The sequence below is a fragment of the Nocardioides ultimimeridianus genome (genome assembly GCF_054777895.1).
Genome location: NZ_BAAHAB010000007.1, coordinates 228925 through 285020, shown reverse-complemented (window position 1 = coordinate 285020; position 56096 = coordinate 228925). Strand labels below are relative to the sequence as shown.

Sequence of the window (56096 nt, the reverse complement as noted above, 5' to 3'; positions counted from 1 at the left end):
GTCCTCGATCGCCCGCAGCTCGGGCAGCCGGGAGTGGTCGAGGTTCAACGCGACGAACAGGTCGACGACGCTGACGCCGTGGCCCGGGACCGTCTCGATCGTGATCTCGTCACCGGCGGCCAGCAGGCCCGGCTCCAGCACGCGGAGGTACGGGCCGGGGCGGCGGGCCTGCATGAAGCGCTTGACCCAGTGCGTGTCGTCGTACCCGCTCGCGCCCTGCCAGCCCTTGAAGGTGTTGCACGGCGTACGGATCGAGCAGATCTCCAGCAGCGCGGTGCCGATCCGCAGCCGGGTGCCGACGATCGCGGCGTTGAGGCCGATGCCCTCGGTCGTCAGGTTCTCGCCGAACTGGCCCGGCGGGATCGGCTGCTGCAGCTCGCCCACCCAGAAGTCGAGGTCCTCGCGGGCGTAGGCGTAGACGGCCTGGTCGAGGCCACCGTGGTGGTCGACGTCGGAGACGGAGTCGCCCTCCAGCCCGAGCGGGCCGACCGCGACCGGGCCGTCGACGGGCCGCTTGTCGATGGAGCTGCGACCGACCGAGCCGGCCCAGTCGACCTCGACCGACCTCCCGACATTCACAGAGACAATCCGCGCCATGCCCCGATTCTCTCTCAGGACATGGCGCGGCCTCTTGTTGGTCTCTGGGGCTGCCTCAGGACGCCGTTCCGACGTACGTCGCCTTCGCGACCCGCCGGGTGACCAGTGAGCCGTCCTTGCCCATGATGTGGACCCGCCAGACCGGCTGGGACCGGTCGACCCCGTCCCCGTCGGGCGGGCCGTAGACCGATCCGTTGGTGCAGGAGTACCAGCCGACCCAGTTCGGGTGGGTGGGCGGCACGCCCCACGCGCCACCGATGCGGATGTCGCAGGTCGCGCCGCCGAGCAGCGTCAGCCGCTGCGGCGAGGGGTGCAGTACCGGACGCTTGGCCGCGAAGGTGCCGCTGTAGCGGATCCGCACCAGCTCGGTGTCCGACACGTAGCGCAGGCACAGCGCGGTGTGGTTCGCGGACTTCCAGCAGGACGGGAAGTAGTACGCCGTCGGGTAGCAGGTGTCGACCTTGCCGCTGACCGACGTGGTGGCCTGGGACCAGCAGCTCGTCGACCCGGCCTCGCGGTGCACGGTGTAGCCGGCGGCCGCGGTCCCCGTGCTCGTGACGGGCCGGACGACGGCGCGGGCGGTGTGGTCGAGGGTCCTGGTCGCGGCTCGGGGGTCGGTGGCGTTCGCCGTACCGCCGGAGGTGGCGGCCACGACGGCGCCGAGGGCGAGGGTGGAGAGCAGGACGCGGGTCGCGTTCCTCAGCATGGGGTTCCTCCCGGAAGGGTCTGTGCGGACACCAGGGTTGACGCGCTCCGGCCGCTCGGGGTTGCACGGCGGGCCGAGATTTCTGGAACTCCTCAGCCGTCGCTGTCCTCGCGCCAGTTGGCCGTGATGGCCGCGATCGGCGGCAGCACGGCCGCGACGACGCTCATCGCGATCGCCGCGGGCGTCGAGAACAGCCGGACGACGAACCAAGCCAGCACGATGAGTACCAGGCAGGTGCCCATGATCAGGAAGTACGCGCGCTTGCGTCCCGGAGAGGCCATCTCCTCGACGGTAGCGCCTCAGGGCAGTGTGACGTAGCCGTGGCGCATCTTCCACAGGTAGTACTTCTCGAACCCCAGCTTCATCAGGTGGGCCTGCGGCCCGGGGATGAGGACACCGTGCTTGCGCGGCGGGAACATCTTGTCGGCGAGGATGACCACGCCGTTGTTGCCGGCGTCCATCACGCACACCGCCTTCATGTCGCCGAACGCCCGCCCCTCGTGAGGTGCCTCCCCGCGGATCTGCGCCGCGATGTTCGCCGCGGCCAGGTGGGCCATCATCTCGGTCGGGAAGCCGGTCTTGGGCACGCCCACGGGCGTCGGCGTCTGCCACGGAGCATCCACCGCGGCAGCCACCCCGACGGCGTACAGGTCGTCGTACTTGTCGGTCTGGTAGGTGTCACGCACCTTGATGAAGCCCTTGTCGTCGGCGATGCCGTCGGCGTCGCGCAGGAAGTCCTGCCCGAGGAACGGGGGGACCACCATGGCGTAGGAGAACGGCAGCCGCTCGCCGTCGGCGAGGGCCAGTGCACCGGCGTCGATGTGGTCCAGACCGACACCGACGCGCGACTCGATGCCCTCGTGCTTCAAGAAGCTGCCGAGCAGTGCCTCGCCGTGCGGGAGGCCGCCGATGCCGAAGTGGCCCAGGAAGGGCTCCGCGGTGACGTAGGTCAGCTTGACCCGGTCGCGCAGGCCCGCCTTGTGCAGCTGGTGGGCGGTGTTGAACAGGAACTCGTACGCCGCCCCGAAGCAGCCGGCTCCCTGGGTGGCAGCGACCACGACGTCTCCGGGGTGCTCGAGGAAGCGCGACCAGGCCTTGCCCGCCCGCTCGGCCTGCGGCAGGGTCGTGATCGTGACCGCGTTCTCGGTGAAGCCGGGGACCACGTCCTCCTTGTTGCGATAGCCGGTCGCGATCACGGCATAGTCGTAGTGCAGCATGCGCCCGTCCTTGAGGAAGACCTCGCGAGTGACCGGGTCGAGCCGGGTCACGGCCTCATGGATGAACGAGATGCCGTGCTCGTGGAGCACCGGAGCGATCGGGAACGTGATGTCCTCCCGGTCGCGCTTGCCGAACGGGAGCCAGATCAGGCTGGGGGTGAACAGGAAGTGGTCGTCCTTGGAGATCACCGTGACGTCCACGTCCCCTTCCAGCTCGTGGTGGACGGCCAACGCGGCCGTGAGGCCGCCGAAGTTGCCGCCGAGTACGAGCACCCTCTTGCGCATGACTGATTCCCTTCGTCGAGTTCGCTGATGTCTTCGACGCTAGGAAGAGGTGGAGCCCGGGAGCAGAGGCTTTGGTCGCCGAGTACGGGTCCTTCGTCCCGCCGGCGGACGGGCGCGCTCAGTCCTGGACGGCCTTGGCGATCGCGAGCAGGGCCGTGATCCGCGCCCTGTCGGGGGCCGCGCTGTCGCGGACCTCCTCCAGTACGGCGACCACGGTCCGCACGATCACCCAGTCCCGGGCCCGGTGCTCGTCCAGGCCGGCCGTGTCGACGACGGCCAGGAAGCGGTCGCGTACGCCGGAGCGGACCCGCCCCTCGAGCTCGTCCCACCTGCTCCACAGCAGTGGGGCGGGCTCGTAGTGCGGGTCGCCGGACAGCGGCTTCGGCGCGATCGCCCGCCAGCCGTCGCCGGTCGGGGCCGCGAGGACGTGTCCGTAGTGGAGGTCGGTGTGCACGAGCACCCCGTCGGTGGCCTCGTCGGTGGCGAAGTCGCCGGCGAGGGCGCGTGCTTGCTCGACCATGCGGCGCGGCAATGGCAGGTCGGCGACGGACAGCTCGCCGGCCCAGGCGCGGCACAGGAACGACAGCGGCGCGAGCTGGGGTCCGGCCGCGACGTGCACGAGCCGGTAGAGGTCGCCGACGACCTCGCAGGCCTGGACGTCCCAGCGCTCGCCCAGATCCTCGGGCTCGAGGCGCTCCAGGAGCAGTGCGCCACGTCCCGGGTCGGCGCGGAGCATGCGGGCCGCTCCCCTGCCGCCCCAGCGCTGCAGCGCGAGGTGCTCGTCGGTGCGCGCGCGGCCGACCTTCAGGACCGCCCGCTCCCCGGTGTCGGTGCGGACCGGCAGCACCTGCGCCGTCGTACCGGCCAGCGGTGCGCCGTCCGGGATCAGCCGCCACTCCTCGAGGATCGCGGCGGCCCGGTCGGACGCGCCGGTCACTTCTTGGGCTTGTCCCCGCTGGGCTGGGTGGTGGAGAGCGCGGCGACGAACGCCTCCTGGGGGACCTCGACGCGGCCGACCATCTTCATCCGCTTCTTGCCCTCCTTCTGCTTCTCCAGCAGCTTGCGCTTGCGGGTGATGTCACCGCCGTAGCACTTGGCGAGCACGTCCTTGCGGATGGCGCGGATGGTCTCGCGGGCGATCACCCGGGCGCCGATGGCGGCCTGGATCGGCACCTCGAACTGCTGCCTCGGGATGAGCTCCTTGAGCTTCCCGGCCATCATCAGCCCGTAGGAGTACGCCGCCTCCTTGTGCACGATCGCGGAGAACGCGTCGACCGGCTCGCCCTGCAGCAGGATGTCGACCTTCACCAGGTCGGCGGCCTGGTCGCCGGAGAACTCGTAGTTCAGCGAGGCGTAGCCCTTGGTCTTGGACTTGAGCTGGTCGAAGAAGTCGAAGGCGATCTCGCCCATGGGCAGGATGTAGCGCATCTCCACGCGGTCCTCGGACAGGTAGTCCATGCCCTGCAGCGTGCCGCGCTTCTGCTGGCACAGCTCCATGATCGTGCCGATGTAGTCGCTCGGCGAGAGGACCGTGGCGTTGACGATCGGCTCGCGGACCTCCGCGATCTTGCCCTCGGGGTACTCGCTCGGGTTGGTGACGATGTGCTCGGAGCCGTCGTCCATCGTGACCGCGTAGACCACGTTGGGGGCGGTGGAGATCAGGTCGAGGTTGAACTCGCGCTCGAGGCGCTCGCGGGTGATCTCCATGTGCAGCAGCCCCAGGAAGCCGCAGCGGAAGCCGAAGCCCAGCGCGCCCGAGGTCTCCGGCTCGAAGGTCAGCGCGGCGTCGTTGAGCTGGAGCTTCTCCAGCGCGTCGCGGAGGACCGGGTAGTCGTCGCCGTCGATCGGGTAGAGGCCGGCGTACACCATCGGGTTGGGGTGCTCGTACCCGCCGAGGGGCTCGGTCGCGCTCTGGTGCAGGCCGGTGACGGTGTCGCCGACGCGCGACTGCCGCACGTCCTTCACGCCGGTGATCAGGTAGCCCGTCTCCCCCACGCCGATGTACGGCGCCTTGACCGGCTCCGGGGAGATGACGCCGAGCTCGAGCATCTCGTGGGTCGCACCGGTCGACATCATCTTGATCTTGTCGCGGTGGGTCAGCTGGCCGTCGACGACCCGGACGTAGGTGACCACGCCGCGGTAGGTGTCGTAGACCGAGTCGAAGATCAGCGCCCGGGCCGGGGCGGCGGGGTCGCCGACGGGCGGCGGGACCTGCTTGACGATCTCGTCGAGCAGGGCCTCGACGCCCAGACCCGTCTTGGCGCTCGTGAGGAGGACGTCCTCGACCTCGCAGCCCACGAGGTGGGCCAGCTCCTCGGCGTACTTCTCGACGTTGGCGCTGGGCAGGTCGATCTTGTTGAGCACCGGGATGATCTGCAGGTCGGCGCCCATGGCCAGGTAGAGGTTGGCCAGCGTCTGGGCCTCGATGCCCTGGGCGGCGTCGACGAGCAGGATCGCGGCCTCGCACGCCTGCAGGCTGCGACTCACCTCGTAGGTGAAGTCGACGTGGCCCGGGGTGTCGATCATGTTGAGCACGTAGGTGCCGGGCTCGGCGCCGCGCTCGTTGCCCTCGGCCACTCCCCACGGCATCCGGACGGCCTGGGACTTGATGGTGATGCCGCGCTCGCGCTCGATGTCCATCCGGTCCAGGTACTGCGCCTTCGCCTCGCGCTCGCCGACGACGCCGGTGAGCTGCAGCATCCGGTCGGCGAGCGTCGACTTGCCGTGGTCGATGTGCGCGATGATGCAGAAGTTGCGGATGACCGACGGATCGGTGCGGCCCGGCTGGGGGGCGGCGGAGAGAGGCACGGCGGGCATGGTGGGCCCATTGTCGCAACAACGGGGAGCGGGAGGAATTCGCCGGCGTACGCCGACACCTCCCGCATGGTTCAACTCGCGCTCGCCCGCCGTTCTCCGCGGCTCTGTTGGGTTGCCCCATGACGACCCTCGGACGCCGTACGCTCCTCGGCGCAGCAGCCCTCGGAGCCGGCACCACCCTCCTCGGCGGTACGGCGGACGCCGCCACCCGTCGTACCGCGGCCGGCCTCGTGCGCGCCGACCGGCCGCTGCTCACCCACGGTGTCCAGGCCGGTGACCCGGTCGGAGGCCAGGTGACGCTGTGGTCGCGCGCCGACCGCCCGTCGCGACTCGTCGCCGAGATCTCCCGCGACCCGGACTTCCGCCGGTCGCGGATCGTGACCGGTCCGGTCGTCACCCCGGACACCGACCTCACCGGGCGCATCCCCGTGCGCGGGCTGCCGTCGGGCGAGCGGATCCACTACCGGATCACCGCCGTCGACCTGGCCAACCACCGCGCGACCTCCGCGCCGGTGACCGGCAGCTTCCGCAGCGGCGTCGCCGACCGTCGCGACATCTCCTTCATCTGGTCCGGCGACATCGCCGGCCAGGGCTGGGGCGTGAACCCGGACCTCGGCGGCTACCGGATCGCCGATGCGATGCGGGCGGCGAACGCCGACTTCTTCCTCAGCTCCGGCGACAACTGCTACGCCGACGGGCCCGTCTCCGAGACCGTGACGCTCCCGGACGGCCGGATCTGGCGCAACCTCGTCATCGAGGAGAAGACGGCCGTCTCGACGACGCTCGCCGACTTCCGAGGCCAGTACCGGTACAACATAATGGCCGACAACTACCGGGCGCTGCTGGGCGAGACCGGGATCATCGCGCAGTGGGACGACCACGAGGTCCTCAACAACTGGTACCCCGGCGAGATCCTGAGTGGCCGCGCCGGCTTCCCGGCCGGGACCCGGGTCGACGACCTGGTGCCGATGGCGCGCCAGGCGTTCCACGAGTGGATCCCGGCCGGCACGGCCTCGCCGGACTCCCTGGGCCGCGTCTACCGCAAGCTCTCCTTCGGCCCGCTGCTCGACCTGTTCGTCCTCGACATGCGCAGCCACAAGGACCCGAACACCACCGACGTGGAGACCACCGACGACGGCGGCATCCTGGGCGCCGAGCAGGAGCGCTGGCTGATCGACGGCGTCACCTCGTCGCGGGCGACCTGGAAGGTCATCGCGAACGACCTGCCGCTCGGCCTCGTCGTACCGGACGGCACGGAGGGCAAGCCGAACCAGGAGAGCATCTCCAACGGCGCGGCCGGGGCGCCCCTGGGCCGGGAGATGCAGCTCGCCCGGGTGCTCACGGCCTTCCAGCGCGCGGGCGTGCGCAACCACGTCTGGTTGACGGCCGACGTCCACTACACGGCCGCGCACCACTACTCCCCCGACCGGGCCGCCTACCAGGACTTCGACCCGTTCTGGGAGTTCGTCTCCGGCCCGCTCAACGCGGGCGGCTTCGGTCCGAACGCGCTGGACCCCACCTTCGGTCCGGAGGCGGTGTTCGTGGCGGCTCCGCCGCGGGCGAGCGTCTCGCCGATGGAGGGCTACCAGTACTTCGGCCAGGTCGCGATCAACGCGGCGTCCGGCGAGCTCGCGGTCACGCTGCGCGGCGTCGACGGCGCCGCGCTGCACACCACGACACTGGCGCCGGCGGCGCGCTGAGGTGAGCCGGTTCCGCGCGGTCGGCTGACAGGATGGCGCGGTGACCACGCACCGCGCCCGGATCCCGGACCCGCTGCCGCACGGCCGCACCGCCCGACGCCTGGACTGGGTGCACCTTCCGCCGGCCGTCCGTCGCCGCGTCGAGGACCGCATCGGCACGACCGTCGAGCACGCCGTCTCCCAGGGCGGCGGCTACACCCCCGGCTTCGCGTCGGTCCTGCTCGGCACCGACGGCACCCGGCACTTCGTCAAGGCCGCCTCGGTCAAGGCCCAGCGCGCGTTCGCCGAGTCGTACCGGATCGAGGCGCGACGGCTCCGCTCGCTCCCACCCACCGCGCCCGCACCGCGGCTGCTGTGGGCCGAGGAGTTCGAGGACTGGATGCTGCTGGAGACCGAGTACGTCGACGGCCGGGCCCCGCAGCGGCCCTGGGACCCCGCCGAGCTGGCCGCGGCCTCCGACATGCTCGTCGACGCGGCGGCCGCGCTCACCCCGGCACCGGGCCTCGGGCTGGACCGGGCGGTCGACGACTGGGCCGACTGGCCCGGACTGTGGGAGCGGATCGACCTGCCGTTCGCAACGGAATGCGGCGCGCTCGCGGCGCGGTTCGCCGACGTGGTCGCCGGCGACACGCTGGTCCACGCCGACGTACGCGACGACAACCTGATCGTGCGCCACGACGGCTCGGTCGCGCTGTGCGACTGGAACTGGCCGGTCATGGGAGCGGCCTGGCTCGACTCGCTGATCCTGCTGGTCGGACCGCGCGGCGACGGCCTCGACGTCGAGGCCCACCTGGCCGCCCATCCCCTGCTGTCCGCCGTCGCTCCCGACGACATCGACACGGTACTCGCGCTCGTCCTGGGCTACTTCGCCCACAGCGCAGCGCAGCCGACCCCGTCCACCTCGCCCTACGTACGCCGGGCCCAGGCCTGGCAGCGCGAGGTGATCCTGGACTGGCTGGCCGAGCGGCGCGGATGGGACCTCGCCCGCTGATTCGGCGACGGCACGACTCGCTGGTAACGTTTCTGGCTGCGTGTTCGAGGCCCCTCCCCTCTCATCCCCAGAGTGGCCGGGAGAGCGCGTCTCACCGCATCCAGGCATAACGAAAGGTCGACCAGAACCTCATGGCGAACATCAAGTCGCAGATCAAGCGCAACAAGCAGAACGAGAAGGCGCACGAGCGCAACAAGGCCGTCAAGACCGGTCTGAAGTCCGCCGTCCGCAAGTTCCGCGAGGCCGCCGAGGCCGGCGACAAGGACAAGGCGATCGAGGCCGGCAAGGCCGCCAACCGCCTGCTGGACAAGGCCGTCTCCAAGGGCGTCATCCACAAGAACCAGGCTGCGAACCGCAAGTCGTCCATCAGCAAGAAGGCCGCCTCGCTCTGAGGTCAGCCATCTGACGTCAGCCGCCCCTCGGGGCGGCTTTCGTCATTTCGGGGCCGCGCCGGCCCGGGGCGCGGGCAGGTCAGCGCCCGGAGCGCAGGCCGGTGATGGTGAGGACGAGCCGCTCCAGGGTGTAGCTCGCGTCGCTGGCCGCGCCCTTGATGTCGGCGTCGGCCTGGGCGACCGCACGGATCGCGCGCGCCAGGCCGGGCTCGCTCCAGGACCGCGCCTGGTCGCGGATCGTGCGCAGCTTCCAGGGCGGTACGCCGACCTCACGGGCCAGCTCGGCCTCGCGCATGCCCCGCGGGGCGCCGGAGAGGCGCGCCAGGCCACGCACGCTGCCCGCGAAGGCCGAGGTGACCAGGACCGCCGGGGTGCCGGTGTCCAGCGCCCAGCGCAGCTCCTCCAGGGCCACCTGGGTGCGGCCGGCGAACGCGGCGTCGGCCACGGCGAAGGACTTGGCCTCGGCACGGCCGCCGAAGTAGCGACGTACCTTCTCCTCGGTGATCCTCTCCCCGGGGAAGTCGCTGGCCAGCTGGCCGGCCGCTGCGGACAGGGAGCGCAGGTCGCGACCGACCGCCTCGACGAGGACCTCGGCCGCCTCCCGGTCGGCGCCCGCACCGTGGCGGCGCAGCTCGGAGGCCACGAACTGGGGGAACTCCGAGGGCTTCAGCTCCTCGGACTTGTGCTCGGTGACGGCCTTGAGCTTGCGGAGCTTGGTCAGCACCCCGCTGCCCTTCTGCCCGCCGCCGTGCACGAGCACCAGCGCGACGTCCTCGGAGGGCGCGCCGGCGTAGCGGAGCAGGCCCTCCACGGACTCGTCGGGGAGGTTCTCCAGGCCCTGGACGACGACGCAGCGGACCGCGGAGAACAGCGACGGGGCCGACAGCTCGTCCAGCCCGGCCCCGCTGAGGTCGCCGGCGACGGCGTCAGAGATCTCGGCCTCGGCGTCGTGCCCGCGCACGGTCTCCTTGACCTGCGCCACGACCCTGGCCCCGAGGAACTCCTCCTTGCCGGTCACCAGGGTGACCCGCCCCAGCACCTCGTCGACCCGCATGCGGGGAAGTCTAGGGTCCCCCGCCGACGCCCTAGTTCTCGGTGACCAGCTGGGGCCCGCCGTCCCGCTCGACCACGGCCACGCCGCCGTCCTGGTCGGTGCGGGCCACGTCCAGGCCCGCGCGTTGCAGGACGTCGAGGGTGCTCTGCGCGGGGTGTCCGTAGTCGTTGTCCTTGCCGACCGAGATGATCGCGACCCGCGCCCGGAGCGAGGTCAGCCAGTCCGGGTCCTGGTAGCGCGAGCCGTGGTGCGGGACCTTCAGCACGTCGACGTGCAGGCCCGGGTAGGCCTGCGCCAGTTGCGCCTGCCCCGGCGGCTCCACGTCGCCGGTGAGCAGCAGCCGCAGCCCGTGCGACTCCACGAGCAGGACCACACTCGAGTTGTTGGCCGAGCTGCCGTCGCCCGCGCCCGGCTCGGGGTGGGTCAGGTCGGGGTAGAGCACCTGCACGGTGACGTCGCCGTAGCGCCGGGTGAGCCCGTACGGCGCCGCCCGGACCGGTACGCCGGCGCGCGCCGCCGCCTCCTGGACCACCCGCACGCCCTCGGGCGGATCGAGGACCTCGGTCGTCTCGATCTCGCCCACGTGCCGCCCGGAGAGCGCTCCACTGAGCCCGTCGACGTGGTCGGCGTGGAAGTGGGTGAGGACCAGCAGCGGCACCTGCCGGACCCCGAGCCGGTCCAGGCAGCGGTCCTCGATCGTGGGGTCGGGGCCGGTGTCGACGACGATCGCGGCGTGCGGCCCCACGGACACGGCGAGGGCGTCGCCCTGGCCGACGTCGCACGCGACCATGAGCCAGCCGCCCGGTGGCCAGCTGCCGGGCAGCGACCAGATCCGGCCGGGGACGCCGAGCAGGAAGGCGGCCACCAGGGCGGTCGCGGCCAGGGCCCAGCGGCGGCGGCGCAGCAGGGCGGGCAGCAGCAGCGCCGCTGCGATGCAGAGCACGGTCAGCACCACCAACGAGACCGCGGTCGCGGTCCACCCGATCGCCGCGCCGGGGAGCGCGGCGCCGTGCCCGGCCACCCCCAGCAGCCAGGCGGCGCACCAGGCGGCCGGCAGCGCCACCAGACGGCCCGCCCAGGGCCACACCAGGTCGACGAGGCCGCCGAGGAGGCCCAGCACGGTGGCGGGGCCGACGACGGGGGCCGCGAGCAGGTTGGCCGCCACCGCCACCACGCTGACCTGACCCGACAGCGCCGCGATCACCGGCGTGCAGGCCAGCTGAGCCGCGAGCGGGATCGCGACCGCCTCTGCGGCCGACCGGGGCAGCCAGCGGCCCAGCGCCCGGGTGAAGGGCGGCCCGAGCAGCACGATCCCGGCCGTCGCGAGCGCGGACAGTGCGAACCCGGCGGAGACGGCCAACCCCGGCTGGACCAGCATCAACGCCACCACCGCGACGCCGAGCGCGCGCAGCCCGCGACGGCGACCGTCCGAGCCGAGGGCGAACAGCCCCACGGTGCCCATCGCCGCGGCGCGCAGCACGCTCGGCTCGGTCCGCGCGAGGAGGACGAAGCCGGCGATCCCGAGGACGCCGACCACGTGCAGCCAGCGACCCTTGACCCCGACCCACCGGGCGAGGGCGAGGAGGAACCCCACGATGAGCGTCAGGTTGGTGCCACTGACCGCGGTCAGGTGGGTCAGCCCGGTCGTGCGGAAGTCCGACTGGGTGATCGGCGTCAGCCCGGCGTCGTCGCCATCGACGAGACCAGCGACGAGTGCCGCCTGCTGGTCCGGGCGGCCGGCGACCGCGTCGCGGATGCCGTGCCGCACCGCCGCCGCGCCCCGCCACCACGGATCGGGCGACCGGAGGCGCACCGGCGGGTCCGGCCCGGTGACGATGGCCGAGGTGTCCGGGTCGTCGGCGGGGGCGAGGTGCCCGTGCAGCCGGATCACGTCGCCCCAGCCGACGCCGATCCAGTCCGGGTCGCCGAAGACGACCGCCCCCGCGCCCATCGTGTACGTCGATCCGCCCACCGCCACCCGGTGGACCCTGATCCGCACGATCGCCGTGTCGCCCCACCGGCCGTGGATGATGCGGGGATCCGACACGACGGTCGCCTCGAGGTCCGCCGACACGTGCCGCGCCGCCAACCCGGCCAGCGGGCTGGTGCTGGCGGCGCGGTGCCGCAGCGCCGCTCCCCCGCAGACGGCCAGCGCCACCACGAGCGCCGCGCCGACCAGCGGAGCCCGGGTGCGTGCGGAGATCAGCCCGAGGGCCACCAGCAGGACCCACGGCGCCGGCCCTCCGGCGTACACCCCCAGCGCGGCCGCCCATGCCACCACCCCCAGGAGCGGCATGCGCAGGTCGTGACGGTCGGCCATCACACGGTCACATAGGGCTCCAGCTGAGCCATCGTCTTGTCGCCGATGCCCTGGACGTCGAGGAGCTGATCGACGCTGGTGAAGCCTCCGTTCTGCTGGCGGTAGGCGAGGATCGCCTGCGCCGTGACCGGACCGACCTCGGGCAGCGTCTCGAGCTGGTCCTGGGTGGCCGTGTTCAGGTTGACCAGGCCTCCCGGTGGGGCGGAGCCACCGCCCGACCCGACCGACCCCGCCGGCCCGCTGCCGGCCGCGCCTGCGACGCCGACCGCGATCTGCTCACCGTCGACCAGCACCCGCGCGAGGTTCAGCGACGAGAGGTCCACCCCGTGCCGCGCCCCGCCAGCGGCCCGGATCGCGTCGACCACCCGGGCGCCGGACCGGAGCACGGCGATCCCCGGACGGCGGACCCTCCCCACGACGTCGACCGTGACCGAGCCGACCGTGGCGCTCGCCGTGGGATCACCCGCCTCGGCCACCGCCGAGGCCGAGGCCGCGTCGGTCAGCGGCGCGGCGTCGGCGGGCACGAGCGGCGAGGCGCTGGTCGTCATCGCCACCGGCGCGACCGACCCGCGGTCGCGCAGCAGCCACCACGCCGTGCCTCCGATGGTCACGGCCACCGCGAGCGCCAGCACCGTCAGGTGCTGGGACACGACCAGACCGGTCGAAGGCCATCGCTCGCGCACCGCGGCGCGCAGGTCGGTCTCGCGGCGTCGGGTGGCATGCCGCCCCGGCTCGGGCACCACCGTGGGCTCGGCCCTCGCCTCGGGGTCCGCGGGCGCCCGCACCCGGGTCAGGTCGCTCCACCGCGGCGCCGTCGGATCGGCCCCGTCCGCCGGCTCGGTGTCCTCGGCCACCGGCGCCCGACCCTCGATCGCGGCCGCGAGCTGGGCCAGCCGCTGCGCGGCGCGGTCGGCGGGATCGACACCGTTGCTCCCCTGCGAGATACGCATGCGAGGACGCTAGGAAGGCGGGCGGACATCAGCGGCAGGAGCGGTCGCGCCCTGTGGACGGGTCTCCGCACTCCACAGGGCAGCGCCGACGAACCGGCGCGGGCTGTTACCGGAGTGGCAGGAGTGATCGGAGGCTCAGAGGACCGGCGCGACGCACACGGCCAGCATCCCGGGCCCGACGTGGGCACCGATCACCCCGCCGAGCTCGACGCACCGCAGCTCGCCGATGACCTGGTCGCCCAAGCGCGCCGCGAGCCGCTCGGCGAAGGCCTGGGCCCGCTCGGCGGACGCCAGGTGGGCCACCCCGACCTCGACCTGGGCGCCCCCGGCCGCGTCGACCGCGAGCTCCTCGAGCCGCGCGATCGCCTTCGCGGCGGTCCGCACCTTGGCGACCGGCGCGATGACACCGTCCTCGATCCCCAGCAGCGGCTTGACCGCCAGCACGCCGCCGACCAGGGCGGACGCCCCGCCGATCCGGCCGCCGCGGCGCAGGTACTCCAGGGTGTCGACGTAGAGCAGTGTGCGCGCCGCCTCGGACCGCACGACGGCCGCCTTCGCGGCGTCCTCGGCCGACCCGCCGGCGATCACCACGGCCGCGGCGGTGGCGGCGGCGTACCCCGTGCCGAAGCCGACCTGCCGGGTGTCGACGCACGTCACGGGGACCGGCGCCGTACGCGCGGCGAGCTCAGCCGACTCGAAGGTGCCGCTGACCTCGGCCGACAGGTGGATCGAGACGATCGCCTCGGCGCCCTCGGCCGCCAGCCGCTCGTAGACCTGGCCGAAGGCGGCCGGGGCCGGGCGCGAGGTGCTCACCGAGCGCTTGGCGCGCAGCGCCTCCGCGATCCGGTCCGGCGCGACCTCGGGCGAGCAGGCGTCGTACGACGTGTCGTCGATGACCACCTGCAGCGGCACCACCGTGACGCCGAGCGCGTCGACCTCCGCCGCCGACAGCTCGGCGGTCGAGTCGGTCACGATCCCGATGCGCACCGTTTCAGGCTACTCGCGTCGTCCGGCGCCGGTCAGACGACGATGTTGACGAGCTTGGGTGCCTTCACGATCACCCGACGCACGTCGCGACCGTCGATCGCCCGCACCACGTCGGCGTCCGCCAGCGCGAGCGCCTCGAGGTCCGCCTCGGAGATGTCGGGCGCCACCTCGAGCCGGCCCTTGACCTTGCCCTGGATCTGCACGACCGCGGTCACGGTGTCCTCGACCAGCAGTGCCGGGTCGGGTGTCGGCCAGACCGTCTGGGACACCGACGGCCGGTGGCCGAGCAGCTCCCACATCTCCTCGGCGGTGTACGGCGCCACGAGCGAGAGCAGGATCGCCACCGCCTCGGCGGCCTCGCGCACGGCCGGGTCGGCGGGCCCGCAGCCGGAGTCGATGGCCTTGCGGGTCGCGTTGACCAGCTCCATGACCCGCGCGACGACGACATTGAACCGGTAGCTGTCGAGCAGCTGCTCGGCGTCGGCGAGGGTGCGTGCGGTGACGCGCCGCAGCGCCAGGTCACCGGTCGTGACGTCGGCGCCCGGCTCGGAGGTCACGTCGCCCGCGAGGCGCCACGCCCGCTGCAGGAACCGCAGCGACCCGGCCGGCGATACGTCCGCCCAGTCGATGTCGTCCTCCGGAGGGCTGGCGAACACCAGCGTCAGGCGGACGGCGTCGACGCCGAACTCGTCGAGCTGGGAGCCCAGATTCACGCCGTTGCCCAGCGACTTGCTCATCTTGTGGCCGTTGTTGATGACCGTGCCCTGGGAGCGGTACGCCGAGAACGGCTCGTCCCAGTCGATCAGACCCATGTCGCGCAGCGCCTTGGTGAAGAACCTCGCGTAGAGCAGGTGCAGCACGGCGTGCTCGGCACCGCCGAGGTAGAAGTCGATCGGGCCCCACGCCTTGGCCAGCGCCGGGTCGAAGGCCTGCGTGTCGTCGTGGGGCGAGAGGTAGCGGAAGAAGTACCAGGACGAGTCCACGAAGGTGTCCATGGTGTCGGTGTCGCGCTCGGCCGGCCCACCGCAGGTCGGGCAGGTGACCTCGACCCACTCCCGCGCGCCGCCGAGCGGCGAGGTGCCCTTCGGCTTGAGGTCGGCCCCCTTGAGCTCCGGCAGCAGCACCGGCAGCTGGTCCTCCGGTACGGCGACCTCGCCGTCCACCGGGCAGTGGATGATCGGGATCGGGGCGCCCCAGTAGCGCTGCCGCGACAGCAGCCAGTCGCGCAGCCGGAAGTTGACGGTCCCCTCGCCGTGCCCGCTCGCCTCGATCTCGGCGATCGCCGCCGTCACGGCGGCCGCCTTGTCGTAGGGCTGCTCGGCGTCGTACACCTCGACGATGGGGAGGCCGAACTTCTCGGCGAACTCGCGGTCGCGGTCGTCGTGGGCGGGCACCGCCATGATCGCGCCGGTGCCGTAGTCGGCCAGCACGTAGTCGGCCGCCCACACCGGGATCTGCTCGCCGGTCAGCGGGTTGGTGGCGGTGACGCCCAGGTCCACACCGGTCTTCGGCCGGTCGGTGGCCAGCCGGTCGATGTCGGAGGCCTTGCGCACGTCGGCCAGGTAGTCCTCCAGCGCTTGCCTCTGCCCCTCGCTGACCAGCTCCTGGGCCAGCTTGGCGTCCGCGGCGACCACCATGAACGTCGCGCCGACCAGGGTGTCAGGACGCGTGGTGAAGACCGTGATCGGCTCGCGGCCCTCGACGTCGAAGGAGACGTGGGCGCCCTCGGAGCGGCCGATCCAGTTCCGCTGGGCGTTGAGGACCTTGGGGATCCAGGTGTCCTGCATGTCATCCAGGCAGTCGTAGAGCTCCTGGGCGTACTGCGTGGTCTTGAAGTACCACTGGGTGAGCTCCTTCTTGGTCACCTCCGCGCCGCAGCGCTCACAGGTGCCGTCGGCCAGGACCTGCTCGTTGGCGAGCACCGTCTGGTCGTTGGGGCACCAGTTGACCGGGGAGTTCTTGCGGTAGGCCAGCCCCTGCTCGCGCAGCTTGAGGAACAGCCACTGGGTCCAGCGGTAGTAGCCCGGGTCGGAGGTGTGCAGCCGGCGCGACCAGTCGAAGCACAGGCCGTACTTGCGCATCGACTCGTACTGGGTCTCGATGTTCCCGTAGGTGTACGTCGAGGGGTGCTCGTCGCGCTTGATGGCGGCGTTCTCGGCGGGCAGTCCGAAGGAGTCCCAGCCCATCGGGTTGAGCACCTCGAAGCCGCGGAACTTCTTGTAGCGCGCCATCACGTCGTGCAGCGCCAGCACCTCGGCGTGACCCATGTGCAGGTCGCCGGACGGGTACGGGAACATCGTCAGCGCGTAGAACTTGGGCCGCTCCCCCGCGAGCACCACGGCGTCGTCGGCACGGAACGCCTCGAGGCCGTCCCAGATCGGCAGCCACTTCTCCTCGACCGCATGGACGTCGTACGACGCCGCACCGGACTCGTTCACCTGCTGCTGGGGCTGCTCGCTCACGGGCCGAGTTTAGTGGCGATAGCGTGCGCCCATGACCACGGGACCGCTCGCTGACCTGTTCACCCTCGACGGCAAGGTGGCGGTGGTCACCGGCGCCTCGGCCGGGCTCGGTGTCGCCTTCGCCCAGGCCCTCGCGGAGGCCGGCGCGGACGTCGCGCTCGGCGCCCGCCGCGTGGACCGCCTCGCCGACACCGCGGCCCTCGTCGAGGGTGCGGGCCGGCGCGCGCTCAGCGTCGCGACCGACGTGGCCGACCAGGCCAGCTGCCAGGCGCTCGTCGACGCCGCGATGGCCGAGTTCGGCCGGGTCGACATCCTGGTCAACAACGCCGGCGTCGGCACCGCCGTCCCCGCCACGCGGGAGACCCCCGAGCAATTCCGCAGCGTCATCGACATCAACCTCAACGGCTGCTACTGGATGGCCCAGGCCTGCGGGCGCGTGATGCTCCCGGGCTCGAGCATCATCAACATCTCCAGCGTCCTCGGCATCACGACCGCCGGGCTCCCCCAGGCGGCGTACGCCGCGAGCAAGGCCGGCCTGATCGGGCTGACCCGCGACCTCGCCCAGCAGTGGTCGGGCCGCAAGGGCATCCGGGTGAACGCGATCGCCCCCGGCTTCTTCGCCTCCGAGATGACCGACCAGTACCCCGATGGCTACCTCGAGGCGATGGGCCAGCGGATCCCGATGGGGCGCAAGGGCGACGCCCGCGAGCTCGCGGCCACCGTGGTCTTCCTGGCCTCCGCCGCCGGCGGCTACATCACCGGCCAGACCCTCCCGGTCGACGGTGGCCTAACCATCACGTGATCGCCTCGTAGTTGTGAGAGTGACCTGCAGGTCACTCTCACAACTACGCGACGCTCAGCCGGGCCAGTCGACGAGGTCGTCGTACCGGCCGGGGTGCTTCGTGAGCCACGCCGCGACGTAGGGGCAGTGCGGGATGATCCGCTTGCCCTGGGCCTCGACGTCGGCGAGCGCGAAGGCGACCAGCTTCGAGGCCAGGCCCTGGCCGCCGTACGCGTCATCGACCTCGGTGTGCACGAAGTCGACGTGGACGTCGTCGGGCAGCCGGTACTGCGCGAGGCCGATCACCTCGTCGTCGTCACGGATCTCGTAGCGGTGCTGCTCGGGCGCGTGCACGTAGTCGATCACGCGCCCATCCAAGCACGGGCGCGGTGAACTAGGCCGTGGCGAGCGGGAGGATCGAGAGGTCGGTGCGCAGGAGGCTCTGCGCGCGGACGGCGTCGGCGAGCGTCTGAGAGTCGAGGACGGCGAAGAAGGCGTCGAGGGCACGGTCGAACAGCGGTCGACCGCCGCAGTGGTCCTTGACCGCGCACCGGCCGTGCTCGCCGAGGCACTCGACCACGGCGAAGTCCGACTCGACGGCGCGGACGATGTCGCCGACCCGCAGCGTGGCCGGGTCCGCCTTCAGCGCGAGACCGCCGTTGCGACCGGTGTAGCTGGACAGCAGGTCGGCGTGCACGAGGCGCTGCGCGATCTTCGCGAGGTGGTGCTGGGAGAGGTCGTACGCCGCCGCGATCTCCCGGACCGTGGCCCGGTTGCCGGGCGCAACCGCCAAGTACACCAGCATGCGGAACCCGTAGTCCGAGTAGGCCGTCAACTTCATCGCGAGATCGTCGCACCCTTCACTGAGAGACTCCTGTGGGCGGAGCGTCCGTCCGAACAACGCCGCCGATCAGTGGACGCTACGGGCGCGGAACAGATACCAGTCGCCGATCCGGGTCACGACCCGGTAGTCCCGGGCGATCTCGGCGTTCGCGGCGCGTGCGTCGATGGCCCAGGTGTCGATCCGCGGACCGTCGACCACCAGCCACGTGGGCCGGTCCTCGCGCAGGACCCGCGTGAAGTCGGTCAGCTGCGGATCGCGCACCCGGACCGGCAGGCTCCACAGGTTGTCGTAGGGCACGGTGAGACCGGTGCCCTCGAAGACGTTGGTGTGGCCGAAGGCGACGACGCCGCTCTCACCCGGCCGCGCATGGTCGCGCAGGTAGCGGGCCACCTGTACGTCGTCGGCGGCCTGGACCAGCTGCGAGGTCACCAGGGTCGCGGGCAGCGTGGTCGCGGCGACGTACCCCAGGACGGCGAGGACCCAGCGCAGCCGGACCCGGCGCGACCGCAGGACCGCCGCCAGCAGCAGGGCGCTGCCCGGGACCGTGCCGGTGAGGTAGTGCAGCCAGTAGCTGCCGCCCACGACCACCCCGAAGGTCTCCCAGACGACCACTCCCACCGCGATCCACCCGATCGGCGCGGGCGCAGGGTCGGTGGGCAGCGGGGTGCGGAGCCGGCGCACGAGAGCCTCGGCCGCGACCACCCCGACCCCCCACCCGCCGCTGAGCACGAACGAGCCGAGCAGCAGCAGCGCCTGGTGGTGCACGTCGGCGGACGCCTGCTCGGAGATCACCCGCGAGGCGGCTCCGCGGAAGGTGACCACGGCGTCCCAGAGCGGGCCGGGCCGGGTCCCGCGAGCGTCGGCCCAGCCCACGATCGCCGCGGCCGTGGCGAGCGCGGCCACCGCGAAGACCGTGGCGTCATGGAGCGCCAGCCTCCAGCGCCGCCGCCAGGCCAGCCAGACGACGCCGATCGCCGCCGCCACCGCGACGTCGACCATGTTCTGCTTCACCGACGCCGCGCACACCGCCAGCACGCCCGCAGCGGCCCACAGCCCCGTGCGGCGCCAGGTCCGGGTCGGCTCGGCCAGGCCGCGGAGGACGGCGTACGCACCGGCGGCGACGAACGGGACCGACAGCAGCTCGCCGTCGACGTTGAGCGAGCCGTAGAGGGTGTCGCTGAGCAGCAGGGCGGGCACGGCCGCGACCAGCGGCGGCGCCCAGCGCCAGTCGCTCGTGAGCCGTCCGATCCCGGCCGCGGCGGCGGTGGTGACCAGCAGGCAGGCCATGCCGAGGACCCGCAGCGCGATCGGACCGCCCAGCAGGTGGGCGAGCTGGAACAGACCGACCAGCAGCGGCGGGCGGTCGACCCAGAAGTCGCCGTACAGGGAGTGCCCGGGCGCCCACTGGCCGCCCACCATCAGGTAGCCGGCCTCGTCGGAGGACATCGGCTTGGCCAGGAAGCTCAGCCGGAGCGCGACGCCGAGGAGCGCGACGAGGACCGTGGCGACACGCGGCGTCAGCCGCGAGCGCAGGCTAGGCGGCAGGACCGCCGGCACGCGTCGGCACCTTCGAACGCCCGGTGATCTCCTGCCAGCGCCACTTCAGGATCAGGCGCGCGGCCTCGATGGCGACGTCGCCGGTCATCTTCGAGGCGCCGTGGACCCGCTCGACGAAGGTGATCGGGTGCTCCGCGATGCGGAACCCGAGCCGCTCGGCGTGCCAGGTGTTCTCGACCTGGAAGCCGTAGCCGTTGGACTGGGTGTCGAGCACCCCGGCGTCGACCAGCGCGTCCGAGCGCCAGGCGCGGAAGCCGGCGGTGGCGTCGTGGGTCTTGAGCCGCAGCACGGTGCGCGCGTAGGTGTTGGCGCCCCAGGAGATGAACTTGCGCTGCATCGGCCAGTTCTCGGTCGCCCCGCCCGGCACGTAGCGCGAGCCGATGACCAGGTCGTTGACGGCGAGCTTGCCGAGCATCGGGAGCACGGCGTCGGTCGGGTGCGAGCCGTCCGCGTCCATCTGCACGACCGCGTCGTAGCCGGAGTCCAGGGCGGCACGGAAGCCCGCGCGGTACGCCGCACCCAGGCCGTCCTTGGAGGTGCGGGTCAGCAGGTGGATGCGCTCGGCGTACGCCGGGTGCGACTTGACCAGCTCGCCGGTGCCGTCCGGGCTGGAGTCGTCGACGACCAGCACGTCCGGCAGGTCGACGGAGGTGCTCTCACCGAGGGAGGTCAGCCGGTCGAGCATCGGCACGACCGACTCCGCCTCGTTGTACGTCGGGACGACGATCACACTGCGCATGCGCCCCATCAAACCCCACGGCCGCTGGCCTGCGCATATTCCACGCGCGGTGACCGCCCCCACAGGGTGCTACGGGGCGAGCCGCCCGACGACCTCCGCGGCGCGCCCGGTGGGTGCGCTGCGATGGCCCGTCCCGGCCCACAGGTGCACCCGGTCCGGATCGCCCGCGCGTACGGCGGCCCGCCGGATGCCGCGGGTCAGGTGGTGGATCGCGGGGTAGCCGAACGGCGCCACGGCCTCGTGGGCGTCGATGAACGCGTTGCGCAGCCCGCGGGCGGGACGACCCGTGAACGCCCGGGTGATGACGGTCTCGGTGAAGCGGTCGTCCACGAGCGCGTCGCGGTGGATCTGCGAGGCGCCGCTCTCGTCGGTGCGCAGGAGCATCGTGCCGACGGCGACCGCCTCTGCGCCGGCGGCCAGGATCCGGCGTACCGCCTCGGGACCGTCGACACCCCCGCCCGCCACGACCGGGAGGCCGGTGGTGGCGACCACGTCGCGCACCAGGGCGTCGGTCGCCACCGGCACGATCGGGCGGCGCGGGTCGTGGGTGCCGCTGTGGCCACCGGCCGCGCTCCCCTGCACCACCAGGCCGTCGGCGCCGGCGTCGCGCGCGGCGCGGGCCTCGTCCACGGTGGTGACGGTGACCAGTACCTGCGTGCCGGCGCCCTGCAGGGCCCGGAGGTCCTCGGCCGGCGGGATCCCGAAGGTCACCGAGACCAGCTCGACGGGATCGGCGACCAGCGCGTCGACCTTCGCCCGCCACTGGTCGTCGTCCTCGCGCAGCGGCTCGCCGGTGACGTCGAGGCCGTAGCGCTCAGCATCGGGCTGGATCTGGCGCGCGTAGGCACGGAACGCCGGCTCGTCGATGCCCGCAGCCGCCGGCAGGAAGAGGTTCATCCCGAAGCGCTCGGCGCCGAGACCGCGCAGCGCCGCGATGTCCGCGGTCATGGCCTCGGCGGTCTGGTAGCCCGCGGCGAGGAAGCCGAAGGCGCCCGCGCCGCTCACCGCGGCGACCAGCTCGGGAGTCGTGGCCCCGCCGGCCATCGGCGCGGCGACGAGCGGGAGGTCAGTGCCGAGATCCATCGCTCACGCCAGCGCCAGGAACAGCTTCTCGAGCTTCTTGGTGTCCACGCTGTCCGGGCCGCCCTCGGCGATGCACTGCTGCAGGCCGGCCGCCACGACGGCGTACCCGCCCCGGCCGATGGCCTTGTTGACCGCGGCCAGCTGGGTCAGCGCGTCCTCGCACTCCGAGCCCTCCTCGAGCATCCGGATCACCGAGGCCAGGTGGCCGTTGGCCCGCTTGAGGCGGGTGATGATCGGCTTGATGTCCTCAGGCTCGAGTCGCATCGGATTCCTTCCGGTCGGCGCGCAGAGCCTCCATCATCCCCGAGAGCCGGTCGCGCGCCTCGGCGGCGAGGGCCGCCAGCGCCGGCGCGTCGCTGAACGAGGTCATCACCGCGGGATCGAGCACCTCGACCCGCGTGCCGTCCGCCTCGGCGGCGACCACGACGTTGCACGGCAGCAGCGCGGCGAGCCGCGGGTCGGCCTGCAGGGCTCGGTGCGCCAGCGCCGGCCGGCACGCTCCCAGGATCACCTGCGGCGGCAGCTCCACTCCCAGCTTCGCCCGCAGGGTCGCCTGCAGGTCGATCTCGGTCAGTACGCCGAGGCCGGCGTCGGCGAGCAGGCCCCGCACCCGCGCGACGGTCTCGTCGTACGGCGTGGGCACGGTCTCGCTCAGCGTGAAGTCGGTCATCACAGCTCCTCTGGTCGTCGGACATATCCCCCCGGGGGGATATGTTACCGTAGTTCCACGCATCCCCCCAGGGGGTTACCGAAGGAGAGTGCATGACCACCGCGACGACCACGACCAGCACCGCCGAGCCGGGCTTGCTCGGGAGAGTGGGCCTCGGCGTGCTGCGCCACGGCCGCGCGACCGCGATCCTCTGGATGCTCGTCATCGTCGGGCTCGGCGCCTTCGCCCCGAAGGTGGAGAGCTCGCTCTCCGGCGCCGGCTGGCAGGCCGACGGCTCGGAGTCGGTGCAGGTACGTGACCTCGCGCAGGAGCACCTCGGCGGGAACGCCTCGAGCGCGATCCAGGTCGTCGTCCACGGCGATGCGCCGCTCACCCGCGGCGACGGGCCGAAGGTGATGCGGGAGGTCACCGGCATGCTCGAGGCCGAGCCGCGGCTGGCCGAGATCGTCCAGCCGGTCCCCGGCATGACGCTGAGCCGGGACGGGCGGACGGCCGTCGTCCTCGCCGGTGCGGGCGTGGACACCAACGAGATGGTCAAGGTCGCGACCGACCTCAAGGGCGAGCTCCAGGGGCTCTCCACCGGCAGCGTCACGGTCAACCCGACCGGCGCCTCGCTGCTGTGGTCGGACTTCAACGAGGCCAACCTCAACGCGATGATGAAGTCCGAGATGGTCTCCTGGCCGATCACGCTCGCGATCCTCGTGCTCGCCTTCGGCGCCCTCGTGGCCGCCGGGCTGCCGCTGATCCTCACCCTGGCCGGCCTGGTCGCGTCGGCCGGCTCCCTGGTGCTGATCAACCAGCTCGTGCCGGTCTCGATCTGGGCGATGAACTTCGCGATGATGTTCGCCCTCGCCCTGGGCATCGACTACGCCCTCTTCATCGTGGTGCGCTACCGGGCCGCTCGCGAGGGCCACCACGCGTCGCGCCACGACGCGATCGCCGAGACGATGGACACGGCCGGCAAGGCCGTGCTGCTCTCCGGCGCCACCGTGCTGATCTCGCTGTCGGCCGTGATGCTGGTGCCGAGCCCTTCGTTCCGCTCGATGGCCGGCGGGATCATGCTCTCGGTCCTCTTCGTGCTGGCCGCCACGCTCACCCTGCTGCCCTTGGTCCTGTTCAAGCTCGACCACCGGATCAACAGGTTCGCCCTGCCCTGGGTGCGCACCGGTGAGCACCGCTCCCCCGCGTTCGCGAAGTGGGGCGAGATCCTCTGGAAGCACCCGATCGCCTTCGGGAGCGCCGCGCTGGTGATCCTGGTGGCGCTGGCCGCACCGATCATCGGCCTCACGACCGCCATGCCCTCGATCAAGGTGCTGCCTGCGGACGCCAGCGCCCGCGTCGGCTACGACCTGGTCAAGGAGGCCTTCGGCCCGGGAGCGCCCGGCACCCTGCAGATCGTCGCCCCGAGCGGCGAGGCCGGGACCGCCACCGCCGTACTGGAGGCCGACCGGGGCATCGGCGGCGTGATGGCGGCGATGCCGTCCACCGACGGCACCGACCGGGTCCTGATCCAGGCCGTGCCGACCGTCGACCCCTCCGACCCCGCGCTCTCGACCACGGTCGACCGGCTCCGCGCCGACCTGCCGGCCGATGCGCTGCTCGGGGGCGCCGCGGTGGAGAGCCTCGACCTGAAGACCCAGCTGGACTCCTCCACGCCACTGGTCATCGGGGTCGTGCTCGTGCTCGGCTTCCTGCTGCTGCTGATCGCGCTCCAGGCACCGCTCATCTCACTCCTGGGCACGCTGGCGAGCCTGCTCTCGACCGCCGCGGCGTTCGGCGTGGCCCGGCTGGTCTTCCAGGACGGTCACCTGGCCGGACTGTGGAGCTTCGAGCCCCAGGGCTTCCTCGACGCGTGGGCGCCGGTGTTCTTCTTCGCGATGATCTTCGCGATCGCGATGGACTACACCGTCTTCCTGCTGGCCTCGGCCAAGGAGCACTGGGAGAGGTCCGGCGACCCGCGCGAGGCCATGGTCGGCGCCGTCGCCCACTCCGGCCGGGTCATCTTCGCCGCCGGCGCCGTGATGGTCGCGGTGTTCCTCACCTTCTCCCTGTCCGGCCCGCTGCCGCCCAAGGAGATGGGCGTGATCCTCGGTGTCGCCGTGCTCCTCGACGCCTTCCTGGTCCGCCTGGTCCTGCTCCCGGTCATGCTCCGGCTCACGGGGCGTGCCGCGTGGGCCACGCCGGTCTGGCTGCGCAAGGTCCTTCCCACCATCCGCTTCTCCCACTGAGTCACCCACCCCGAGAGGAATCCCATGTCCGAGCACTCGTCCCACGGCAAGCAGGTCCTGCGCGACCTGGCCCCGCTGCACCGCGACCTCCGCCGCGCCATCCCGGAGGTGTACGCCGGCTTCGGCGAGCTCTCCAAGGCCGCCTTCGCCGACGGCGCGCTGGACCGGAGGACCAAGGAGCTGATCGCGCTCGCGATCGGCGTGATGGAGGGCTGCGACGGCTGCATCGCCTCGCACGGCCAGGCCGCCGCCCGGGCCGGCGCCACCCGCCAGGAGGCCGCCGAGGCCATCGGCGTCACCTTCCTGATGCACGGCGGGCCGGCGACGATCCACGGCGCCCGCGCCTACGACGCGTTCTGCGAGTTCGCCGAGGCCCTCGAGGCCGGCGAGCAGTCCGCCTGACCACCACCACCAACGAGAACCACCGAGAAGAGAACCACCATGTGTCACGCCGTCCGCTGCCGCACCTGCGGCAAGACCACCTGGGCAGGCTGCGGCGCGCACGTCGCGTCCGTGCGTGCCCGGGTCCCCGCCGACCAGTGGTGCCCCGGCCACGACAAGCCCTCCGGAGGCGGCCTGCTGGGTCGCCTGAGGAGAAGGTGAGGGGCACCATGAAGGACTTCAACCTCGACCGGGGCGTCCTCCTCGTGGCCGGGATCGTCACGCTGGTCAGCGTCGCCCTGGCGGCGTTCGTGTCGACCTGGTGGCTGCTGCTCACGACATTCGTCGGGCTCAACCTGGTGCAGTCGAGCCTCACCGGGTTCTGCCCGGCGGCGCTGATCCTCACGAGGCTCGGCGTCCAGCGGGGCTGCGCCTTCAAGTAGCCGGTGTCGCCGGGACAGGCCCACCGTGCGGCATGCTGTGGCCGACGTACCCGCTCCGCGAGAGGAACCCCCGTGACCGACGAAGCACACACCCACGGCAGGGCGGTCCTGCGCGAGGTCGTCCCGCTGGGCCGCAACCTGCGCCACGAGATCCCCGAGGTGTACGCCGGCTACGCCCAGCTCTCGCAGGCCGCGATGGCCGACGGGGCGCTCGAGCGGAAGACCAAGGAGCTCATCGCCCTCGCCATCGGCGTGGTCGAGCACTGCGACGGCTGCATCGCCTCCCACGCGCAGGGCGCCGCGCGGGCGGGCGCCACGAAGGCCGAGGTCGCCGAGGCGATCGGGGTGACGTTCCTGATGCACGGCGGCCCCGCGACGGTGTGGGGCGCGCGGGCGTTCGACGCGTTCTGCGAGTTCGCCGAGCCCACCGGGCCCGCCGTGCACCCGGACCAGAAGGCCTGATCAGGGAGCGACCGGGTAGTGGCTCGTGATGGCGATCCGGTTCCAGCCGTTGATCGCCACGGCGAGCCACGTGACACCGGCGATCTGCCGGTCGTCCAACGCCCCGGTGATCTCCACCTCCGGCGCGGGCGCGGTGTGCTCGTCGCCGATCCGGGTCACGCGCTCGGCCAGGACGAGCGCCGCCTGCTCCTGCGCGCTGAAGTACCGGGACTCCCACCAGGCCGGCAGGACGGCCAACCGGTCGGCGGTCTCGCCCGCGGCGATCGCGTCGCGGGTGTGCATCCGCAGGCAGAACGCGCAGCCGTTGAGCTGGGAGACGCGGATCTTCACCAGCTCGGCCAGGATCTTCGGCAGGCCGGCGGCCTCGGCGGCCTCCTCGCAGCTCTTGTCGAAGGCCAGCTGCGCCTCGTACGGCGCCGGGAACTCCTTGCTGATGGTGACGTGCGGCAGCATCGCTCTTCCTCTCCTCGTGACTTCCTCGCGACCCCGTTCGGGGCCGTTCTCCTGCTTGACGAGGTGGCGACCCCGGGTGTGAGGTCACGTGCGGGAGCCCCCCGACCTCACAGCCCGGCGCGCTGTCTCGTCAGGAGGGGCATGGAGGACCGGAGACACATGGCGGAGGACCTGCGCGACGTGATCGGCGAGCGGCGCCGGCTGGTGGCGCTCGCCTACCGGATGCTGGGCACGCTCGCCGAGGCCGAGGACGCCGTGCAGGAGACCTACATCCGCTGGTACCGGCTCTCCGACGAGGAGCGCGAGGCGGTCGTCAACGTGCCCGGATGGCTCACGCGTACGGCCAGCAACATCTGCCTGGACGTGCTCAAGTCCGCCCGCCACCGCCGCGAGCAGTACGTCGGCCCGTGGCTGCCCGAGCCGCTGCCGACGACGTACGCCGACCCCCTCGACCGCGTCACCCTGGACGACTCGGTCAGCACCGCGCTGATGCTGGTGCTCGACGCCATGACGCCGGCCGAGCGGGTGGCGTTCGTCCTGCACGACGTGTTCGGCGTCGCCTTCCCCGAGATCGCCGAGGTGGTCGGACGCTCCCCCGCGGCCGTGCGTCAGCTGGCCACCTCGGCGCGGCGCCGGGTCCACGACGCGCAGGCGACCTCGGTGCCTCGGGAGGAGCACGCGTCGGTGGTGCGGGCCTTCCTCGCCGCGTGCGAGGGCGGCGACCTGACCGCCCTGCTCGAGGTCCTCGCGCCCACCGTCGAGCTGCGCTCCGACGGCGGCGGGATCGTGCGGGCCGCCCGCAACCCGGTCCGCGGCAGCTCGAAGGTCGGCAGGTTCCTGCTCGGCGTCCTCGAGAAGCAGAGCTCGTGGCGGCTCGGCCTGACCGAGACGGCGGACGGCCTGGCCGTGGCCTTCCTCGAGGGCGGCACCGTCCAGGGCGTGGTGAACCTGCGGGTCGCGGACGGCCGGGTGAGCGACGTCTGGATCGTGCTCAACCCCGCGAAGCTGACCCGGTGGTGATCACATCAGGGCGGAGGTGAGCCGGCAGACGTTGTCGACGTACCGGCTCCGCCACGACTGGCGCGCCCACTCCTCCAGCGTCAGCTCGCGGCACACGGCGCGGTAGCGGCGGTCGCTCTCGTGCAGCGTCGCGACGAGGTCGCCTCCGAAGCCGAGCAGCATGATCTCGTAGTTGAGGGCGAAGGAGCGGAAGTCCATGTTGGACGAGCCGATCACCCCCACCTCGTCGTCGATGGTGAAGTACTTCGCGTGCAGCACCATCGGCTGCGGGTAGAGGAAGATGTGCACGCCCGCCTCGAGCAGTGCGTGGTAGTAGGAGCGCTGCGCGTGCCCGACGAGGAACTGGTCGGCCTTCTCGCTGACGAACAGCTCCACCCGCACGCCCCGGTACGCCGCCCCGATGATCGCCGTCAGCAGCGACTCGTCGGGGACGAAGTAGGGGCTGGTGATCGTCACCTTCCGTGTCGCCTGGTGGATCAGCTGGACGAACTGGTTGCGGTTCGGCTCGGTCGGGAACCCCGGCCCGGAAGGCACGAGCTGCAGCGCATTGGCGCTTCCACCGAGGACCAGATCCTCGGCAGGCGCCACGTGGAAGGCGGCGGCGAGCAGCTCGCCGGTCTCGGCGTACCAGTCGGTGGCGAAGACCGCCTCGACCTGGCCCACGATCGCCCCGCCGACCTTGAGGCTGAGGTCCTGCCAGTGCCGGCCGGCCCGCGCGTTCTTCGCGCTGTCGTACGTCGGGTCGATCAGGTTGTGCGAGCCCAGGTAGGCCACGCGGCCGTCGACCACGAGCAGCTTGCGGTGGTTGCGCAGGTCGGGGCGGCGCCACCGTCCGTGCAGCGGCAGCAGCGGCATCATCAGGTGCCAGTCGATGTCGGCGTCGGTCAGCCGGCGCTGGAACTGCTTCCAGCCCGGGTACTTGCGCGAGCCCAGGTGGTCCAGCAGCAGGCGCACCGTCACCCCGCGGCGCCGGGCGTTCGCCAGCGCCGTGAACAGCACGTCGGTCGTGTCGTCCCAGGCCATGATGTAGACCTCGAGGTGCACGAACAGGACGGCCTCGTCGACGGTGGCCGCCATGTCGGCGTACAGCTCGGCGGTGACGTCGAAGGTGCCGCGGGTGAGCCCGGTGACGCATGGCAGGCCGGTCAGGTTTCGGTTCATGGTGAGCACGCCGCTGAGGGCAGCGCTCGGGCGCGCGTGCAGCGGGGTCGGCGGCAGCCGGGCGGCGTGGTCCTCGATGACCTCGGTCGCGTAGCGCTGCACCGTCGCGCGGCGACCGCGGACGTACGGGCTGCCGATCACCCAGTAGAGCGGGAAGCCGACGACCGGAAGCACCAGGATCAGCAGCAGCCAGGCCTGGGACGAGCTGGGCCGGCGGTTCTCGGGCACCGTGCCGATGGCGATGATCTTGAGGACGTACTCGAGGGCGACCTCCAGCTCGAGGAGGACCGTCAGCCAGTGCATGCGCGGCATTCTGCTCCCCGGCCCCGCAGGACCGGGGAGCAGTGGTCGGTCAGGCGGGGACGGCCGCGAGCGGCGTACGACCCGAGAACGCGGCGAACGCGTCGAGCCCGCTCATGCCCTCATCGGCCAGCTCGTCGCCGAAGGCGCCACGGGCGCGCGAGCCGTCGATGACCGGCTCGGCCATCCCGCGGACGTAGCTGACGAGCTCGTCGGCGACATGGACGTCCTGACCGGAGGCCTGGGCGAAGTCCCAGGCGTGCAGCAGGAACTCGATCGACAGGATCGTCTGCGCGACCACCGAGGGGACCTTGCCGTCGACCGACATCTCGCCGTCGTAGGAGCGCCATGCGGTGATCGCCTGGTCGGCCATCACCGAGACGCGGTGCTCCAGCGAGCCCTCCTCGGGGTTGGTGACCGTCGCGCCGGCCATCGAGCCCAGACCCACCAGGGAGCCGAAGAGGTGCTCGGCCAGTGCGTGGCAGTCGTACTCGGCGCACGGCGTCTGCGCGACCTTGTCCTCGTTCGTGAGGCCGCGCAGGATCGGCTGGAGCACGGCGAGCGAGGCCTCGGCGGCGCTGATCGGGTCGAGCACCTCCGGCAGCGACGCCCACTCGTCCGGGCCGGCGTCGCCGCTCGCCGCGACGCGCTCGAGCCGGTCCAGGAAGTGGTTCCACCCCTCGGCGTGCTGAGCGGCCAGTACGTCGTCGAGGCCCTCGTGCAGCAGCGTCACCCGGCTCCCGGCGTCGGTCGGCTCGATCGTGATCGTCACCGTCGAGGCATCGGGCAGCAGGCTGTCCGAGCCCTCCCAGCCGAAGCCGAAGACGACGCGGCGGCCGGGCTCGACCTCACGGTAGGTGCCGGCGGCGTGGTTGCCCGGCGTGACGGTCCAGCGGAAGGCTCCGCCGGCGCGGAGGTCGACGTACGCCGACACGGCCTGCCACCTGCGCAGCCGCTCCGGCTGGGTGACCAGTGCGAACGCCTCGTCGGCGCTGACCGGCAGGTCCACGGTCCTGGTGTAGTTCATGGTCTGTCCTTCTTCTCGAGGTGCTCGTGAGCATCGGCGACGAGCCGGTCCAGCTCGTCGGTCCAGAAACGGTCGATCTCGGCCTGCAGCGTGCGCAGGCCGGACGGGATGACGCGGTAGTGCCGCTCGCGGCCCACCTTCTCGGCCTCGACGAGCCCGACCTCGGCGAGGAGAAGGAGGTGCTGGGAGATCGCGGAGCGCGTCACGGGGAACTCCCCCGCGATCTCGGAGACCGTGCGCGACCCCGAGGCGAGCAGCTGCAGGATGCGGCGCCGGGTGGGCTCCGCTGCAGCACTCAGGGCGTCCGTCACGCGTAATACGTTAGTTCTCGCTAACGCGTTTGGCAAGGGGGCAGGCGTGCCAGGGCCGACCGCCCTTCGCTCGGGGTCGGTCTGGGCGGCCGCACCTTAGCCGCCCGGTCCCCGGCGTCAAGGCTGCCTTCGGCCCCGCTGCGCGGCGCCTGCGGCGGCCTTGACCCCGGGTCCTTACCGGGCGGCGAAACGGCGCGGAGTCGGCACGGGCTTCGCCCGCGCCGCCGCTTCGCGGCCGCCCTGCGGGTCGGTGTCGTGTCGCTGGACCCCATGGGTCAGCTGACCCATGGGGTCGAGCACGGCGCGATGCTCTACGCGGAGTCCTCCCGGCACGCGGCGCCGGGAATCCTCCGACCTGTAGCCGCGACGGGCCCAAGTGCTCGGATAGCACCCCGGGACGTACAAGATCGCCCACAGGCGCCATCTTCACGGCCTCGGCAACCCGAAACACCGTCAAGATCGCCCCCGTGGGCGATCTTGCACCGCGGGCGGCCGCGCAGCGGCGGCGCGGGCGAAGTGAGCGTCCTTGACGGCGGGAGGCGCGCAGCTAAGGTGCGGTCGCCAAACTCCAGCCCCGAGGGAGAGCTGGGTGGACCTCAGTAGGCGTAGAAGCCCTGCTTGGTCTTCTTCCCCAGCAGCCCCGCGTCGACCATCCGGTCCAGCAGCGGCGGCGGTGAGTAGAGGGGCTCCTTGAACTCGTCGTACATGGAGATGCCGATGGCGCGGATGGTGTCCAGGCCGATCAGGTCGGAGAGGGCGAGGGGGCCCATCGGGTGGCCGCAGCCCATGACCATGCCGCGGTCGATGTCGGCGGCGGAGGCGTAGCCGGCCTCGTACATCCGGATGGCGCTCATCAGGTAGGGCACCAGCAGGCTGTTGACGACGAAGCCGGCGCGGTCGGTGGCCTCGATGGGCTGCTTGCCGAGCGACTCGACGAAGGCGCGGACGCGCTCCATCGTGTCGGGCGCGGTGGTCAGCGACGGGATCAGCTCGATCAGCTGCATCACCGGGGCGGGGTTGAAGAAGTGCACGCCCATCACCCGGCCGGCGCGGCCGCTGACCGCACCGAGCTTCACGATCGGGATGGAGGAGGTGTTGGAGGCGAGGATCGCGTCCGGCTTGTCGAGGATCGCGCCGACCTTGGCGAACAGGTCGAGCTTGATCTGCTCGACCTCGCTGGCGGCCTCGACGACGAGGTCGCGGTCGGCGAGGGCCTGGAAGTCGGTGGTGAACCGGATCCTGCTGTGCACGTGGTCGGCGTCCTGCTCGGTCATCTTGCCGCGGCCGACCGCACGGTCCAGCGAGCTGCGGACCCGCTCCCCCGCCGCCTCCGCGGCCGCGTCGGTCACCTCGACGACGACGGTGTCGAGCCCGGCACGCGCGCAGACCTCGGCGATGCCGGAGCCCATCTGTCCGCCGCCGATCACGCCGATCAGGTTGATGCTCATGAGCAGGAACCTACTCCTCGAGGAACGGACAACATGAGGAGGGGCTCACTTTCTGCGAGCGGGGACGATGCGCCCCGTCGCCGCGCCGAATCCGATCCGGCTCCCGTCCGCGCCGGGCGCGGTGGCCGTGATCGTGACGGTGTCGCCGTCCTCGAGGAAGGTCCGCTCCTCACCACCGATCAGCACCGGCTCGGCACCACCCCAGGTGAGCTCGATGAACGCACCGCGCTGGTCCTTCGCCGGCCCGGAGATCGTCCCCGACGCGAACAGGTCGCCGGTGCGCGTGGGGGCGCCGTTGACGGTCAGGTGGGCGAGCATCTGGGCGGGCGACCAGTACATGGCGGCGTACGGCGGACGCGAGACCACCTCGCCGTTCCACTCCACCACGAGGTCGATGTCCAGCCCCCAGGGGCGGTCGAGGTCGAGGTAGGGCTGGACGGCGGGCTCCTGGCGCGGGGTGTCGATGCGGGCGGCCGCGAGGGCTGCCATTGGCACCACCCACGGCGAGACCGTCGAGGCGAAGGACTTGCCCAGGTTCGGCCCGAGCGGGACGTACTCCCAGGCCTGGATGTCGCGCGCGGACCAGTCGTTGAACAGCGTCACCCCGAACAGGTGCTCGTCGGCGTCGCCGACGGCGATGGGCTCGCCCATCGCGTTGCCGGTGCCGAGCACGAAGCCGAGCTCGGCCTCGATGTCGAGCCGGGCCGAGGGGCCGAAACGCCCCTCGCCGAGCTGGCCGCTGGGCCGGACCACGTCGGTGCCGCTGACCACGATCGAGGAGGAGCGGCCGTGGTAGCCGACCGGCAGGTGCTTCCAGTTCGGCATCAGCGGGCTCGGGCTGTCGGGCCGGAAGAGCCGGCCGAGGTTGGAGGCGTGGTGCTCGGAGGCATAGAAGTCGACGTAGTCGGCGACCTCGAAGGGCAGGTGCAGCGTCACGTCCGCGAGCGCATCCACGGCCTCGTCCGGTACGTCGCCGGTGAGCGCCTCCGCGATGCGGGCCCGGACCTCGTCCCAGCGGCCCCGTCCCTGCGCCATGAACGCGTTCAGCGTCGGCGCGCCGAGCACCGCGTCCGGCCCGTCCTCGCCGAGCAGGCGGCCGAGGTCGACCACGTGGTCGCCGTACCGCACGACGATGCGGCGCGGCCCGGTGCCGGCCGACGCGACGCCGTAGGGGAGGTTGGTGAGCCCGTAGAGCGAGTCGCCGGCGACGGCGAGCCGCGTCACCGCAGGGCCGCCTGGATGACCCGGTGGTCGGAGGGCAGGAAGCCCAGCGCCACCAGCTCCTCGACCGGCTCGGCGACGCTGCAGGTGCCGAAGGACAGGAAGCTGGAGCGGACCTGCGGGTCGAGCAGCCGGGCCCGGCGTACGACCTGGGCGGTGTCGCGCTCGGCGAGCAGCGCGGCGACCGCGGGAGCCTCCGCGCCGTGCGTCGCGGCGTCGGTGGCGACCATCAGGTTGAGGAAGCCGTGCTGGTCGAAGCCGGTCGCCGGGTCGGTGTTGCGGATCGCGTGGTGCAGTCCCGCGGTGGCCTTGAACGGCACGCCCGCGCGCGTCAGCGCGACGACCGAGCCCGCGAGCTCCTCGCACGAGGGGTGCAGCTCGGCGACGACGCCGCCGGTGCGCAGCTTGGCGCGCATCGTGGTGCCGGCGAGCGCGGCGATGTAGTCGTCACGGCGCTCGTCGCGCGGCACCTCGACGTACGCCGTGACCGGCCGCTCGGCGAGCAGCGAGCGGAGCTGGCCGACCACCATGTCGGCGCTGCGTCCCGGCGGCGGGACGGCCTCGACCGCGCCCAGCCGGACCGCCTCGATCCGGTCGGCGGCCTCGACGGCCTGGCGCAGCGAGCCCATCGGCAGCGTGACGCTGATCCGGATCGAGCGGGGCGGCAGGCCGGCGACCTCGGCGGCGAGCGCGTCCAGGTCCTGCGCCGCGACGACGAAGGTCCCCAGCAGGGCGTCGTACGCCGACGACTGGTGCGCCAGGTGGGCGACGACCGCGTCCTGCATCGGCAGCTCGGCGGGCGGGAACAGCGACGCGTCGTCGAGGAGTCCGTCGAAGAGCCGGCTCATCGCTCGCCTCCGGACCAGGAGTAGGCATAGACGCCGTCGTCGGAGGCCAGCGCCGCCTCTCCCAGCTCCAGCGGCCGGAACGTGTCGACCATGACGGCCAGCTCGTCGACCTGCTCGACGCCGATCGAGCGCTCGTAGGCGCCGGGCTGCGGGCCGTGCGGGTGGCCGCCGGGGTGCAGCGAGATGGAGCCCTGGCCGATGCCCGAGCCCTTGCGGGCCTCGTAGTCGCCGCCGCAGTAGAACATGACCTCGTCAGAGTCGACGTTGGAGTGGTAGTACGGCACCGGGATCGACAGCTCGTGGTAGTCGACCTTGCGCGGCACGAAGTTGCAGATCACGAAGTTGAACCCCTCGAACACCTGGTGCACCGGCGGCGGCTGGTGCACCTTGCCGGTGATCGGCATGAAGTCGCGCACGTTGAACGCGTACGGGTAGAGGCAGCCGTCCCAGCCGACCAGGTCGAACGGGTGCTGCGGCAGGGTGTGCACGGTCCCGCCGATGCCGCCGGGCAGGCCGGGGACGCGGTGCTTGATGTAGACCTCGACCTCCTGCTCCTCCACGACGCGCGGGTCGGTGGGCATGCGCAGGTCGCGCTCGCAGTACGGCGCGTGCTCGAGCAGCTGGCCGTGCTTGGAGAGGTACTGCCGCGCGGGGCCGATGTGGCTGTTGCCCTCGACGATGTAGAGCCGCACGGCCCCGTCGGGCACCACGCGGTACGTCGTGGCCCGCGGGACGATCACGTAGTCGCCGTCACCGACCACGAGGTCACCGAAGAGCGTCTCGACGACTGCCGACCCCGCCTCGACGTACAGGCACTCGTCGCCGATGGCGTTGCGGTAGTACGGGCTGACGGCGTCGGCCACGACGTACGCGATCCGCACGTCGCCGTTGCCGAGCAGCAGCCGGCGACCGGTGACCGCGTCGACGCCCGCGCCGCCGGCGCTCTCGGGGAACAGCTTGTGCGTGGAGAGGTGCCGCGGCGTGAGCGGGTGGTTCGGGACCAGCGTCTGGTCCGGCAGGTCCCACGCGCGGTAGGCGAGGATCGCCGAAGGCAGGTGCCGGTGGTAGAGCAGCGAGGAGTCGGAGGAGAACCCCTCCTCCCCCATCAGCTCCTCGTAGTAGAGCGAGCCGTCGGGCGCCCGGTGCTGGGTGTGGCGTTTCGGGGGGATGGTCCCCACCGCTCGGTAGTACGGCATCTGCTCGCTCCCTCGTCAGCGTCCGTCAGCCCCCTCCTCAGAGGTTGCCACGCTTCTCCTGCTCGCGCTCGATGGCCTCGAAGAGTGCCTTGAAGTTCCCCTTGCCGAAGCCGAGCGAGCCGTGCCGCTCGATCAGCTCGAAGAAGACCGTCGGGCGGTCGCCGATCGGCTTGGTGAAGATCTGCAGCAGGTAGCCGTCCTCGTCGCGGTCGACCAGGATGCCGCGCCGCTGCAGCTCCTCGATCGGGACCCGGACCTGTCCGATCCGCGCCCGCAGCTCCGGGTCCTCGTAGTAGGAGTCCGGGGTGTTGAGGAACTCCACGCCGTTGGCGCGCAGCGCGTCGACGGTGGCGAGGATGTCGCCGGTCGCGAGCGCGAGGTGCTGGGCGCCCGGGCCCCGGTAGAACTCCAGGTACTCGTCGATCTGGCTCTTCTTCTTGGCGATGGCCGGCTCGTTGAGCGGGAACTTCACCCGGTGGTTGCCGTTCGCCACGACCTTCGACATCAGCGCGGAGTAGTCCGTGGCGATGTCGTCGCCGATGAACTCGGCCATGTTCGTGAAGCCCATGACGCGGTTGTAGAAGCCCACCCACTCGTCCATGTGGCCGAGCTCGACGTTGCCGACGACGTGGTCGAGGGCCTGGAAGAGCCGCTTCGGCTCCCCCTCGCGCTTGACGTACGTCGAGGTGCGGGCCTCGTAGCCGGGCAGGTAGACGCCGGCGTACCGGCTGCGGTCGACGAGGGTGTGCCGGGTCTCGCCGTACGTCGCGATCGCGGCCACCCGCACGGTGCCGTGCTCGTCGCTGACGTCGTGCGGCTCCTCGAGGATCGTCGCGCCGGAGCGGCGGGCCTGCTCGATGCACTTGTCGACGTCGGGGACCTCGAGCGCGATGTCGGTGACGCCGTCGCCGTGGCGGCGGTGGTGGTCGGCGAGGGGGCTGTCGGGGTCGACGGCGCCGTTGAGGACGAACCGGATCGAGCCGCTCTTGAGCACGAACGACTTGTGGTCGCGGTTGCCGGTCTCGGGGCCGGAGTAGGCGACGAGCTCCATGCCCCACGCGGACTGGAAGTAGTGGGCGCTCTGGGTCGCGTTGCCGACGCAGAACACGAGCGCGTCCCAGCCGGTGACCGGGAAGGGGTCGTTGTCGGCGTCGTACTCGACCAGGCCGACGAGCTGCTTGAGCGTGTCCAGGTCGAGCTCGGCGAGGCGCTCCTCGTCGGTGAGGGTCTGGTCGATGGTCATCGAAGCTCCGTTCCGTGGGCTGTTGCGTGGGGGTTGAGGTTGCGGAGGACCGCGAGGGCGCGGTCGTTGGCGGCGCGGTCGGCGACCGTCACCCGGACGCCGTCGCCCGGGTAGTGCCGCACCATGACGTCGGCCGCGTCGAAGGCGGCGACCAGCTGGTCGCCGCGGGCGATGTCGGCGGGCAGCCAGAGGAAGTTGCCCTGGGCTGCGGTGATGGCCCAGCCCTGCTCGGCGAGGGTCGCGAGCACGCGGCGCCGCTCGGCCACGACGGCGTCGACGCGGTGCTGGACCTCGACGGCCTCGTCGAGGGAGGCGATCGCGGCGGCCTGGGCGAGGTCGGTGACGGCGAAGGTGAGCAGCGTGCGGCGCAGCGCCTCGGCCGTCTCCGGGTGGGCCACGGCGTAGCCGACGCGGAGCGCGGCGAGCCCGTGCGCCTTGGAGAAGGTGCGCACCAGCGCGACGTTGGGGTGCCGGCGGTAGAGGGCGGGACCGTCGAAGCCGGAGCCGTCGTACTCGACGTACGCCTCGTCGATGACGACCAGGACGTGGGCCGGGATGCGGGCGAGGAAGCGCTCGACGTCGTCGTTGCTCAGTGCGACGCCGGTCGGGTTGTTGGGGGTGCACAGCAGGACCACGCGGGTGCGGTGGGTGACCGCGGCCGCCATCGCGTCCAGGTCGTGCGCCTGCGCGGCGTCGAGGGGTACGCCGACGGCGGTCGCGCCCGCGAGCCTGGCCAGCAGCGGGTAGGCCTCGAAGGAGCGCCACGCGTGCACGACCTCGTCGCCGGGGTCGCAGAACGCGGTGAGCACCTGCTGCAGGACCGCGCTGCTGCCCGGGCCCACGGCGATCTCGTCGGTGGTCACGCCGACGTGGGTGGCGATCCGCTCGCGGAGGGCGAGGGCGGCCGGGTCCGGATAGCGGTTGAGCCGCAGCGCGGCCACCGCGACGGCGGCCCGCACGCTCGGGATCGGGTCGAAGGGGTTCTCGTTGGAGGCCAGGGGCGCGACCTGCGGTCCGGTGGCACGGCGGCCGGCGACGTACGCCGGGAGCGCGCGGACCGCTGCGCGGGCGGCCGGGGCGGTGAGATCGGTGGTCGCGGTCACACCCCCACCGTTGCGCGGTTGTGCAGAGTGCGCAACCGATCGCAGATCTGCTTGGCATTTCTGCGTGTTTGGCGCTTCTTGCGTGCGATAGTGACAAGCATGATCGACCTCGACGCCCTGGACGCGAAGATCGTCCTCGCCCTCGACGACGACCCGGACACCGCCCTGCTGACCGTGGCCCGGCAGCTCGGTGTCTCCCGGAACACCGTCAACGCGCGGCTGCGGCGGATGGAGGCGTCGGGGCTGTTCCTCGGGTTCAGCCAGCGGCTCTCGCTGGCGGTCCTCGGCCACCCCCTGCTCGCCTTCATGTCGCTGGAGATCGCGCAGGACCACGGCGACCGGGCCACGGCCGGGCTCGCGGAGATCCCCGAGGTCGTCGAGGTGCACGCCACCACGGGCGACGCCGACCTGCTGGTGATGATCGCGGCGAAGGACGCCGACGACCTCTACCGGGTCACCAACGAGATCCTCGACATCCCCGGCATCACCCGCTCCAGCACCGCCATCTCGCTGTCACAGCGGATGCCGCGGCGTACCCGCGCGCTGGTGGAGCGCATCGCCCAGGGGGGATAGTCGTCCCGTGGACCTCAGCGACCTCTACCAGGACCTGCACGCCCATCCCGAGCTGTCCTTCGCCGAGACGCGGACCGCGGGCATCGTCGCCTCACGGCTGGGCGAGCTCGGCCTCGAGGTGACCACCGGCGTCGGCCGGACCGGGGTCGTCGGCGTGCTCCGCAACGGCGACGGACCCGTGGTCGGGCTGCGGGCCGACATGGACGCACTGCCCGTCGAGGAGAAGACCGGGCTCCCCTATGCCAGCACCGTGCGAGCCATCGACGCGGACGGCGTGGAGGTGCCGGTGATGCACGCGTGCGGCCACGACATGCACGTCACGTGCCTGCTGGGTGCCGTCGCGGAGCTCGCGTCCTCGCGGGACGAGTGGTCCGGCACGGTGGTCGCCTACTTCCAGCCCGCCGAGGAGATCGGCGGCGGCGCGCTGGCGATGGTCGAGGACGACATCGCGAGCCGCTTCCCGCGTCCGTCGATCGTGCTCGGCCAGCACGTCACCCCGCTTCCCGCCGGGCTGCTCTCGGTCCACGCGGGCCCGTCGATGGCCGGCGCCGACAACATCACCGTGACGCTCTACGGCAGCGGCGGCCACGGCTCGCGGCCCGAGGCCACCATCGACCCGGTCGTCGCGGCCGCCGCCGTCGTGACCCGACTGCAGACGGTCGTCTCCCGGGAGGTCCCCGCTGCCGAGCGGGTCGTCGTCACGGTCGGTGCGATCCAGGCCGGCACCAAGCACAACATCATCCCGGACACCGCGACGTTGCTGCTGAGCGTGCGCACGACCGAGCCGCAGATGCGGGAGCGCGTCACCGGCGCGATCGAGCGGATCATCCGCGCCGAGGCGACAGCCGCCGGGATGACGCGGGAGCCCTCCATCGAGTACGTCGAGTCGCTGCCGGTCCTCGTCAACGACCCCGACGCCACCGAGGCCACCCGGTCGGCGCTGGCCGAGGCGTTCGGCGAGGACGCCGTCATCGACTACGGCCCCGTCACCGGCAGCGAGGACGTCGGCCGGATCGCCGATGGCGTCGGTGCGCCGGTCTGCTACTGGTTCCTCGGGGGCGGGGATCCCGAGGTCGTCGGTGCCGCCATGGCGGCCGGGGACCTGGACTCCATCCCGTTCAACCACTCGCCCCTCTTCGCTCCCGTGATCGAGCCGACGCTGTCGATCGGGGTGCGGGCGTTGGTGGTGGGGGCGAGGTACTGGCTCTCTCGCTGATGCTCTTCGGGGTTGATGCTGGGCGGCCGCACCTTAGCTCGTCGTCACCCGCCGTCAAGGACGCCTTCGGCGCCGCTGCGCGGCCGCTGCGCGGTCCTTGACTGCGGGTCCCGGACGACGAGCTGGACGGCGCGACAACGGCACGGGCTCCGCCCGCGCCGCCGCTCCGCGGCCGCCCACAAAACCTGTCCTGACCTGCGATTTTGTTCGATTTCGGGCGACCGAAAACGTTCGAACAGGTGTACTATGAGAGGTAGTTGATCAGTCCGTCTCGGGGAGCTTCTCATGGTCGCAGGAACGGTGTCGTTGCACCCGCTTCTCGCGTGCGCGCGGTCTCTTCAGAACGACCTCGCGGCAGTCGCGGACATGCCGGCCGACTACCTCCGCACCCGCGACAAGGCCGACCTCCTCACCGACATCGCCCGGGTGGAGAGCCAGCTCGCCGAGCTGAAGCTCCGGGTCCTCGCCGCATCCGGCGATGTTGCCGACGAGCACGGCTCGCGTGACGCCGGCTGCTGGCTCGCCCACGCCACCCGCATCACCGGATCGGCCGGACGGGCTGCCCTGCGGCTGGCCGAGGCGCTCGAGGCCCACCCGCTCACGGCAACTGCGATGCGCGAAGGCGCGGTGAACGAGGCGCAAGCGCGGGTCATCATCCGCTCGATCGACAGGCTCTCCGAGGCCGTCGACCAATCGGTCCGTCTCCAGGCCGAGGCGCACCTGATCGAGCTCGCCGCGATCTACGACCCCAAAGACCTCCAGGTCCTGGGCACCAAGATCCTCGAGGTCGTCGCGCCCGACATCGCCGAAGCAGAGCTCGGCAAGGCGTTGGAGCGCGAGGAGCAGGCCGCGGGGGACGAGGTCGCCATCCGGATCCGGAAACGCGGCAACGGGATCACCCGCTGGATCTGCGACCTCCCCGACGCCGTCTCCGAACGAGCCCTCACCTACCTCGAAGCCCAAGACTCCCCGAGGGTCACCCAAACCCGATCCCGGAACCGAGGCGAGGCGTTCTGCCGCCTCCTCGAACTACTCGACCCCAAGAGGCTCCCCGACCACGGAGGCGACGCCACCACCATCATGGTCACCATCCCCTTCGAGGGACTCCTCAACGAGCTCGGATCCGCGATGCTCGGCGACACCGTCATCTCCGCCAGCGAGGCCCGCCGGTTGGCGTGCACGGCGAAGATCATCCCCGTCGTCCTCGGCGGCACGTCCGAACCCCTCGACCTCGGCCGAGCACGACGCCTGTTCCAACCACCCCAACGCAAAGCGATGCGACTGAGAGACCGCAGATGCCGCGCCGAAGGCTGCTCGATCCCCGCAGCCTGGTGCGAAGCACACCACCTCACGCCCTGGTCCCAAGGCGGCAGGACCGACCTCGCCGACGGCGTACTGCTCTGCAGCCACCATCACCACCGGGCCCACGACACCCGCTACGACATGACCAAGCTGACGACCGGCGACTACCGGTTCCACCGAAGGACATAGGCGGGAGTCCGCCCGGCACCAGGTGCCGGGAGAACTCCCCGAAGAGCGATCGCACTCCGTGGCGGCCGCGTGGCGGCGGCGCGGGCGAAGCCCGTGCCGTTGTCGCGCCGTCCAGCTCGTCGCCCGGGACCCGCGCTAAGGTGCGGCCGCCTCGGACCCGCCCGTAGCGGCGGCCACGAACCGCCCCTCCACCAGCACCGGCACCACGCCCGAACCGTCCAGCTCGGCGGCCACCTCGACGTCACCGGCGTAGCCGCGGTCGATGAGCTCCTGGCCGCTGACGCAGGCGCGCAGCACGGACGTGAGGTCCGGGCGCAGGGCGTCGTACAACGTCGCCGCGGCCCGCGCCTCCGGACTGAGGTCGGCCTGCGGCACGATGCCCGCCAACGCGGACAGGACCGCGCCCGCTCCCAGCTGGTCCTCGAGCGCGGGGCGCAGCGAGTCGTCGGACTCCCAGCGCTCGCCGGCGGCGACGACCGCGACGACCCGTCCCGCCTCCACGGCGGACGCGAGCCACTCCCCTGCCGCCCGGGCGTTGCGCACGCCGCCGATGCCGACCACGCAGCCCCGCTCCCCGAGCAGGGTGCAGATCGTGGAGCCGTTGGGCGAGGGCAGCACCAGCCGCGGCACGGGCTCGCAGCGCAGCAGGGCCGCCGGTGACAGCGAGGGCTCGGTGTGGGAGCGACCGCGAGCGAGCACGGCGTCGAGCCGCTCGGCGTACGCCTCGGCGCTGGCGTCGCGCCAGCGGTAGGGGTACACCTCGATCCCGCGCTCCACCGCCACCGTGATGCAGGCCGAGAAGCTCAGCACGTCGACCACCACGACGACCTCGGCCCCGACCGACACAGCACCGACCGGGCCCCAGTCGAACCGGACCTGGTGCGCGCCCTGCCCGAAGAGATCCGCCACGGGGCGAACCTACCCGCGCGCGCCGAGCCGCTGCGAGAGCTGCCGCGCCACCTGGGCGATGACCGCGGCGGGCGGGTCGGTGGCGTCCGAGGGATAGGTGACGGCGACGCCGGCGACCGGGTGACCGTTGTGGTCGACCACGGGTACCGCGATGCTGCGCAGGCCGGCCGTCACCTCGCCGTCCTCCAGGGCGTAGCCGCGCCGGCGGGTGTCGGCGAGCACCGCCCGCAGCGCCGTCGGGGACTGCGGTCCGCTCCCGGTGCGGTCGACGAACGCGTCCCTGTCGGGATACAGGGCACGCACCTGGGCCGCCGACAGCTGCGCCAGGATCGCGCGGCCGCTGGCGGTGAGGTGCGCGGGCAGGCGTACGCCGACGTCGGTCACCAGCGGCGGGCGACCGGGGGCACGCTCCTCGACGACGTACAGGACGTCGCGGCCGTGCAGGACCGCCAGGTGGGCGCTGTGCCCGATCCGGTCCACCAGCTGCGCGAGAGGCCGGCGGGCGATCCGCTGCAACGGCGCCTGCCGCGAGTAGCCGCTGCCCACCTCGAACGCGCCGACCCCGAGCCCGTAGCGCCGCTCGTCGGCGAGGTGCACCACGAAACCCTCGTCGATCATCGCGTTGACCAGGTGGTACGTCGTGCTCCGCGGCAGCTCGCACGCACGCATGATCGCGTCCAGCGGCACCGGGTCGGCCTGCGAGGAGAGGAACCGCAGGACCCGCAGGGCGCGGGTGGCGGACGGCACGTGGCTCATGCCCCGAGGGTCTCATATACGAGACACAACGATCTCGACGGCGCTGGCGCCGGACCCCTCCGAGGGCTGCAATGGAGACATGGCAGAACACGTGGTCGTCGGCACCGGAGCCGTCTCGATGGAGGACGTCGTCGCGGTCGCCCGCCACGGCGCCGCAGTCACCCTCAGCGACGAGGCGCTCGTCGCGATCGACAGGGCGCGCGCCGTGGTGGAGGACCTCGCGGTGTCCCCCACGCCGGCGTACGGCATCTCCACCGGGTTCGGCGCCCTCGCCACCCGGCACATCCCGACCGAGATGCGTGCCCAGCTGCAGCGCTCGCTGGTCCGCTCGCACGCGGCGGGCTCCGGCCCCGAGGTCGAGCGCGAGGTCGTCCGCGCGCTGATGCTGCTGCGGCTCTCGACCCTGGCGACCGGCCACACCGGCGTACGCCGGGAGACGGCGGAGCTGATGGCGGCGCTGCTCACCCACGGCATCACCCCGGTGGTCCACGAGTACGGCTCGCTCGGCTGCTCCGGCGACCTGGCCCCGCTCGCCCACTGCGCCCTCGCGCTGATGGGTGAGGGTCCGGTCCGCACCGCCGACGGCGAGCTGACCGACGCCGGCACCGCCCTCGCCGCCGCCGGCCTGACGCCGGTCGAGCTGCAGGAGAAGGAGGGCCTGGCCCTCATCAACGGCACCGACGGCATGCTCGGCATGCTGGTGCTCGCCATCCACGACCTGACCGACCTGCTCAAGGTCGCCGACATCTCGGCGGCCATGTCGGTGGAGGGCCAGCTCGGCACCGACCGGGTCTTCGCCCCCGAGTTGCAGGCCATCCGCCCGCACCCCGGCCAGGCGGCCTCCGCCGCCAACCTGACCGCACTCCTCAAGGACTCGGGCGTCGTGGCCTCCCACCGCGGACCCGACTGCAACCGGGTCCAGGACGCCTACTCGCTGCGCTGCTCGCCCCAGGTCCACGGTGGGGTCCGCGACACCGTCGCGCACGCCACGTCGGTCGCCTCGCGCGAGCTCGCCTCCGCCGTCGACAACCCCGTCGTCCTGGCCGACCAGGGGCGCGTCGAGTCCAACGGCAACTTCCACGGAGCCCCCGTGGCCTACGTCCTCGACTTCCTCGCGATCGTCACGGCCGACCTGGCCTCGATCGCGGAGCGGCGTACCGACCGCTTCCTGGACAAGGCGCGCAACCACGGCCTCCCGCCGTTCCTGGCCGACGACCCGGGCGTCGACTCCGGCCTGATGATCGCGCAGTACACCCAGGCCGCGATCGTCTCCGAGCTCAAGCGCCTCGCCAACCCGGCCAGCGTCGACTCCATCCCGAGCAGCGCCATGCAGGAGGACCACGTCTCGATGGGCTGGTCGTCGGCGCGCAAGCTCCGCCGGGCCGTCGACGGCCTGACCCGCGTCCTCGCCATCGAGGTGATGACCGCGGCCCGCGCGCTCGACCTCCGGGCGCCGCTGACCCCCAGCCCGGCCACCGGCGCCGTCGTGGCGCTCCTGCGCGAGGCCGGCGTCGGCGGCCCCGGCACCGACCGCTTCCTCGCCCCCGAGATCGACACCGCCTACCACCTCGTCGCCGACCGCCGCGTCACCGCGGCCGCCGTGAACGTGATCGGAGAGCTCGCATGACCAGCACGAACCCCCGCCTGCCCATCCACGCCGCCCACGGCACCGAGCTGACCGCCAAGAGCTGGCAGACCGAGGCGCCGTTGCGGATGCTGATGAACAACCTCGACCCCGAGAACGCCGAGCGTCCCGAGGACCTCGTCGTGTACGGCGGCACCGGCAAGGCCGCCCGCAGCTGGGAGGCGTACGACGCCCTCGTCCGCACCCTGCGCGACCTCGAGGACGACGAGACGATGCTCGTCCAGAGCGGCAAGCCGGTCGGCGTGTGGAAGACCAACAAGTGGGCGCCGCGCGTGCTCATCGCCAACTCCAACCTGGTCGGCGACTGGGCCAACTGGGAGGAGTTCCGCCGGCTCGAGGAGCTCGGCCTGACCATGTACGGCCAGATGACGGCCGGCTCGTGGATCTACATCGGCACCCAGGGCATCCTGCAGGGCACCTTCGAGACCTTTGCCGCGGTCGCCGACAAGCGCTTCGGCGGCACCCTGGCCGGCACCATCACCCTCACCGCCGGCCTCGGCGGCATGGGCGGCGCCCAGCCGCTCGCGGTCACCATGAACGACGGCGTCGCGATCTGCGTCGACGTCGACCAGAGCCGGATCACCCGGCGCATCGAGCACCGCTACCTCGACGTCCAGGCCGACTCCCTGGAGCACGCGCTGGAGCTGGCCGTCCAGGCCCGCGACGAGCGGCGCGGCCTGTCCATCGGCCTGCTCGGCAACGCCGCCGACATCTTCCCGAGGCTGCTGGAGAGGAAGGCGCCGATCGACATCGTCACCGACCAGACCTCGGCCCACGACCCGCTGTCCTACCTCCCGGTCGGCGTGCCCTTCGAGGAGTGGCACGAGGCCGCCGAGCGCGACCCCGCCGGCTTCACCAAGGACGCGCAGGCGTCGATGGCCACCCACGTCCGCGCGATGGTGGAGTTCCAGGACGCCGGCGCCGAGGTCTTCGACTACGGCAACTCGATCCGCGACGAGGCGCGCAAGGGCGGCTACGACCGCGCTTTCGAGTTCCCCGGCTTCGTGCCGGCGTACATCCGTCCGCTGTTCTGCGAGGGCAAGGGCCCCTTCCGCTGGGCCGCGCTTTCCGGTGACCCGGCCGACATCGCCGCCACCGACAAGGCGATCCTCGAGCTGTTCCCGGACAACGAGCGGCTGCACAAGTGGATCGGCATGGCGCAGGAGCGCGTGCACTACCAGGGTCTGCCGGCCCGCATCTGCTGGCTGGGCTACCAGGAGCGGCACCTGGCCGGCCTGAAGTTCAACGAGATGGTGAGGAGCGGTGAGCTCACGGCGCCGATCGTCATCGGTCGCGACCACCTCGACTGCGGCTCGGTGGCCTCGCCGTACCGCGAGACCGAGGCCATGCTCGACGGCTCCGACGCCATCGCCGACTGGCCGCTGCTCAACGCCATGACCGCCGTCGCCTCGGGGGCCACCTGGGTGTCCATCCACCACGGCGGCGGCGTCGGCATGGGCCGCTCGATCCACTCCGGCCAGGTGTGTGTCGCCGACGGGACCGAGCTCGCAGCGGCCAAGATCGAGGCCGTGCTGACCAACGACCCGGGCATGGGCATCATCCGCCACGTCGACGCGGGCTACGAGCGTGCGATCGAGGTCGCCGCCGAGCGTGGCGTCCGGATCCCGATGCAGGAAGGCTGATCCGTGTCCCTCCCCGACTTCGAGCAGATGTGGGGCGACCTCGCCCCCATCGGCCGCTCGGCCGCCTCGGGCGGCTACTTCCGCCAGCCGTGGCTGTCGGCGGAGCTGGAGCTGCGCTCCTGGTTCCGGGAGGCCGCGGCGGTGCGCGGTCTCGAGGTCGAGGAGGACCCGTTCGGCAACCTCGTCGCCTGGTGGGGCCCGGCCGGCGCCGGCAAGGTACTCACGGGCTCCCACCTGGACAGCGTCCTCGACGGTGGCGCGTACGACGGGCCGCTCGGTGTCGTCTCGTCCTTCGCCGCCCTCGACGAGCTGCGCTGGCGCGGCCTCGAGCCGTCCCGCCGGCTGGGCGTCGCCGCCTTCGTCGAGGAGGAGGGATCCCGCTTCGGGCGGGCCTGCCTGGGCTCCCGGCTCGCGGTCGGCGCGACGTCGTGGGCCGAGGCGCGCGAGCTGACCGACCGCGACGGCGTACGGCTCGGTGACGTGATCGAGGGTGGCGCGTCCACGCTGCTCGAGGGCGTGGAGACGTACGTCGAGCTCCACGTCGAGCAGGGCCGGGCCCTCATCGACCGCGACGCCGCGGTCGGCGTCGGCAGCGCGATCTGGCCGCACGGCCGCTACCGCTTCGACATCACGGGCCGCGCCGACCACGCCGGCACCACGCGGATGGAGGACCGGGTCGACCCGATGCTCACCTTCGCGATGACCGCGCTCGCCGCGAACAAGCAGGCCCGCCTGAGCGGGCAGCGCGCGACGTTCGGCCGGATCGACGTACGGCCCAACGGGACGAACGCGATCCCGTCCCAGGTGACCGCGTGGCTGGACGCGCGGGCGGAGTCCGGCGACACCCTGAGCGGCCTGGTGGAGGCCGTGACCCGGCAGGCCGCCGACCGCGCCGAGCGCGACGGCACGACGCTGACCATGACGCCCGAGTCGGTCAGTGGGGAGGTCGCGTTCGACGTACCGCTGCGGGACCGGCTGGCCGCCTCGCTCGGCGACGTACCGGTGCTGCCCACGCAGGCCGGGCACGACGCCGGGATCCTGCAGGACGCCGGCATCCCGACCGCGATGCTGTTCGTCCGCAATCCGTCGGGTGTGTCGCACTCGCCGCACGAGACGGCCGAGACCGTGGACTGCCTGGCCGGCGTGACCGCACTGGCCGACGCGCTGGAGCAGCTGCTCCGATGACGCTCTCCGTCCCCACCATGGCCAACGCCCACTCGCACGCCTTCCACCGCGCGCTGCGCGGCCGCACCCAGCGCGGCACCGGCAGCTTCTGGACCTGGCGCGAGCAGATGTACGACCTCGCCGCGCGGCTGACGCCCGACCTCTACTTCGAGCTGGCGCGCGCGGCGTACGCCGAGATGGTGGCCGGCGGGATCGGCGCCGTGGGCGAGTTCCACTACCTGCACCACCAGCCCGACGGGACGCCGTACGACGATCCCAACGAGATGGGCCGCGCCCTCCTCGCCGCCGCCAACGATGCCGGCATCGCGATCCGGCTGCTCGACACCTGCTACCTGACCTCCGGCATCGGCCGGCCCCCCGAGGGCGTGCAGCGGCGCTTCAGCGACGGGACCGCCGAGGCGTGGGCCGAGCGGGTGGCGGCGTTCGGCGACGACCGGGTCGGAGCGGCGATCCACAGCGTGCGTGCCGTGCCGCGCGACCAGATGGGCACGGTCGCCTCCCTCGGCGGGCCCGTGCACGTGCACCTGTCCGAGCAGCCGGCCGAGAACGACGCCTGCCTGGCGGCGTACGGGATGACGCCGACGGCCGTGCTGGCCGAGGAGGGCGTCCTGGGGCCGCGGACGACGCTGGTCCACGCGACCCACCTGACCGACGCCGACGTCCGGCTGATCGGCGACAGCGGATCGTTGGTCTGCCTGTGCCCGACCACCGAGCGCGACCTGGCCGACGGGCTGGGCCGCGGCGGCGAGCTGCACGCGGCCGGCGCGCGGATCTGCCTCGGCTCCGACAGCCACGCGGTCGTCGACCTTTTCGAGGAGATGCGCGGCGTCGAGATGCACGACCGGTTGCGCACCGGCGTGCGCGGGCACTGGTCGGCCGAGGACCTGCTCGCCACGGCGACCGCCCACGGCCACGCCTCGCTCGCGCTCGAGTGTCGCGGCGTCGCCCTCCTCGACCCGGCCAGCCCCCGCACCGCCGGCACCGGCAACGACGTGCACACCGCCGTCTTCGCCGCGACCTCCGCGGACGTCACCGAGGTGGTGATCGACGGGCGCACCGTGTTCGACGGCGACCATGCGCGGGTCGGGCGCGAGCTCGCGGCGGCGATCGAGAGGGTGTGGGCATGAGCACCCTGCTGACCAATATCGGCGAGCTCGTCACCAACGACGCGGCGGCCGACGACCTGCTCGGCATCCGGCACGACGCGGCTGTCGTCCTGGACGGCGACCGGATCGCCTGGGTGGGTGCCGCGGCCGACGCCCCCGCCGCCGACGCCGTGGTCGACGCGGGCGGCCGCGCGGTCCTCCCCGGCTTCGTGGACAGCCACAGCCACCTCGTCTTCGCCGGCGACCGGGCCGAGGAGTTCCGCGCCCGGATGGCCGGTGAGTCCTACTCCGCGGGTGGCATCCGTACGACGGTCGCCGCGACCCGTGCCGCCTCCGACGCCGACCTCAGCGACGGCATCGGCCGGCTCGTCGCGGAGATGCGCGCGCAGGGCACGACCACCGTCGAGATCAAGTCCGGCTACGGGCTGACCGTCGAGGACGAGGCCCGCTCGCTGCGACTGGCGCGGGCGTTCACCGAGGAGACGACGTTCCTCGGCGCGCACGTCGTGCCTCCCGAGTACGCCGAGGACCCGGCCGGCTACGTCGCGCTGGTCACCGGCCCGATGCTCGCCGCCGCCGCGCCGCACGCGAAGTGGATCGACGCGTTCTGCGAGCGCGGCGCCTTCGACGCCGACCAGGCGCGCGAGGTGCTGGCCGCCGGCGCGGCGGCCGGGCTGCGCGGCCGGCTGCACGCCAACCAGCTGGGCCCCGGCGCGGGCGCGCGGCTCGCCGCCGAGCTCGGCCTCGTCGCCGTCGACCACTGCACGCACCTGGGCGACGACGACGTGCACGCGCTGCGCGAGAGCGGGACGATCGCCACGCTGCTGCCGGGCGTGGAGTTCTCGACGCGCCAGCCCTACCCGGACGCGCGCCGGCTGCTCGACGCCGGGGTGCGCGTGGCGCTGGCGTCCGACTGCAACCCCGGCTCCTGCTTCACCAGCTCGCTGCCATTCTGCATCGCGGTCGCGGTGCGGGAGATGGGCATGACCCCCGCCGAGGCCGTCCGGGCCGCGACCGCCGGTGGTGCGGCCGCGCTCGACCGCTCCGACGTCGGGAGCGTGGTCGTCGGCGGCCGGGCCGATCTGGTCCTCCTCGACGCGCCCAGCCATGTGCACCTGGCCTACCGCCCCGGCGTACCGCTGGTGCGCGAGGTGTGGGCCGGCGGGCTTGCGTCACGATCCGCCTGACGGCTCGTTGTGGCGTGGGCCACAATGGGGCCCGCTCTCACCTGGAGGTTGTCGTGTCGGAGACCGGATCCCGCCTGCCCAAGCTGCTCGACCCCAAGCGCTCCCTGGAGGTACGCCGGCAGGCGATCACCAACCTGTGGGACTTCCTGGTCAAGGGCGGCATCGCCGACACCACCCGGACGCCCTCGGAGGTGATCGACTCCGGCCGCACCCGCGAGCTGCGGCGCTACATCGCCGACGAGACCGTCGAGACCCGGGGCCTCCCGGTCCTCCTCGTCCCGCCGCTGGGCGCGCAGGCGTTCTGCTTCGACCTGCGCCAGGGCCTCTCGCTGGCCCAGCACCTGGTCGACAGCGGCCGGCCGACGTACCTGGTGGACTACGGGCCGCTCAAGGGCGAGGACCGGCTGCTCGGCATCGAGCACTTCATCAACGACGTGCTGCCGCCCGCGATCCGCAAGGTCTCCGAGGACGCCGGCGGCCAGGACGTGCACCTGGTCGGCTGGTGCATGGGCGGGCTGTTCTCGATCGGCACGACCGCGGTCCACACCGAGCTGCCGATCCGCTCGGTCGCGATGGTGGCCAGCCCGTTCGACCTGTCCAAGAACCCGATGCTGGCGCCGGTGCGGGCGATCAGCAAGGTGACCGGCGGCCGGATCGTCGGCACCGCACTCAAGGCCGCGGGCTCGGTGCCGGCGCCGTTGGTGAGCCTGGGCTTCAAGGCGACCGCCGCGACGACGTACCTGAAGAAGCCGAAGACGCTGTGGAGCCGCCGCGACGAGCGCGACTTCCTCGGTCAGATCCAGGCCGTCGACCACATCATGAACAACATGCTCACCTACCCCGGACGGGCGACGCTGCAGGCCTACCAGCGGCTGGCCCTGCGCAACGAGCTCGCCAGCGGCAAGATCCAGGGCCCGAACCGCCTGGTCGACCTGGCCGACGTGACCGTGCCGGTGATGAACGTGGCCGGCGAGACCGACGTGCTGGTCCCGGCGCCGGTCGCCCACCACGTGGGCGACCTGCTGCCGAACTCGCCCGACGTCCGGCTGCCGATGGCGCCCGGCGGGCACCTCGGCGTGCTGACCGGCACCAAGGCGCCGGGCACGACCTGGGTCTACGTGGACGACTTCCTGTCCGACCACGACTGAGTGGTGGCCTGCGCCTCGAGCGCGAACACCAGCGCCGCCACGTCGGCGGGCCGGTCGAGCCGGCGCCCGGTCTTCTCCTCGAGCCGGCGCAGCCGGTAGCGCACCGTGTTGGCGTGGCAGTAGAGCCGCTCGCCGGCCTTGGTGGCCGATCCGCCGACCTCGATCCAGACCTGCAGGGTGTCCAGCAGCGTGTAGCGCTCGGCCTCCGCGAGGGAGTCGAGCGGACCGAGCACCTCGGCCGCGACGCGCTGCACGACCTCGCCGCCGGCGGCCGCCGCGACCCGGACCGGCTGGTCCTCGAACCGTACGACGCCACCGCCGGCCGGCGCCGCGGTGCCGGCCAGCCGGGCCAGCTCCGTCGCGCGGGCAGCCGCGCTGATCTCGTCGAACTCCGGGCTCAGCCCGACCCGGGCGGTGCCGCCGCCGAGCACCTCCATGACCCGCTCCAGCCGGGTGTCGCCGAGGTCGATCACGCCGACCTGGACGTCGGCGAGCAGCCGCCACGCGGACCGGCACCCGACGCCGAGCAGGTCGGTCTCGACGCCGGGCAGCGCGAACCGGCCCGGCTGCGACAGGACGGCCGCGGCCACCGCGAACCGCCCGGACACCGGCAGCCCGAGGAGGTCCGCGACCTCCCACAGCGTGCGCCGGTCGAGCACCGCTCCCCCGAGCAGCGCCTCGACCAGCGCGGACCGCTCGGCCTCCTGGCTCACGATCCGCGCGGTCACGGTGGCGTTGTACGCGCCCGCCATCACCTCGGTGAACACGTCGTGGGCGACCATCGCGTCGGCGGTCGCGGCGAGGATCGCTTCGGCCGAGATGCCGTGCACCCGCGCCTCGGCGGCGAAGCGCTCCCAGGTGACCTGGAACCCGATCCGGTACGCCGCCAGGACGGCCGGCAGCGGGACGTCGGCCTGCGCCCGGCGTACCCCTGTCCCTGCCGCGGGAGCGGCGTCCGGCGGCACCCCCTGCGCGAGCGCCTCGATGACGAAGCGGATGTTCTCCCCACAGCTGGCCTCGAGGTCGGCGAGGGTGACCGACGACGCGTCCCGGTAGAACGGGATCCGCTCGCGGACCCGCTCCGCGACCTCTGCCCCACGCTGGGTCACGGAGTCGAGCAACGAGGCGGCGAAGGCGCGGAGCTCGCCCGTGTCGTCGGGAGCGTCGTCGGTCATAGCGGGACCCTACGAGACGCAACCGGAGCGGAGAACGCGATTGTGAGGGTCCACAGCCGGACGCCGCGATCGCTGTGGGAGGTCACGAGCCGAAGGGGCTGCGCACCCCTGTCCGATGGTCCTAGAGTCCCTATCGGGCTGGTGAGGCCCGTCACACACTGGGGGTACCGATGGCAGACAACAGCACGGCGGTCGACTCCGTCGCGGCGTGGCAGGCGCAGGCCGTCACCGACCCGGGGGGCGCCGCGGCGGCCGCCTGGGCGCGGATCGTGGAGCTCCAGGAGCTCGGCAGGTCGGACCGCTCGGCGGCCGAGCCGCAGCTCAACGAGCTGTTCCGCGCCGGCTCCCCCGCCCGGGGGCTGGACGGTCCCACCGACGGCATCCTGGTGCTCACCACGACCACCAAGCTGACCGACGTCGCCCTGAACGCGCTCACCTCGGCGTGGATGCCCTGGGAGGGCAAGCGCTTCGACTCCGAGACCCAGACCGGCGACAACCGGATGACCGACCAGGCCACCCTGGTCAGCAAGGCGCTCTGGCCGCGCTACTCCCTGCGCGAGGAGGAGTCGGGCAAGGTCGCGTTCGACTTCACGACCTACGTCGAGGCCGGCAAGGACGACCCGGACCGCGAGGTCATGGTCATCGACTACGCCGACATCGAGAGCAACCCGCGGCTGCTGATCCGCTCGATCCGCGACGAGCTGGTGCAGCTGGTGCCGGGCGCCTACCTCGGCAAGATCCTCTACCGGCTGCCCACCAAGTCCTACGTGATGCTCGGCTACTTCGCGCTCCGCACCAACTCCACCACCCAGCCCACCCAGCCCAGCCAGCCCGACCAGCCCGACCAGGAGGCCTGATGAAGCCCAACCCGCTCGACCCGACCAACCCGCTCGGACTGGAGTGGTACCAGCACCCGTCGCTGGCGCTGCAGCTGGTGAACCTGTCCAAGGCGCGCGACGACCTGCGCGAGAAGAACCTCTTCGAGGGCGAGGGCATCCGGCCCGAGGGCGACATGGGCGAGCCCACCCCCGAGGTGCAGCGCGCCCGCACCCCGGAGGGCACCTGGAACGACCTGGGTTGCCCGATGATGGGTGCCCGCGGCACCGGCTTCGGCCGCAACGTCCCGATCGAGAAGACCGTCGTGGACCGCAAGAACCTGCTCAACCCCGACCCGCGCGAGATCAGCCGCAAGCTGATGGCCCGCGACACCTTCAAGCCGGCCGGCATCCTCAACGCCCTCGGCGCGGCCTGGCTGCAGTTCGAGAACCACAACTGGTTCTTCCACGGCAACGGCGACCCGACGCGGTTCATCTCGATCCCGCTGCAGGACGGCGACGACTTCCCCGAGAACCCGATGATCATCCGGGACACCCTGCCGCTGCACGGCGAGATCGAGGACGGCAAGCCCGCCCCGGTCTTCGCCAACCAGGAGACGCACTGGTGGGACGGCTCGCAGATCTACGGCAGCGGCCAGGACAAGCAGGGCCAGATCCGCACCTTCGTCGACGGCCGGATCAAGGTCGACGACAACGGCCGCCTCCCGGTCAGCGAGATCCCCGGGGTCGACCTGACCGGCATGCAGGAGAACTACTGGTTCGGCCCCGGTCTGCTGCACACGCTGTTCGCCCGTGAGCACAACTCGGTGGTCGCCGCGATCAAGAAGGCGCACCCCGACCTCGGCGACCAGCGTCTCTTCGAGCTCGGCGTGCTCGTGGTCTCCGCGCTGATCGCCAAGATCCACACCGTCGAGTGGACCCCGTGCGTGCTGCGCCACCCGGCGCTGCAGATCGGCATGAACGCGAACTGGTACGGCGCCCTCGGCGAGACCTTCCGCGACAGGATCGGCCGCATCGGCGACAGCGAGGCCCTCTCCGGCATCGTCGGCTCGGCGACCGACCACCACAGCGCACCCTTCTCGCTGACCGAGGAGTTCGTCTCGGTCTACCGGATGCACCCGCTGATCCCCGACGACTGGGACTTCTACTCGGTGGAGAGCGGCGAGTTCCTCTCCCACCAGTACTTCACCGACATCCAGGGCAGCTACACCCGCGACTTCATGGACAGCCTGTCGATGGGCGACCAGTGGTACTCCATCGGCAAGGCCAGCGCCGGCGCGGTCTGCCTGCACAACTACCCCAACGCCCTGCGCAACCTCACCCGCGTCGACGGCCAGGTCACCGACCTCGCGACCCTCGACATCGTGCGCGACCGTGAGCGCGGCGTGCCGCGCTACAACGACTTCCGCGAGGCGCTGCGGATGCCGCGGCGCAAGCGGATCGAGGACATCACGCCCAACAAGCAGTGGGCCAAGGAGATCAACGAGCTCTACAACGGCGACGTCAACGCGGTCGACCTGCAGATCGGCATGCAGGCCGAGCAGCCGCCGAAGGGCTTCGGCTTCTCCGACACCGCCTTCCGGATCTTCATCCTGATGGCCTCGCGCCGGCTCAAGTCGGACCGCTTCTTCACCAAGGACTTCCGGCCCGAGGTCTACACCAAGACCGGCTTCGACTGGGTCAACGAGAACTCCATGAAGGACGTGCTGCTGCGGCACTACCCTGAGCTGGAGCCGGTCGTCGGTGACGCCGAGCGCGTGTTCGCACCGTGGCACGAGCTGGGCCAGGCCGAGCCGGGCAAGAAGCCGCGGATCATCCGAGCCGCGGACACCGTGAAGGCCTACCTGCCCTGGGGCTGAGATGACCGCAGAGACCGCCCGGACCGACGTCACCCCGACCGAGGCCGTGGACGGCGCCGTACTCGCCAGCCTCCTGGACGGCGAGTACGGCGCGCTCCGCGCACAGGTGAGGACCTATCTCGTCGAGAACGCGTCCTTCGTGGACCAGGCGCAGGAGTGGTCCTCCGACGAGTACCGCGACCGGGTGCGCGACATGGTCGTCGAGGCCGCACGGGCCGGCCTGACCGCGTCCGGCTTCCCGAAGGAGTACGGCGGCAACGACGACGTCGGCGGCAACGTCGCGGCCTTCGAGACGATCGCGTACGGCGACCTCTCGGTGCTGGTGAAGTTCGGCGTGCAGTTCGGTCTCTTCGGCGGTGCCGTGCACCAGCTCGGCACCAAGCGGCACCACGACGCCTACCTCGCCGACATCGCGCAGGCCAGGCTGCTCGGCTCGTTCGCGATGACCGAGACCGGGCACGGCTCCAACGTGCAGGCGCTGGGCACCACGGCGACGTACGACCCGGACACCGACGAGTTCGTGATCCACACCCCGGACGACAGCGCCCGCAAGGACTACATCGGCAACGCGGCGCGCCACGCGCGGGCGGCCGCGGTCTTCGCGCAGCTGGTCGTCGGCGGCGAGAGCCACGGCGTGCACGCGCTCTTCGTGCCGCTGCGCGACGAGGCCGGCCAGCCCCTTCCCGGCGTACGCATCGAGGACTGTGGGCGCAAGCTCGGCCTCAACGGCGTCGACAACGGCCGGATCTGGTTCGACCAGGTGCGGGTGCCGCGCGAGAACCTGCTCAACCGGTACGCCGACGTCAGCGCCGACGGCGTCTACAGCTCCCCCATCGAGAACCCCGACCGGCGCTTCTTCACCATGCTCGGCACCCTGGTCCAGGGCCGCGTGTGCGTGGGCGGCGCGGGCATCCAGGCCAGCAAGGTCGCGCTCACCATCGCGACGCGGTACGCCGCCGAGCGCCGGCAGTTCGGGCCTCCCGGCGAGCCCGAGTCGCTGCTGCTCGACTACGGCCAGCACCAGCGCCGGCTGCTGCCGCTGATCGCGCGCACCTACGCCCTGAACTTCGCCCAGGCCCGCCTGGCCCGCGACTTCCGCGACTCGTTCAGCGGCGACGGCGAGGGCGAGCAGCACGAGCGGAGGCGCCGGGCGCTGGAGTCCCGCGCCGCGGCCACCAAGGCCCTCGGCACCTGGCACGCGACCAGGACCATCCAGGAGTGCCGCGAGGCGTGCGGGGGCGCGGGCTACCTCGCCGCCAACCGGTTCGCCGCGCTCAAGGCCGACACCGACGTCTTCACCACCTTCGAGGGCGACAACACGATCCTGCTGCAGCTGGTCGGCAAGGGCCGGCTCACCGACCTGAAGGACGAGTTCGGGTCCCTGGACGGGGTCGCGATGGCGCGCTTCGTCGGCCGCCAGGCGGCCGAGGCGTTCGCGGAGAAGACCATCGCCCGGGCGATCATCGAGCGGGTCAAGGACACCGTGGGTGGCCATGACGTCGCCGAGCCCGGGGGCGAGCTCGTCGACCACGACTACCAGCTGGCGATGCTGCGCACCCGCGAGGAGCGCATCACCTCGAGCGTCGCCCGTCGGCTCAAGGCGGGCATGGACTCCGACGCCGACCCCGCCGAGGTGTTCAGCCGCTGCCAGCACCACCTGCTCGCCGCGGCGTCGGCCCACGCGGAGCGGATCGTGTTCGAGGCGTTCCTGACCAACGTGCAGGCGCTGCCCGAGGGTCCCGAGCGGGACCTCCTGTCGCAGGTCGCCAGCCTGCACGCCCTCTCCGAGATCGAGCGCGACCGCGCCTGGTGGCTGGAGCACGGCCGGCTCTCGACCGAGCGGGCCAAGGCGATCACGCGCGTCGTCGACACGCTCTGCCGCGACCTCAGCAAGCACGCCCTCACCCTCGTGGACGCGTTCGGCGTCCCCGACGAACTACTCCCCCAGGAGATCTAGTGTCCCAGGACTTCAAGCACGCCTCCGTGATCGAGGGCGTGCGCTTCACCGCGCAGGTCGGCGTCCCCAACGTCGCCCAGGGCCTGTTCCGCAAGCGCGAGAAGGTCGTCGCGGTGATGAACAAGGTGCCGGCCGAGCGGCTGGCCTACGACCTGGTCGCCGGCCTGGCCGCGAAGTACGGCCCGGACCCGTTCTGGGTGCGCGTCGGCGCCGAGGAGACCCTGCTGCTCACCCACCCCGACGACATCAGGGTCGTGCTCGGCGGCAGCCCGAGCCCGTTCGCGCCCGACCCCGAGGCCAAGCGCAAGGGCATGAGCGCCTTCCAGCCGACCGCGCTGTCGATCTCGCGCGGCGACCTGTGGGCCAACCGGCGCGCGTTCGCCGAGGCGGTGCTGGAGACCGGCAGCCCGCTG

General features: G+C 72.2%; 53 protein-coding genes (2 of these 53 only partly in view). 22 read left to right on the top strand and 31 right to left on the bottom strand.

The annotated features are described in order from the left end of the window. The 6 genes from ACYU8V_RS08075 to lepA all read right to left on the bottom strand — a co-directional run. Window positions 1–579, bottom strand: the 5' portion of a protein-coding gene (locus tag ACYU8V_RS08075; RefSeq protein ID WP_460846499.1) for an MOSC domain-containing protein. 51 nt of this gene lie to the left of the window's left edge; 579 of the gene's 630 nt are visible here — the first part of the coding sequence; its start codon is at window positions 577–579; the stop codon falls past the left edge of the window. Window positions 580–652: 73 nt separating this feature from the next. Next, complete coding sequence (locus ACYU8V_RS08070) at window positions 653–1303, bottom strand: hypothetical protein (RefSeq protein WP_460846497.1); 651 nt, start codon at window positions 1301–1303, stop codon at window positions 653–655. Window positions 1304–1395: 92 nt separating this feature from the next. After that, entirely contained in the window at window positions 1396–1584 is a 189-nt protein-coding gene (locus ACYU8V_RS08065) for a DUF3099 domain-containing protein (RefSeq protein ID WP_460846496.1), read from the bottom strand. An 18-nt stretch (window positions 1585–1602) separates the two neighbouring features. Beyond that, window positions 1603–2805 (bottom strand): NAD(P)/FAD-dependent oxidoreductase, encoded by a 1203-nt coding sequence (locus ACYU8V_RS08060; RefSeq protein WP_460846494.1) that lies wholly within the window; start codon window positions 2803–2805, stop codon window positions 1603–1605. Window positions 2806–2923: 118 nt separating this feature from the next. After that, entirely contained in the window at window positions 2924–3742 is an 819-nt protein-coding gene (locus ACYU8V_RS08055; protein ID WP_460846493.1) for an aminoglycoside phosphotransferase family protein, read from the bottom strand. After that, window positions 3739–5622, bottom strand: a complete 1884-nt coding sequence (gene lepA, locus ACYU8V_RS08050; RefSeq protein ID WP_460846492.1) for a translation elongation factor 4 — start codon at window positions 5620–5622, stop codon at window positions 3739–3741. Before lepA ends, ACYU8V_RS08055 begins: the two co-directional genes overlap by 4 nt. Before the next feature lie 119 nt (window positions 5623–5741). Here lepA and ACYU8V_RS08045 point away from each other — a divergent pair, with 119 nt between their 5' ends. The 3 genes from ACYU8V_RS08045 to rpsT all read left to right on the top strand — a co-directional run bounded on the left by ACYU8V_RS08045 (window position 5742) and on the right by rpsT (window position 8705). Continuing rightward, window positions 5742–7322 (top strand): alkaline phosphatase D family protein, encoded by a 1581-nt coding sequence (locus ACYU8V_RS08045; protein WP_460846490.1) that lies wholly within the window; start codon window positions 5742–5744, stop codon window positions 7320–7322. Window positions 7323–7362: 40 nt separating this feature from the next. Beyond that, on the top strand, window positions 7363–8313 hold the full coding sequence (locus ACYU8V_RS08040) for a phosphotransferase family protein (RefSeq protein ID WP_460846489.1): 951 nt from the start codon (window positions 7363–7365) through the stop codon (window positions 8311–8313). Between the two features lie 131 nt (window positions 8314–8444). Then, complete coding sequence (gene rpsT, locus ACYU8V_RS08035; protein WP_460846487.1) at window positions 8445–8705, top strand: 30S ribosomal protein S20; 261 nt, start codon at window positions 8445–8447, stop codon at window positions 8703–8705. A gap of 79 nt (window positions 8706–8784) precedes the next feature. On the opposite strand, the gene holA is transcribed toward rpsT, so the two are convergent. The 5 genes from holA to leuS form a co-directional block, all read right to left on the bottom strand. Continuing rightward, entirely contained in the window at window positions 8785–9759 is a 975-nt protein-coding gene (gene holA, locus ACYU8V_RS08030; protein WP_460846485.1) for a DNA polymerase III subunit delta, read from the bottom strand. Window positions 9760–9790: 31 nt separating this feature from the next. After that, window positions 9791–12079, bottom strand: a complete 2289-nt coding sequence (locus ACYU8V_RS08025; protein ID WP_460846484.1) for a ComEC/Rec2 family competence protein — start codon at window positions 12077–12079, stop codon at window positions 9791–9793. Continuing rightward, complete coding sequence (locus ACYU8V_RS08020; RefSeq protein ID WP_460846482.1) at window positions 12079–13029, bottom strand: helix-hairpin-helix domain-containing protein; 951 nt, start codon at window positions 13027–13029, stop codon at window positions 12079–12081. Before ACYU8V_RS08020 ends, ACYU8V_RS08025 begins: the two co-directional genes overlap by 1 nt. A 135-nt stretch (window positions 13030–13164) precedes the next feature. Then, entirely contained in the window at window positions 13165–14016 is an 852-nt protein-coding gene (locus ACYU8V_RS08015) for a DegV family protein (RefSeq protein WP_460846480.1), read from the bottom strand. Window positions 14017–14048: 32 nt separating this feature from the next. Beyond that, window positions 14049–16478, bottom strand: a complete 2430-nt coding sequence (leuS, locus tag ACYU8V_RS08010) for a leucine--tRNA ligase (RefSeq protein ID WP_460846479.1) — start codon at window positions 16476–16478, stop codon at window positions 14049–14051. 31 nt (window positions 16479–16509) lie between these two features. Here leuS and ACYU8V_RS08005 point away from each other — a divergent pair, with 31 nt between their 5' ends. Next, complete coding sequence (locus ACYU8V_RS08005) at window positions 16510–17280, top strand: SDR family NAD(P)-dependent oxidoreductase (RefSeq protein WP_460846477.1); 771 nt, start codon at window positions 16510–16512, stop codon at window positions 17278–17280. 54 nt (window positions 17281–17334) lie between these two features. Here the strand turns inward: ACYU8V_RS08005 and ACYU8V_RS08000 are convergent, their stop codons facing one another. The 7 genes from ACYU8V_RS08000 to ACYU8V_RS07970 all read right to left on the bottom strand — a co-directional run bounded on the left by ACYU8V_RS08000 (window position 17335) and on the right by ACYU8V_RS07970 (window position 22152). Continuing rightward, window positions 17335–17625 (bottom strand): GNAT family N-acetyltransferase, encoded by a 291-nt coding sequence (locus ACYU8V_RS08000; protein ID WP_460846476.1) that lies wholly within the window; start codon window positions 17623–17625, stop codon window positions 17335–17337. A 28-nt stretch (window positions 17626–17653) separates the two neighbouring features. Continuing rightward, window positions 17654–18100, bottom strand: a complete 447-nt coding sequence (locus tag ACYU8V_RS07995) for an RrF2 family transcriptional regulator (protein WP_460846475.1) — start codon at window positions 18098–18100, stop codon at window positions 17654–17656. Window positions 18101–18169: 69 nt separating this feature from the next. Further along, the gene (locus ACYU8V_RS07990; RefSeq protein WP_460846474.1) at window positions 18170–19660 is read right to left on the bottom strand and encodes a hypothetical protein; all 1491 of its coding nucleotides are present in this window, start codon (window positions 19658–19660) and stop codon (window positions 18170–18172) included. Next, window positions 19638–20399 carry a polyprenol monophosphomannose synthase gene (locus ACYU8V_RS07985; RefSeq protein ID WP_460846471.1) on the bottom strand — a complete coding sequence of 254 codons (762 nt, stop codon included), beginning with the start codon at window positions 20397–20399 and terminating at the stop codon, window positions 19638–19640. The genes ACYU8V_RS07990 and ACYU8V_RS07985 overlap by 23 nt, the downstream gene beginning before the upstream one ends. Before the next feature lie 69 nt (window positions 20400–20468). After that, window positions 20469–21482 (bottom strand): nitronate monooxygenase, encoded by a 1014-nt coding sequence (locus tag ACYU8V_RS07980; protein WP_460846470.1) that lies wholly within the window; start codon window positions 21480–21482, stop codon window positions 20469–20471. A 3-nt stretch (window positions 21483–21485) separates the two neighbouring features. Next, window positions 21486–21746: a metal-sensitive transcriptional regulator gene (locus ACYU8V_RS07975; protein WP_460846468.1), complete on the bottom strand. Its 261-nt coding sequence runs from the start codon at window positions 21744–21746 to the stop codon at window positions 21486–21488. Then, window positions 21730–22152: a DUF302 domain-containing protein gene (locus ACYU8V_RS07970; protein WP_460846467.1), complete on the bottom strand. Its 423-nt coding sequence runs from the start codon at window positions 22150–22152 to the stop codon at window positions 21730–21732. The genes ACYU8V_RS07975 and ACYU8V_RS07970 overlap by 17 nt, the downstream gene beginning before the upstream one ends. Window positions 22153–22244: 92 nt before the next feature. Between ACYU8V_RS07970 and ACYU8V_RS07965 the strand changes: the two genes are divergently transcribed. From ACYU8V_RS07965 to ACYU8V_RS07950, 4 genes are all read left to right on the top strand, one after another. Next, a complete protein-coding gene (locus tag ACYU8V_RS07965; protein ID WP_460846466.1) occupies window positions 22245–24380 on the top strand; it encodes an MMPL family transporter in 2136 nt (711 codons plus the stop codon). Between the two features lie 24 nt (window positions 24381–24404). Beyond that, on the top strand, window positions 24405–24782 hold the full coding sequence (locus ACYU8V_RS07960) for a carboxymuconolactone decarboxylase family protein (protein ID WP_460846465.1): 378 nt from the start codon (window positions 24405–24407) through the stop codon (window positions 24780–24782). A gap of 209 nt (window positions 24783–24991) precedes the next feature. Next, entirely contained in the window at window positions 24992–25204 is a 213-nt protein-coding gene (locus tag ACYU8V_RS07955) for a YgaP family membrane protein (RefSeq protein ID WP_460846464.1), read from the top strand. Between the two features lie 72 nt (window positions 25205–25276). Next, window positions 25277–25666, top strand: coding sequence for a carboxymuconolactone decarboxylase family protein (locus tag ACYU8V_RS07950; RefSeq protein WP_460846462.1), 390 nt, complete (start codon window positions 25277–25279; stop codon window positions 25664–25666). Here the strand turns inward: ACYU8V_RS07950 and ACYU8V_RS07945 are convergent, their stop codons facing one another. Further along, a complete protein-coding gene (locus ACYU8V_RS07945) occupies window positions 25667–26119 on the bottom strand; it encodes a carboxymuconolactone decarboxylase family protein (protein ID WP_460846461.1) in 453 nt (150 codons plus the stop codon). It lies immediately after the preceding gene. 141 nt (window positions 26120–26260) lie between these two features. Between ACYU8V_RS07945 and sigJ the strand changes: the two genes are divergently transcribed. Next, complete coding sequence (sigJ, locus tag ACYU8V_RS07940) at window positions 26261–27139, top strand: RNA polymerase sigma factor SigJ (RefSeq protein WP_460846459.1); 879 nt, start codon at window positions 26261–26263, stop codon at window positions 27137–27139. Here sigJ and ACYU8V_RS07935 read toward each other — a convergent pair whose 3' ends face one another. The 9 genes from ACYU8V_RS07935 to hisC form a co-directional block, all read right to left on the bottom strand. Further along, entirely contained in the window at window positions 27140–28603 is a 1464-nt protein-coding gene (locus ACYU8V_RS07935; RefSeq protein WP_460846458.1) for a phospholipase D-like domain-containing protein, read from the bottom strand. It lies immediately after the preceding gene. A 49-nt stretch (window positions 28604–28652) separates the two neighbouring features. Beyond that, entirely contained in the window at window positions 28653–29627 is a 975-nt protein-coding gene (locus ACYU8V_RS07930; RefSeq protein ID WP_460846456.1) for an SRPBCC domain-containing protein, read from the bottom strand. After that, window positions 29624–29938 (bottom strand): ArsR/SmtB family transcription factor, encoded by a 315-nt coding sequence (locus ACYU8V_RS07925; protein WP_460846455.1) that lies wholly within the window; start codon window positions 29936–29938, stop codon window positions 29624–29626. The genes ACYU8V_RS07930 and ACYU8V_RS07925 overlap by 4 nt, the downstream gene beginning before the upstream one ends. Before the next feature lie 596 nt (window positions 29939–30534). After that, entirely contained in the window at window positions 30535–31386 is an 852-nt protein-coding gene (locus ACYU8V_RS07920) for a 3-hydroxybutyryl-CoA dehydrogenase (protein WP_460846452.1), read from the bottom strand. A gap of 45 nt (window positions 31387–31431) precedes the next feature. Continuing rightward, window positions 31432–32610, bottom strand: a complete 1179-nt coding sequence (gene fahA / locus ACYU8V_RS07915) for a fumarylacetoacetase (protein ID WP_460846450.1) — start codon at window positions 32608–32610, stop codon at window positions 31432–31434. Then, window positions 32607–33455, bottom strand: coding sequence for a hypothetical protein (locus tag ACYU8V_RS07910; protein ID WP_460846449.1), 849 nt, complete (start codon window positions 33453–33455; stop codon window positions 32607–32609). The genes fahA and ACYU8V_RS07910 overlap by 4 nt, the downstream gene beginning before the upstream one ends. Continuing rightward, window positions 33452–34651, bottom strand: a complete 1200-nt coding sequence (locus ACYU8V_RS07905; protein WP_460846447.1) for a homogentisate 1,2-dioxygenase domain-containing protein — start codon at window positions 34649–34651, stop codon at window positions 33452–33454. Before ACYU8V_RS07905 ends, ACYU8V_RS07910 begins: the two co-directional genes overlap by 4 nt. A 37-nt stretch (window positions 34652–34688) precedes the next feature. Beyond that, window positions 34689–35894, bottom strand: coding sequence for a 4-hydroxyphenylpyruvate dioxygenase (hppD, locus tag ACYU8V_RS07900; protein WP_460846445.1), 1206 nt, complete (start codon window positions 35892–35894; stop codon window positions 34689–34691). After that, window positions 35891–36997: a histidinol-phosphate transaminase gene (hisC, locus tag ACYU8V_RS07895; RefSeq protein ID WP_460846443.1), complete on the bottom strand. Its 1107-nt coding sequence runs from the start codon at window positions 36995–36997 to the stop codon at window positions 35891–35893. Before hisC ends, hppD begins: the two co-directional genes overlap by 4 nt. A gap of 99 nt (window positions 36998–37096) precedes the next feature. On the opposite strand from hisC, the gene ACYU8V_RS07890 reads away from it, so the two are divergent. From ACYU8V_RS07890 to ACYU8V_RS07880, 3 genes are all read left to right on the top strand, one after another. Then, complete coding sequence (locus tag ACYU8V_RS07890; protein ID WP_460846442.1) at window positions 37097–37570, top strand: Lrp/AsnC family transcriptional regulator; 474 nt, start codon at window positions 37097–37099, stop codon at window positions 37568–37570. A 7-nt stretch (window positions 37571–37577) separates the two neighbouring features. Further along, window positions 37578–38786, top strand: a complete 1209-nt coding sequence (locus ACYU8V_RS07885; RefSeq protein ID WP_460846441.1) for an amidohydrolase — start codon at window positions 37578–37580, stop codon at window positions 38784–38786. 285 nt (window positions 38787–39071) lie between these two features. Then, the gene (locus ACYU8V_RS07880) at window positions 39072–40277 is read left to right on the top strand and encodes an HNH endonuclease signature motif containing protein (RefSeq protein ID WP_460846439.1); all 1206 of its coding nucleotides are present in this window, start codon (window positions 39072–39074) and stop codon (window positions 40275–40277) included. 135 nt (window positions 40278–40412) lie between these two features. Here ACYU8V_RS07880 and ACYU8V_RS07875 read toward each other — a convergent pair whose 3' ends face one another. After that, on the bottom strand, window positions 40413–41186 hold the full coding sequence (locus ACYU8V_RS07875) for a 2-phosphosulfolactate phosphatase (RefSeq protein WP_460846438.1): 774 nt from the start codon (window positions 41184–41186) through the stop codon (window positions 40413–40415). A gap of 9 nt (window positions 41187–41195) precedes the next feature. After that, entirely contained in the window at window positions 41196–41942 is a 747-nt protein-coding gene (locus tag ACYU8V_RS07870; RefSeq protein WP_460846437.1) for an IclR family transcriptional regulator, read from the bottom strand. A 79-nt stretch (window positions 41943–42021) separates the two neighbouring features. Here ACYU8V_RS07870 and hutH point away from each other — a divergent pair, with 79 nt between their 5' ends. From hutH to ACYU8V_RS07840, 6 genes are read left to right on the top strand one after another with little or no spacing between them, the layout of a single operon-like run. Beyond that, on the top strand, window positions 42022–43569 hold the full coding sequence (gene hutH / locus ACYU8V_RS07865; RefSeq protein ID WP_460846436.1) for a histidine ammonia-lyase: 1548 nt from the start codon (window positions 42022–42024) through the stop codon (window positions 43567–43569). Next, window positions 43566–45230: a urocanate hydratase gene (gene hutU / locus ACYU8V_RS07860; RefSeq protein ID WP_460846435.1), complete on the top strand. Its 1665-nt coding sequence runs from the start codon at window positions 43566–43568 to the stop codon at window positions 45228–45230. Before hutH ends, hutU begins: the two co-directional genes overlap by 4 nt. Window positions 45231–45233: 3 nt before the next feature. Further along, entirely contained in the window at window positions 45234–46415 is a 1182-nt protein-coding gene (locus ACYU8V_RS07855) for an allantoate amidohydrolase (RefSeq protein ID WP_460846434.1), read from the top strand. Then, window positions 46412–47542 (top strand): formimidoylglutamate deiminase, encoded by a 1131-nt coding sequence (locus ACYU8V_RS07850; protein WP_460846433.1) that lies wholly within the window; start codon window positions 46412–46414, stop codon window positions 47540–47542. The genes ACYU8V_RS07855 and ACYU8V_RS07850 overlap by 4 nt, the downstream gene beginning before the upstream one ends. Further along, window positions 47539–48708, top strand: a complete 1170-nt coding sequence (hutI, locus tag ACYU8V_RS07845) for an imidazolonepropionase (protein ID WP_460846431.1) — start codon at window positions 47539–47541, stop codon at window positions 48706–48708. The genes ACYU8V_RS07850 and hutI overlap by 4 nt, the downstream gene beginning before the upstream one ends. A gap of 53 nt (window positions 48709–48761) precedes the next feature. After that, window positions 48762–49856 carry an alpha/beta fold hydrolase gene (locus ACYU8V_RS07840; RefSeq protein ID WP_460846430.1) on the top strand — a complete coding sequence of 365 codons (1095 nt, stop codon included), beginning with the start codon at window positions 48762–48764 and terminating at the stop codon, window positions 49854–49856. On the opposite strand, the gene ACYU8V_RS07835 is transcribed toward ACYU8V_RS07840, so the two are convergent. After that, complete coding sequence (locus ACYU8V_RS07835; RefSeq protein ID WP_460846429.1) at window positions 49823–51031, bottom strand: PucR family transcriptional regulator; 1209 nt, start codon at window positions 51029–51031, stop codon at window positions 49823–49825. The genes ACYU8V_RS07840 and ACYU8V_RS07835 overlap by 34 nt on opposite strands. A 170-nt stretch (window positions 51032–51201) precedes the next feature. On the opposite strand from ACYU8V_RS07835, the gene ACYU8V_RS07830 reads away from it, so the two are divergent. The 4 genes in view from ACYU8V_RS07830 to ACYU8V_RS07815 are tightly spaced (at most 1 nt apart) and all read left to right on the top strand, a layout consistent with a single transcriptional unit that may run on beyond the window. Next, the gene (locus ACYU8V_RS07830; RefSeq protein ID WP_460846428.1) at window positions 51202–51888 is read left to right on the top strand and encodes a hypothetical protein; all 687 of its coding nucleotides are present in this window, start codon (window positions 51202–51204) and stop codon (window positions 51886–51888) included. Continuing rightward, complete coding sequence (locus ACYU8V_RS07825; protein ID WP_460846427.1) at window positions 51888–53726, top strand: peroxidase family protein; 1839 nt, start codon at window positions 51888–51890, stop codon at window positions 53724–53726. Before ACYU8V_RS07830 ends, ACYU8V_RS07825 begins: the two co-directional genes overlap by 1 nt. 1 nt (window position 53727) lies before the next feature. Next, window positions 53728–55683 carry an acyl-CoA dehydrogenase family protein gene (locus tag ACYU8V_RS07820; RefSeq protein ID WP_460846426.1) on the top strand — a complete coding sequence of 652 codons (1956 nt, stop codon included), beginning with the start codon at window positions 53728–53730 and terminating at the stop codon, window positions 55681–55683. Next, window positions 55683–56096, top strand: the start of a protein-coding gene (locus tag ACYU8V_RS07815; RefSeq protein ID WP_460846425.1) for a cytochrome P450. Its footprint extends 912 nt past the window's final position; only the first 414 of its 1326 coding nucleotides appear in the window; the start codon lies at window positions 55683–55685; its stop codon lies beyond the right edge, outside the window. The genes ACYU8V_RS07820 and ACYU8V_RS07815 overlap by 1 nt, the downstream gene beginning before the upstream one ends.

What these genes read in the sequence shown, in the direction of transcription:
- ACYU8V_RS08070 (WP_460846497.1), bottom strand. Translation starts at nt 1,303, where the DNA reads ATGCTGAGGAACGCGACCCGCGTCCTGCTCTCCACCCTCGCCCTCGGC.
- ACYU8V_RS08065 (WP_460846496.1), bottom strand. Translation starts at nt 1,584, where the DNA reads ATGGCCTCTCCGGGACGCAAGCGCGCGTACTTCCTGATCATGGGCACC.
- ACYU8V_RS08060 (WP_460846494.1), bottom strand. Translation starts at nt 2,805, where the DNA reads ATGCGCAAGAGGGTGCTCGTACTCGGCGGCAACTTCGGCGGCCTCACG.
- lepA (WP_460846492.1), bottom strand. Translation starts at nt 5,622, where the DNA reads ATGCCCGCCGTGCCTCTCTCCGCCGCCCCCCAGCCGGGCCGCACCGAT.
- ACYU8V_RS08045 (WP_460846490.1), top strand. Translation starts at nt 5,742, where the DNA reads ATGACGACCCTCGGACGCCGTACGCTCCTCGGCGCAGCAGCCCTCGGA.
- rpsT (WP_460846487.1), top strand. Translation starts at nt 8,445, where the DNA reads ATGGCGAACATCAAGTCGCAGATCAAGCGCAACAAGCAGAACGAGAAG.
- holA (WP_460846485.1), bottom strand. Translation starts at nt 9,759, where the DNA reads ATGCGGGTCGACGAGGTGCTGGGGCGGGTCACCCTGGTGACCGGCAAG.
- ACYU8V_RS08025 (WP_460846484.1), bottom strand. Translation starts at nt 12,079, where the DNA reads ATGGCCGACCGTCACGACCTGCGCATGCCGCTCCTGGGGGTGGTGGCA.
- ACYU8V_RS08020 (WP_460846482.1), bottom strand. Translation starts at nt 13,029, where the DNA reads ATGCGTATCTCGCAGGGGAGCAACGGTGTCGATCCCGCCGACCGCGCC.
- ACYU8V_RS08005 (WP_460846477.1), top strand. Translation starts at nt 16,510, where the DNA reads ATGACCACGGGACCGCTCGCTGACCTGTTCACCCTCGACGGCAAGGTG.
- ACYU8V_RS07995 (WP_460846475.1), bottom strand. Translation starts at nt 18,100, where the DNA reads ATGAAGTTGACGGCCTACTCGGACTACGGGTTCCGCATGCTGGTGTAC.
- ACYU8V_RS07985 (WP_460846471.1), bottom strand. Translation starts at nt 20,399, where the DNA reads ATGCGCAGTGTGATCGTCGTCCCGACGTACAACGAGGCGGAGTCGGTC.
- ACYU8V_RS07980 (WP_460846470.1), bottom strand. Translation starts at nt 21,482, where the DNA reads ATGGATCTCGGCACTGACCTCCCGCTCGTCGCCGCGCCGATGGCCGGC.
- ACYU8V_RS07975 (WP_460846468.1), bottom strand. Translation starts at nt 21,746, where the DNA reads ATGCGACTCGAGCCTGAGGACATCAAGCCGATCATCACCCGCCTCAAG.
- ACYU8V_RS07970 (WP_460846467.1), bottom strand. Translation starts at nt 22,152, where the DNA reads ATGACCGACTTCACGCTGAGCGAGACCGTGCCCACGCCGTACGACGAG.
- ACYU8V_RS07965 (WP_460846466.1), top strand. Translation starts at nt 22,245, where the DNA reads ATGACCACCGCGACGACCACGACCAGCACCGCCGAGCCGGGCTTGCTC.
- ACYU8V_RS07960 (WP_460846465.1), top strand. Translation starts at nt 24,405, where the DNA reads ATGTCCGAGCACTCGTCCCACGGCAAGCAGGTCCTGCGCGACCTGGCC.
- ACYU8V_RS07955 (WP_460846464.1), top strand. Translation starts at nt 24,992, where the DNA reads ATGAAGGACTTCAACCTCGACCGGGGCGTCCTCCTCGTGGCCGGGATC.
- ACYU8V_RS07945 (WP_460846461.1), bottom strand. Translation starts at nt 26,119, where the DNA reads ATGCTGCCGCACGTCACCATCAGCAAGGAGTTCCCGGCGCCGTACGAG.
- sigJ (WP_460846459.1), top strand. Translation starts at nt 26,261, where the DNA reads ATGGAGGACCGGAGACACATGGCGGAGGACCTGCGCGACGTGATCGGC.
- ACYU8V_RS07935 (WP_460846458.1), bottom strand. Translation starts at nt 28,603, where the DNA reads ATGCACTGGCTGACGGTCCTCCTCGAGCTGGAGGTCGCCCTCGAGTAC.
- ACYU8V_RS07930 (WP_460846456.1), bottom strand. Translation starts at nt 29,627, where the DNA reads ATGAACTACACCAGGACCGTGGACCTGCCGGTCAGCGCCGACGAGGCG.
- ACYU8V_RS07920 (WP_460846452.1), bottom strand. Translation starts at nt 31,386, where the DNA reads ATGAGCATCAACCTGATCGGCGTGATCGGCGGCGGACAGATGGGCTCC.
- ACYU8V_RS07910 (WP_460846449.1), bottom strand. Translation starts at nt 33,455, where the DNA reads ATGAGCCGGCTCTTCGACGGACTCCTCGACGACGCGTCGCTGTTCCCG.
- ACYU8V_RS07905 (WP_460846447.1), bottom strand. Translation starts at nt 34,651, where the DNA reads ATGCCGTACTACCGAGCGGTGGGGACCATCCCCCCGAAACGCCACACC.
- hppD (WP_460846445.1), bottom strand. Translation starts at nt 35,894, where the DNA reads ATGACCATCGACCAGACCCTCACCGACGAGGAGCGCCTCGCCGAGCTC.
- ACYU8V_RS07890 (WP_460846442.1), top strand. Translation starts at nt 37,097, where the DNA reads ATGATCGACCTCGACGCCCTGGACGCGAAGATCGTCCTCGCCCTCGAC.
- ACYU8V_RS07880 (WP_460846439.1), top strand. Translation starts at nt 39,072, where the DNA reads ATGGTCGCAGGAACGGTGTCGTTGCACCCGCTTCTCGCGTGCGCGCGG.
- ACYU8V_RS07870 (WP_460846437.1), bottom strand. Translation starts at nt 41,942, where the DNA reads ATGAGCCACGTGCCGTCCGCCACCCGCGCCCTGCGGGTCCTGCGGTTC.
- hutH (WP_460846436.1), top strand. Translation starts at nt 42,022, where the DNA reads ATGGCAGAACACGTGGTCGTCGGCACCGGAGCCGTCTCGATGGAGGAC.
- hutU (WP_460846435.1), top strand. Translation starts at nt 43,566, where the DNA reads ATGACCAGCACGAACCCCCGCCTGCCCATCCACGCCGCCCACGGCACC.
- ACYU8V_RS07850 (WP_460846433.1), top strand. Translation starts at nt 46,412, where the DNA reads ATGACGCTCTCCGTCCCCACCATGGCCAACGCCCACTCGCACGCCTTC.
- hutI (WP_460846431.1), top strand. Translation starts at nt 47,539, where the DNA reads ATGAGCACCCTGCTGACCAATATCGGCGAGCTCGTCACCAACGACGCG.
- ACYU8V_RS07835 (WP_460846429.1), bottom strand. Translation starts at nt 51,031, where the DNA reads ATGACCGACGACGCTCCCGACGACACGGGCGAGCTCCGCGCCTTCGCC.
- ACYU8V_RS07830 (WP_460846428.1), top strand. Translation starts at nt 51,202, where the DNA reads ATGGCAGACAACAGCACGGCGGTCGACTCCGTCGCGGCGTGGCAGGCG.
- ACYU8V_RS07825 (WP_460846427.1), top strand. Translation starts at nt 51,888, where the DNA reads ATGAAGCCCAACCCGCTCGACCCGACCAACCCGCTCGGACTGGAGTGG.
- ACYU8V_RS07820 (WP_460846426.1), top strand. Translation starts at nt 53,728, where the DNA reads ATGACCGCAGAGACCGCCCGGACCGACGTCACCCCGACCGAGGCCGTG.